A 50,695-nucleotide genomic window follows, 5' to 3' on the forward strand; every position below is an offset into this window, starting at 1 on the left:
GGGCATAAGCGACTCCATAAACGGGTTCTTATGCCTTAGTTGTAAGTGTCTACCATGTCCCCGAACAAGTGTTCACTATGTCCCCGGACCGTACAAGGGGCGAGGGTTAGGGTGAGGGGGAGAATTACTGATTACCTGCCCATACCACCATCACCTTATCGCCCTTGTGCTCGCGCACGAAGCCGTACCCCTCTTTCAGCGACAGCGTGGTTTGCTTGCCTTCACCAATTGCCGGATGGCGGGCGCGGAACTGGCCCAGCGTTTGCCAGTGGGCGACGGTTAGGGCCTGCTTGCCCGTGACGTCCTGCCAGTTCATATCCGAACGGGTGCCCTGCAGCGGGTCGGAGCCTGTTGGCCCAAACGGACGCTCGGATTCATCCCCGTAATAGATTTGTACGCTGCCCGGCGCCAGCAGAAGCAGCTCCGCCGCGCGCTGGCCCCCTTCGCGGAACAGACGCGTATCGTGTGATGAGAGATAGCTCAGCACGTTGAAGCTTTGCAGCTTCTCCGCCATCTGCTGCCAGGTGAGATCCATGTCGGCCAGGCAATCCACCGCTTTTGCCGCCTGCTCCTGATAATCAAAGTTGATCATCGCATCAAAACCGTGGCGGTAATAATCGCTTTGCATCACCCCGTGGCCCCAGGATTCCCCGGTCATCCAGAACGGTGCGTTGTCGAGCTTTTTGTCCGGGTTCGCCCCTTTCCAGGCGGCCAGCGCCTGGCTTGCCTGGTCTTTCAGCTGTTGCCAGGCCGCAAGCTCAACGTGTTTAGCCGTATCCACCCGGAAACCGTCGATGCCGTAGTCACGGACCCACTGGCTGAGCCAGTGGGTCAGATAATCGCGCGGGGGATATCCCTTGATGGCCTTCGCGTGGGTATCGGGCTTGTGTTGGTAAAAGTTTGGCAATCCGGAAGGCGTCGTGGATTCCGTTTTCAGATCCGGCAGAAATGCCAGCGACATGGTCAAATCATCGAAGCCAGGGTTGTCGTAATCGCCGATATCGGTGCGGATCCACTTTTTACCCCACCATTTTTCCCATGCGGCTTTGTCGCTAAAGTTGATGTAGTCGTTAAAGCTGTGCCAGCTTTGGCCCGCGCCCGGCTTCCAGTCCGTCCAGCGTTCTCCCAGCGTCTTTTTCAGTTCATCACCCTGCAGGTACAGGGCACCAAACTGATACTCCTGCATGTCTGCCAGCGTGGCATAACCAACGTGGTTCATGACGATATCGAACAGAACGCGGATCCCGCGCTTGTGCGCTTCGTCGACAAGCTGGCGCAGGTCATCCTCACTGCCCATATTGGCGTCGAGCTTTGTCCAGTCCTGGGTGTAGTAGCCGTGATAGGCGTAGTGAGGGAAATCTCCTTTGGTGCCACCGCCTACCCAGCCGTGGATCTGCTCAAGCGGGGAGCTTATCCAGAGCGCGTTGACGCCCAGTTGCTGCAGGTAGTCGAGCTTGCCGGCGAGTCCCTTGAGGTCACCGCCGTGGAAGGTGCCAATCTCCTGCATGCCGTCTTTATGGCGACCGTAGCTGTTGTCGTTGCCCGGGTCACCATTCACGTAACGGTCGGTTAGTACAAAATAGACGGTGGCGTTTTGCCAACTAAACGGCGCAGGCTTGTCGGTTTCGGCGCGCTCAAGCAGCAGCAGGCCGTTACTGTTGGCGGCTGGCTGCAGGGTTATTTTTCCATTCTGTACCGTCGCCGTCTGTTTACTGTAGTAGTCGCGCACCACGGAGCCTTCCGGGAAGGTATGGCTGACGTCCAGCGTCAGCGGTTTGCCGTCCCACTTCGGACACTGGCGGATGACGTTTGCAACCGGCTGTTCTGCGGCACTCTGAATCGTCAGCAGCAGGGTGGGCGTGCCGGAGCGGGTATCAATCCGCATCTGGTAGTCACCGTCGCGGAAAAGGCGCCACTGCGGCGGTGCGCCCTCACAGGGCGTGAGCGACAGCATCTCATTGAGTTTTATCGCGTCCGCAGGCTGCCAGCACGTCTTGTCAAAACTCAGCGTCAGAGGACGCGTACCCTTCGCAAGCTTTGCCTGGCTGGTGAAGACCCCGGTGCCTTCGGCGCTAAAGGCGCTAAACCCCGGCGATGACCAGTCGGCATGCGCCAGTGCGGGTAACATCAGAAAGGCTAATGCGGTACGTTTCATTCCTTTTTCCTGTCGCGGCATTTTTGACCAGTGTGCCATCAGGCGGGAGGCAAAAACTCATCCCCTGCCGCTTTCTGCCAGGAGGATGCGTGAGGATGAGTGATCTCGCGCAAAATTAGGCAGTTATCTGCGATAGCGCACACAGTTTCTGCGGAATGATTTTTTTATGAGCAAGTTTCAGGTGACATAGTTTCGGAATTGGACTATTTCTATACGTGCTCTTGAAGTCTATTTTTGATATGATTTGAGATTCCGCTCTCAAATTTGTGAAAAAAATAAGGTGTTGGGATGATTACATCCGACCAGGAGACCTAATGATATCGACTCCCATTCGACGATATGGGGCTGCGATACTCATGTTACTCACCACGGCATTTTCGGGTGAGGTGCTTGCGAAGACGCACACGGATACAACGAGTAAGAAAGCCCACGTAATAAAGACGACAAGTAGTAAGGTTAGCAGTAAACAAGAGTATTCTCGCAATAGTGCAAAGAGTAGTTCACTTCCTGATTTGCGAAAATACCCTTCCGGAACACCAAGGAAAAAAGCGTTTCTCCGGACGGTAATGCCTTACATCACGAGTCAAAATGCCGCGATTACTGCGGATCGTAACTGGCTGATTTCCAAACAGTACGATAGCCGCTGGTCGCCGTCAGAGCGCACGCGTCTGAAAGATATCACGAAGCGCTACAAGCTGAGCTGGAACGGTAACACGCGTCGTGTGCCGTGGAATGCTCTCCTTGAGCGTGTGGATATCATCCCGGGCAGCATGGTTGCGACTATGGCTGCTGCCGAAAGCGGCTGGGGGACGTCTAAGCTTGCGCGTAGCAACAACAACCTTTTCGGCATGAAATGTGTGAAAGGTCGTTGTAACAATGCCCCTGGCAAGGTGAAAGGCTATTCGCAGTTTGAATCTGTGAAAGATTCCGTCAGCGCCTACGTGGTAAATCTGAACACGCACCCGGCCTACTCATCGTTCCGTAAATCACGCGCTCAGCTGCGTAAAGCGGACCAGGAAGTGACGGCCAGTACGATGATCCACAAGCTGAAAGGTTATTCGACAAAGGGACAGAGCTATAACAACTATCTGTTCGCCATGTACCAGGATAACCAGCGCTTAATCGCCGCTCATATGTAATCTCAAAAAAACGCCTTCCACTGGAAGGCGTTTTCTTTTCTATATCAGCACCTCGCTGTGGCGATCCCGATACTCCTTCGGCGTGGTGTCATACTCTTTGCGGAACACCGAATAGAAATATTGCAGAGACGGGTAACCGCACATCTGCGAGATTTCGTTGATCGACAGCGACGTGGAAATGAGCAGGCTGCGTGCTTTCTCCAGCTTTTCAGCATGGATGACGGCATGAATGGTTTCGCCCACCTCTTCTTTAAAACGCTTCTCCAGATTCGAGCGCGAAATGCCCACCGAATCCAGCACCTGATCGACCTTAATCCCTTTGCAGGCGTGGTTGCGAATATAGTGCATGGCCTGAATGACGGCCGGGTCGCTTAAGGAGCGATAATCGGTTGAGCGACGTTCTACGACGCGGACAGGAGGCACGAGCAAGCGCTGAAGCGACAGAGATTCTTTATCCAGCAGACGATGCAGCAGCTTCGCCGCCTGATAACCCATCTGACGCGTGCCCTGTGCAACGGAGGAGAGCGCCACGCGGGATAGATAGCGGGTCAGTTCTTCATTATCAATGCCAATCACGCACAGCTTTTCGGGCACCGGAATGTGTAAGTGTTCGCAGACCTGCAGCACGTGCCGCGCGCGGGCGTCCGTCACGGCAATAATACCGGTTTGCGGCGGCAGCGTTTGCAGCCAGTCCGCCAGGCGGTTTTGCGCGTGCTGCCAGTTTTCCGGCGCGGTCTCCAGCCCCTGGTACACTACGCCGCGATACTTTTCCTTTGCGACCAGCTGGCAAAACGCGTGTTCGCGCTCAACGGCCCAGCGCTTGCCGCTGGTGGACGGTAACCCATAAAACGCGAAGCGATGGACACCTTTCTCTTTTAAATGAAGAAAGGCAGCCTCGACCAGGGCATGGTTATCGGTGGCAATATAGTGGACCGGCGGATAGTGGTCGGGCGAATGGTAGGAGCCGCCGACGCCCACAATCGGGACGTCGACGTCGGTCAGCAGCTGTTCGATGACGGGATCGTCATAGTCCGCGATGACGCCATCGCCCAGCCAGTCTTTGATGTTCTCCAGACGGGTGCGAAAATCTTCTTCAATAAAAATATCCCATTCGGATTGCGACGCCTGCAAATATTCACCAACGCCTTCCACCACCTGACGGTCGTAGGCTTTATTGGCATTGAATAACAACGTAATGCGGTGACGCTTTTCAAACATGGCTCACTTCCCAATTAAGTCACAATACGGTTATCAGGCCCGTCGCTTGGTGGCCGAGTCCATCCAGACTGCCAGTAAAAGAATGGCCCCCTTGACGATATACTGCCAAAACGTCGGGACGTCCATCATACTCATCCCGTTATCCAACGACGCCATGATAAATGCCCCCATGACCGCGCCCGCCACGCTACCGATACCCCCTGCGAGGCTGGTGCCGCCAATGACGCAGGCGGCGATAGCATCCAGCTCGGCGATGTTCCCGGCGGAGGGAGAGCCTGCTCCGAGACGCGAGCTGAGGATCAGCCCGGCGATAGCGACCATCAGGCCGTTAATGGCGAAGACCGCCAGCTTGGTACGCTCGACATTGATACCCGAGAGGCGGGCAGCTTCAAGATTGCCGCCAATGGCATAAATACGGCGGCCAAACGCGGTGCGCGTGGCCATAAACATGCCGCCCAGCAGTAAAAGCGCCAGCAGCAGGACGGGGGTCGGGACACCGCGATAGTCATTCAGAAGCCAGATGGCGCCCAGCACAATGACCGCCGTGAGCGCCTGACGCCCCACCACCGAGGTTGACGCCGGAGAAGCCAGCCCCAGCGCCTGACGACGCATGCGTCCACGCCACTGCCATGCGACAAAGGCCAGCAACCCAATCACACCGATCGTAAAGCCCACGCTATCTGAGAGGTAACTCTGGCCAATCTGCGACATGGCTGCACTGGTGGGGGAGACGGTGGTGCCGTTGGTGATGCCGATTAAGATCCCGCGGAAGGCCAGCATCCCCGCCAGGGTGACAATGAACGATGGCACCTTACGGTAGGCAACCCACCAGCCGTTCCAGGCTCCCAGAACCAGACCCAGCACCAGCGTGACCGCCACGGTCAGCGGCAGCGGCCAGCCGAGCCAGACGTCAAAAATCGCCGCCACGCCCCCGAGGAGCCCCATCATCGAACCGACCGACAGGTCGATTTCCGCGGAGATAATCACGAACACCATGCCCACGGCCAGAATGCCGGTGATGGCGGTCTGGCGGAGCAGGTTGGAGACGTTACGCGCGCTTAAGTACGAGCCATCGGTCATCCAGGTAAAGAACAGCATGATGACGATAATCGCCGCGATCATCACGAAAACCTGCAGGTTAAGCGCTTTTAGCCCTGCAAATGCACCGGGCGTCGGAACAGCGACTTTGATATCAGACGGATTGCTTTTCGACATGACGTTCGCTCCTTAAAGCGGCTTCCATCACCTGCTCCTGCGTCAGGTTCTGGTTAATCAGGTTGGCTTTCAGTTTTCCCTCGTGCATGACCAGCACGCGGTCGCTCAGGCCGAGCACTTCGGGTAACTCAGACGAAATGACAATGACGGCAATCCCTTGCTGTACAAGCTGATTAATCAGTTTGTAGATTTCATATTTGGCACCGATATCAATCCCGCGCGTGGGCTCATCAAGGATTAATATGCGTGGATTGAGAAGCAGGCAGCGCGCCAGAATCGCCTTCTGCTGGTTTCCCCCGCTAAGGCGGCCAATCGCTAGCTCCGGTGAGGAGGTTTTGACCTTCAGCCGGGCAAGCGACTGGAGGATGCACTGCTGCTCGGCGGCATCGTCCAGGCTGCTCAGCGCGCCGGAGAACCGATCGAGCGCCGCAAGCGTAATGTTTTTACCCACCGCCATGACCGGCACGATGCCGTCTTTTTTGCGATCTTCCGGCACCATGGCAATGCCGCGCGTAATCGCCTGCTGGCAGTTGTCGATTTTCACCGGCTGGCCGTCGATATAAATCGTGCCCTCCCAGCGTCCCGGCCACACGCCAAACAGACACTGTACGGCTTCGGTGCGCCCGGCACCGACGAGGCCCGCAATCCCAAGAATTTCGCCACGGCGAAGGGAGAACGAGACGTTATTGACGCGCTTGATGTGGCGGTTAACGGGGTGCCACGCGGTCAGGTTTTCCACGCGCAGCACTTCATCGCCCGTTGCGTGGGGTTCATTCGGGTAAAGTGCCGTTAGCTCGCGGCCCACCATCATGGTGATGATGTCATCTTCGCTCATCCCCGCGGCTTCACGCGTGCCGATGTGTTGCCCGTCGCGGATCACGCAGATGGTGTCCGAAATAGCTTTGACCTCGTTCAGCTTGTGCGAGATGTAGATACAGGCGATGCCGTGGTTTTGCAGATCGCGGATGATATTGAGCAGAACCGCGGTTTCCTGTTCGGTGAGCGAGGCCGTCGGCTCATCGAGGATCAGCAGCCTGACCTGTTTATTTAGCGCTTTCGCTATTTCGACCAGCTGCTGTTGCCCGAGGCCCAGATCCCCCACGCGGGTATCCGGTGAAATGTTGAGGCTCACCTGTGCCAGCAGCTTTTCGCAGCGGAGCGTCATGGTGTCGTAATCCAGCACGCCGTGGCGGGAAATTTCGGCCCCGAGGAAGATGTTCTCCAGCACGGTGAGATGCTTCACCAGCGCCAGCTCCTGGTGGATGATGGCGATGCCTTTGCGTTCGGTATCGCGGATGTGTGTCGCCTGAATAACTTCACCGGCAAAGACGATTTCGCCTTCGTAGCTGCCGTGCGGGTAGATCCCGCACAGCACTTTCATCAGCGTCGACTTGCCCGAACCGTTCTCACCGCACAGCGAAACCACTTCGCCGGGGTTCAACCGGAGGCTGACGTTGTCGACGGCTTTCACCGTGCCGAAGCGTTTGGTGATGCTTTTCATTTCAAGTAAATAAGGCATAACCGCTCCACATAACCCGAGGGAAGAACAGTACAACGTGATGCGCCCCCGCAGAGCAGGGGCCGCGCCGGATTACAGTTCGCTCTTCTTGTGGAAACCGTCTTTAACCACGGTGGCGTCAATGTTCTCTTTGTTGACTTCAATCGGTGTGAGCAGGCGAGCCGGAACGTCTTTCAGCCCGTTATTCAGGGTCGCGTCTGCTTTAGGTTGTTTGCCATTGCCCAGCTCTACGGCGATTTCCGCCGCCGTATTGGCCAACTGGGTAATCGGTTTGTAGACCGTCATGGTTTGAGTGCCTGCGATAATGCGTTTTACGCCAGCCAGATCGGCATCCTGTCCTGAAATGGCGACTTTACCGGCCAGCCCCTGGGCGCTCAGGGCCTGGATAGCGCCGCCTGCGGTGGCATCGTTGGAGGCCACAACCGCGTCAATTTTGTTGTTGTTGGCCGTCAGCGCGTTTTCCATAATCTTCAGCGCGTTTTCTGGCAGCCAGCCGTCGGCCCACTGATCGCCGACCACTTTAATTTTCCCGTTGTCGATGTACGGCTTAAGGACTTTCATTTGCCCTTCGCGGAACAGTTTGGCGTTGTTATCCACCGGAGAGCCACCCATCAGGAAATAATTGCCCTGGGGCACTTTGTCGATCAGGCTTTGCGCCTGTAATTCCCCGACTTTTTCATTGTCGAACGAAATATAATAATCAATGTCCGCATTATTAATCATACGGTCATAGGCCAGGACTTTTATGCCTTCCTGTTTGGCTTCTTTCACCACGTTACTTAATACCTGGCCGTTATAGGGGATAATGACCAGGACATCGACGCCACGGTTGATCATATTCTCGATCTGCGACATCTGTGTTTCTTCGTTGCCGTTAGCCGACTGAACAAACACGCTGGCGCCGAGGGATTCTGCTTTTTTAACAAAAATATCGCGATCTTTTTGCCAGCGCTCCAGACGCAGGTCGTCAATCGCCATGCCAATTTTGACCTCTTTGGCATGTCCTGCAAAGCTTGCAAAGAGGAGCGTAGTGCAGAGCGTTAGAGTCAGGTTCTTTATCTTCATAATTATTAGGCCTTTTTGTAGGGGTATGTGTTGCTGAGATAAAAGAAACATTCACTGCTGAGACGCAGCAAATTTTTAACGCGGAAAGGCGGGCTGGCAATTACAGATTTTTATCTTCCCATTATGATATTTGGTTTATTTCTGAATTTATGACCGCGATCGGATTTTAAAATACGTAACGTCTTAATTACATTTGATTCTGGAATACGCGCCGAAAAATAGTTCGTCTGCGCATTATTTTGCGAGCCAGCGCACAGTTGTGCATTCTCTCAATAGCAGTGTGAAATAACGTAATTGAGCAACCCAAAATGTCTATTCACTATTACTCCTGTATCAACGACTCGCCGCATACCCTGATTATGGAGCTCAATATGCAAGCTTATTTCGACCAACTCGATCGCGTTCGTTACGAAGGCCCGAAAACGACCAATCCTTTAGCATTTCGTCACTACAACCCGGATGAGCTGGTGCTGGGTAAGCGCATGGAAGATCATCTGCGCTTTGCCGCCTGTTACTGGCATACCTTCTGCTGGAACGGCGCCGATATGTTCGGCGTGGGTTCCTTTGACCGCCCGTGGCAGCAGCCGGGTGAGGCCATCGAGCTGGCGAAACGCAAAGCCGATGTCGCGTTTGAGTTCTTCCACAAGCTGAACGTGCCGTATTACTGCTTCCATGACGTGGACGTGTCGCCGGAAGGCGCGTCGCTGAAAGAGTATCTGAACAACTTTGCACAGATGGTGGATGTGCTGGCGGCGAAACAGCAGCAAAGCGGCGTGAAGCTGCTCTGGGGCACGGCAAACTGCTTCACCAACCCTCGCTACGGCGCGGGCGCGGCAACTAACCCGGATCCGGACGTGTTTAGCTGGGCGGCTACGCAGGTGGTGACGGCAATGAACGCCACGCATCAGCTGGGCGGTGAAAACTATGTTCTGTGGGGGGGCCGTGAAGGCTATGAAACCCTGCTCAACACCGACCTGCGCCAGGAGCGCGAACAAATTGGCCGCTTTATGCAGATGGTTGTCGACCATAAGCACAAAATCGGCTTCCGCGGCACGCTGCTGATCGAACCGAAACCGCAGGAACCGACCAAGCACCAGTACGACTACGACGTGGCGACGGTGTATGGCTTCCTGAAGCAGTTCGGCCTGGAAAAAGAGATTAAAGTGAACATTGAGGCCAACCACGCCACGCTGGCGGGCCACTCTTTCCATCACGAGATCGCGTCTGCGATTGCGCTGGGTATCTTCGGCTCTGTCGATGCGAACCGCGGCGATGCACAGCTGGGCTGGGACACCGACCAGTTCCCGAACAGCGTGGAAGAGAATGCGCTGGTGATGTACGAGATCGTCAAAGCGGGCGGTTTCACCACCGGCGGCCTGAACTTTGACGCCAAGGTGCGTCGTCAGAGCACCGACAAATACGATCTGTTCTACGGCCACATTGGCGCGATGGACACCATGGCGCTGGCGCTGAAAGTGGCGGCTCGAATGATTGAAGACGGCGAGCTGGATAAACGCGTAGCGAAGCGTTACAGCGGCTGGAACAGTGAGCTGGGCCAGCAAATTTTGAAAGGGCAGTTATCGCTTGCGGAAATCGCGAAGTACGCTGAACAACATCAGCTGGCACCGCAGCATCAGAGCGGGCACCAGGAACTGCTGGAAAACCTGGTCAATCACTACCTGTTCGATAAATAACAGCACGTAGGCCCGGTAAGCGTTAGCGCCACCGGGCATTTCTGTTAAAGGAGTCACCATAATGTATATCGGGATCGATCTTGGCACATCGGGTGTGAAAGCCATCTTGTTGAGCGAGCAGGGCGACGTGTTAGCCACGCAGACGGCAACGCTGCAGGTTTCACGTCCGCATCCGCTGTGGTCGGAACAGGATCCGGAGCACTGGTGGCAGGCGACGGATCGCGCAATCAAAGCCTTAGGTGAGCAGCACAGCCTGCGCGACGTGAAAGCGCTGGGGATTGCCGGACAAATGCACGGCGCGACGCTGCTCGATAGCCAGCATCGCGTGCTACGTCCTGCGATCCTCTGGAACGATGGCCGCTGCGCGGAAGAGTGTGCGCTTCTCGAGGCGCGCGTACCTGCCTCCCGCGAGATTACCGGCAACCTGATGATGCCCGGCTTTACTGCGCCTAAATTACTGTGGGTGCAGCGCCACGAGCCGGAGATTTTCCGTCAGGTGGCGAAAGTCCTGCTGCCGAAAGACTATCTGCGTTTTCGCATGACGGGCGATTTCGCCAGCGACATGTCCGATGCCGCGGGCACGATGTGGCTCGACGTGGCGAAGCGAGACTGGAGCGAGGCGATGCTGGATGCCTGCCATCTGACCCGGGAACATATGCCCGCGCTGTACGAAGGCTGTGAGGTGACGGGCGCGCTGCTGCCAGCCGTTGCTGAGCGCTGGAATATGCCTGCCGTACCGGTGGTGGCCGGGGGCGGCGATAACGCGGCGGGCGCTGTCGGCGTTGGCATGGTTGAGGCGGGCCAGGCGATGCTGTCACTGGGAACGTCTGGCGTCTATTTTGCCGTCAGCGACGGGTATCGCAGTAATCCAGAAAGCGCGGTGCACAGCTTCTGTCATGCCCTTCCCGGGAAATGGCATTTGATGTCGGTGATGCTCAGCGCGGCGTCCTGCCTGGACTGGGCGGCAAAACTCACCGGCATGGCCGACGTCCCGGCGCTCATTGCTGCGGCGCAGCAGGCGGATGACGCTGCGGGTAGCGTCTGGTTTTTACCGTATCTTTCCGGCGAGCGTACGCCGCACAACAACCCGGAAGCGAAAGGGGTGTTCTTTGGCTTAACCCATCAGCATGGCCCGGCAGAACTGGCGCGTGCGGTTCTGGAAGGCGTGGGCTATGCCCTGGCCGACGGGATGGACGTGGTGCACGACTGTGGCCTGAAACCGACGAGCGTCACCCTGATAGGCGGCGGTGCGCGAAGCCCTTACTGGCGACAGATGCTGTCGGATATCAGCGGGTTGCAGCTGGATTTCCGCACCGGCGGGGATGTCGGACCCGCGCTCGGCGCCGCGCGTCTGGCGCAGATAGCCATTCATCCGGAACAGCCGCTTTCGCAACTGTTGCCGCAGCTTACGCTTGAACAGGCGCATGTGCCTGACGCGGTGCGCCATGCGCGGTACGCGGAAAGGCGCGACGTGTTCCGCAAAATCTACCAGCAGCTGCTGCCGCTGATGTCGTAAATACGCTTGTCCGGGAGAGGCATGAGGATGTCCTTTTTTGGTCTGTGCGTGCCTTCATTTCCTTGCCAGTATGGTGTCACACCCACTGGCGAGGAGATCCATCATGTCACGCACTGTATTAATCAACATCGATACTCAGCAGTCATTTCACCACCGCAATTACTGGCAGGAAGGCGAGATCCCTGCCTTTCAGCAGGCGATGCTGGGGCTGATTGAAGGCTGCCAGGCGCGCAATATTCCGGTCGTTGATATTTTTCATGTGGATGAAGACGGACCTTTCACCCTGGAAAGCGGCTATGTCAAACCGATGGCCTTTTTGCGTCATCAGCCGGATGTGGTTTTCCAGAAACACGTCCATAATGCGTTTACGGATACCGGGCTTGACCGCTGGCTGCGCGAGCGCGATATCAACAGTGTGATTATCTGCGGCATTCGCACTGAACAATGCTGCGAAACCACCGCCCGGGTGGCATCCGATCTGGGTTATGCTGTGACCTTTGTTAGTGAGGCAACGCTGACGTTTCCCATGACGTACAAGGGCATTACCCTGAGCGCAGCGGAAATTCGCCATCGTACCGAGACGGTACTTTCCGGGCGTTTTGCCGAGATTAAAACGGTAGCGGAGACGCTGGAGTCCCTGTAATGAGCATCGACGTCTGGTTCGTGATGTTGCCCGGGGTGCTGTCATTAGACATGACCGGCCCGGCGGAGACCTTTGTGCTGGCTGGCGACGCGTTTCGCCTGCATTACATTGGCCCGCAGCCGGAAGTTCCGACGTCGATAGGCCTGACGATGAGCGGCATCCAGCCGCTGCCGGAAAGCCTGCCTCCCGGCAGCCTGCTGGTGCTGCCGGGGGTGAGCGACTCCCGCTTTCAGTTCTCAACGCCACAGGCGCAGCAGATCCAGCACTGGCTGATGCGCCTGCAGCCGCAGATCCAGCGCCAGGAGATCGCCGTGATGTGCGTCTGTTCAGGGGCTTTACTGGCGGCGAAATCGGGCCTGCTGAACAACCGACAGTGCACAACCCATCATGATGTTATTAGCCGTTTACGCACCGCTGCCCCCACGGCGACGATTAAAGAAAACCGCATCTTTGTGCAGGATGAGAATATCTGGACCAGCGCGGGGATCACGTCGGGCATCGATCTGGCGCTGCACATGATTAACCGCCTGTGCGGCCCCGAAAAGGCGCTGACCGTGGCGCGTGAGATGGTGGTCTGGTTCCGCCGTTCGGGTGACGATCCCCAGCTATCTCCGTGGCTACGCTACCGCAATCATCTTCATCCGGCGATTCATCGGGCGCAGGATGCGCTCACCGCCGAGCCGCAAAAAACGTGGAGCTTGCCTGACATTGCCGCCCTGGCGCACGTCAGCCCGCGTCACCTCACCCGGCTTTTCCAGTCACATTTAGGGATTAGCGTTCGCGATTATCTGGAACAGCTGCGTCTGGCGGTGGCGGAGCAGTGGCTATTGCAGGGGCGCGGCGTGGAGCAGGCTTCACTGGCGGCAGGGTTTTCCTCCCCGCGCCAGTATCATCGCGCCCGACAGCGAAGCATTAGCTGACGAAGCGGCGGGCGTCTATTTTTTGCAGCAGCATCGACAGCAGCAGGCTGATCGCCAGCGTGGCGGCAAAAATCCAGACGATATCCAGCACCGGCCAGCTTTTTAGCTCAATGCCTCTCGTGCGCAGAGCGTGGATCACCAGCGCGTGAAAACCGTAAATCCCGAGAGAGTGCCGCGAGATAAGACTCAGCGCGGGCAGGGGACGCGCGTTCAGGGTGTTTTTGGCGAGCGTGAGCAGCGAAACGGCACAGATAAAGACCATCGGCCCGCAATACAGATACCAGGTATCGGCAAAATTGCCGCGCCACTGCAGCTCGTGCAGCGTCCCGCGTGAAATCACCGCCACGCCAGCGATAAACAGCGCCCCGCAGAGCCAGTTCAGACCGCGTTTTTGCGTGTCCATCATCCCGATAGCGCGCCCCAGCATGCCGTAAAGCACGTAGTAAAAAGTATCGCCGTTGATATAGAGATTGACCGGCAGCCACTCAAATCCGTCGATTTTCTGCGAGAGCGTATTCGGGTTGGCGATAATGCCAGCCACCACCATCAGGGCCAGCAGCATTTTACCGCTGACGTTTTTTACCTGGATGAGCGGGGAGACCAGATAGATAACGATAATGGCGAAGAAGAACCACAGGTGATAGAACACCGGTTTTTGCAGCACGTATTTCAGCGAAAGCCCGGCGTTAATCGAGGTGAACAGGGTGATATAGAGTAGGGCAACGGCGCTGTAGAACCCCAGACAGGCCGCGATGCGAATGAAGTGTCTCGGCTGCGCGCTGCGCTCGCCAAAAAAGAGAAAGCCGGAAATCATAAAGAACAGCGGCACGCTGACGCGTGACGCAGAGTTGAGAATATTGGCGATATCCCAGTTAACGGGGCTGATGCTGTGGGCATTTGTGACGTACCAGGTCGTCGTGTGGATCATGACCACCATCAGACACGCTATTCCTCGCAGGTTATCAATCCAGTTAATTTTTGACTGCATCAGTTCCTCGTATTCCCTGTAAATTGAGTGTGACTGCCGTTGTCCAAAAGTCTTCGTTTGGAAAATTCTGAGTTTTATTCAGCAGGCTTGTAGGGAGGCCGCGAGATTCGCAGAATGCCGGACCGTAATCTATAAAAGCTTTGATACTAAAAATAACAGCCACTGACCAGGGCGGTAATAAAAATGATGATGAAGCGTGTGGCGTCACTCTTTCTGCTGGCGAGCCTGGCGGGATGCAGTGCGCCGCAAGAAGCACCTGTGCAAAAAGCGCAGCAGGGTAAAATGAGCCCGGAACGTTCACTGAATATGGAAGCACTCTGTAAAGATCGGGCCGCTCGCCGCTATAACTCCGACGTGCAGAAAATTGATGTCACCGGGTTTGAGCGTTTTCAGGGAAGCTATGAGCTGCGGGGCCATACGTCGCGCAAAGAGGGCTTTGTCTGCTCGTTTGATGCGGACGGTCAGTTTTTACACCTCTCTATGCGCTAGCCTGCTCGCATAATCAGCAGCCAGACGCCGTCAGCGCTCTGGCCGCAAGGCTTATTTCCCAATTTTCCCTAAACAACCCCGTTTCGTACTGTATATCTTGCAGCCAGCGGGTATACTGGTCCCTTCCATTTAAAACCACACGTATCCAGCACGAAATACTATGCAAAAGTTTGATACCAAGACCTTCCAGGGCCTGATCCTGACCTTACAGGATTACTGGGCTCGTCAGGGCTGTACCATTGTTCAACCTTTGGACATGGAAGTCGGCGCCGGCACTTCACACCCGATGACCAGCCTGCGCGCGTTAGGGCCTGAGCCAATGGCGACCGCGTATGTGCAGCCTTCTCGTCGTCCGACCGATGGTCGTTACGGTGAAAACCCGAACCGTCTGCAGCATTACTATCAGTTCCAGGTGGTGATTAAGCCATCACCCGACAACATTCAGGAACTGTACCTCGGGTCGTTGAAAGAGCTGGGTATGGATCCAACCATCCACGACATCCGTTTCGTGGAAGATAACTGGGAAAACCCAACGCTGGGTGCCTGGGGTCTGGGTTGGGAAGTGTGGCTGAACGGCATGGAAGTGACCCAGTTCACTTACTTCCAGCAGGTGGGTGGTCTGGAATGTAAGCCGATCACCGGTGAAATCACCTACGGTCTGGAACGTCTGGCGATGTACATTCAGGGCGTAGACAGCGTTTACGACCTGGTCTGGAGCGACGGCCCGCTGGGTAAAACCACCTACGGCGACGTGTTCCATCAGAACGAAGTGGAGCAATCCACCTATAACTTCGAATACGCGGACGTGGACTTCCTGTTCACCTGCTTCGAGCAGTACGAGAAAGAAGCGCAGCAGCTGCTGGCGCTGGAGACTCCGCTGCCGCTGCCTGCTTACGAGCGTATTCTGAAGGCCGCCCACAGCTTCAACCTGCTGGACGCCCGCAAAGCCATCTCCGTGACTGAACGTCAGCGCTACATTCTGCGTATTCGTACCCTGACCAAAGCCGTTGCAGAAGCTTACTACGCGTCCCGTGAAGCCCTTGGCTTCCCGATGTGCAACCGAAACAAATAAGAGGCGGCCATGTCTGAGAAAACTTTCCTGGTGGAAATCGGCACCGAAGAGCTGCCACCAAAAGCCCTGCGCAGCCTGGCTGAATCTTTCGCTGCGAACGTGACCGCCGAGCTGGATAACGCTGGCCTGGCACACGGTAAAATTGAGTGGTTTGCCGCACCGCGCCGTCTGGCGCTGAAAGTGGCTAATCTGGCGGCGTCTCAGCCGGATCGCGAAGTCGAAAAACGTGGCCCGGCGATTGCCCAGGCGTTTGACGCGGAAGGCAAGCCGAGCAAAGCGGCTGAAGGCTGGGCGCGCGGCTGCGGCATCACCGTCGATCAGGCCGAGCGTCTGACCACGGATAAAGGCGAGTGGCTGCTGTACCGTGCGCACGTGAAAGGCGAAAGCGCGGAAGCGCTGCTGCCGGACATGATTGCGACCTCGCTGGCGAAGCTGCCTATTCCTAAGCTGATGCGCTGGGGTGCGTCCGACGTGCACTTCGTGCGTCCGGTTCACACCGTGACCCTGCTGCTGGGCGATACCGTTATCCCGGCGACCATTCTGGGCGTGGCGTCCGATCGCGTGATCCGCGGCCACCGCTTCATGGGCGAGCCTGAGTTCACCATCGACAATGCTGACCAGTATCCGCAGATTCTGCTGGAGCGCGGTAAAGTTATTGCCGACTATGAGCAGCGTAAAGCCAAAATCAAAGCGGACGCCGAAGAAGCGGCGCGTCAGATTGGCGGTAACGCCGACCTGAGCGAAAGCCTGCTGGAAGAAGTGACCTCTCTGGTTGAATGGCCGGTTGTGCTGACCGCGAAGTTCGAAGAGAAATTCCTGGCCGTTCCTGCTGAAGCGCTGGTGTACACCATGAAGGGTGACCAGAAGTACTTCCCGGTTTACGCCAACGACGGCAAGCTGCTGCCAAACTTCATTTTCGTGGCGAACATCGAATCAAAAGATCCGATCCAGATTATCTCCGGTAACGAGAAAGTGGTGCGCCCACGCCTGGCGGATGCGGAGTTCTTCTTCAATACCGACCGTAAAAAGCGTCTGGAAGATAACCTGCCGCGCCTGCAGACCGTGCTGTTCCAGCAGCAGCTGGGGACGCTGCGCGACAAAACCGACCGCATCGCGGAGCTGTCCGGCTGGATTGCTCGTGAAATCGGTGCTGACGTCAACCACGCGACTCGTGCTGGCCTGCTGTCCAAGTGCGACCTGATGACCAACATGGTGTTCGAATTTACCGACACACAGGGCGTTATGGGCATGCACTACGCGCGTCACGATGGCGAAGCGGAAGACGTGGCCGTGGCCCTGAACGAGCAGTATCAGCCGCGCTTTGCGGGTGACGACCTGCCGTCCAACCCGGTTGCGTGCGCCGTGGCGATTGCCGATAAGATGGACACCCTGGCGGGTATCTTCGGTATCGGTCAGCATCCGAAAGGCGACAAAGACCCGTTTGCGCTGCGTCGTGCCGCGCTGGGCGTGCTGCGTATCATCGTTGAGAAGAACCTGAACCTCGATCTGCAGACCCTGACCGAAGAAGCGGTGCGTCTGTACGGCGACAAGCTGACCAACGCGAACGTTGTGGATGATGTGATCGACTTTATGCTCGGTCGTTTCCGCGCGTGGTATCAGGACGAAGGCTACACCGTTGACACCATTCAGGCGGTGCTGGCGCGTCGTCCAACCCGTCCGGCTGATTTCGATGCGCGTATGAAGGCGGTTTCCCACTTCCGTACCCTGGAAGCGGCATCTGCCCTGGCCGCGGCCAACAAGCGTGTATCCAACATTCTGGCGAAATCCGACGAGACGCTGAACGAGCGCGTGAACGCAGCAACCCTGAAAGAGCCGGAAGAGATCGCGCTGGCGATGCAGGTTGTGGTGCTGCGCGACAAGCTCGAGCCGTACTTCGCGGAAGGTCGCTACCAGGAAGCGCTGGTGGAGCTGGCCGAGCTGCGTGACGTTATCGACGCCTTCTTCGAGAAGGTGATGGTGAACGTAGAAGATAAAGAGCTGCGCGTTAACCGTCTCTCCATGCTCGAGAAACTGCGCGAGCTGTTCCTGCGCGTAGCGGATATTTCGCTGCTGCAGTAATGTGCCCGCTGTTACACATGCTAAAAACCCGCTTCGGCGGGTTTTTTTATGGGGCTTTTGTAGGCCGGATAAGCGCAGCGTCATCCGGCAGGTTTAGCCGATCGCGATTGTGCCTTCGTCTGTCTGCAGCCAGCGCGGTGCCTTCAGCGTATCGGCAAAGTAGCTGACCAGTTCGCACAGCAAATCTTCCATCACGATTTCAGATTGTCGCGGCAGTGTGCCGTTCATCAGCAACTGCGTAATCTCCTGACAGTAGCGCCCCAGCTGATCGCACTCGGGTTCGAAAGCCGGAACGCGTGACGGGAGTTCCTTCACGGTCAGGCTGGCTTTTAAAGCGTCCGGAACAGGTTCCAGAAGCGTGGGTTGCAGAAGATTCAGACAGGCATAAAGTCTGCCGTAAAGCGCCATTTTTGGGGCGGGTTCTTTGCAATCTACCAGTGCGTCTGTAAAACGTTCGCAGTTATCCGCCAGTTCGGTGAAGTCGGTGGCGTGGTTGAAGGGCAGGGTGATTAAAGAGTTAATCAATGACATAAAATAACCTCAGTGAGTGGTATATCTTCCGCCACGGGAGGTTCCAGGCTCGCTGGTGGCGGAACCGAACAAGGTTGGAACGACTGGCCTCACTGACACCAGCGCGCTTTGCAGCGCCCCTGTCCGGCCCGCCATTGAGATGCAACAGGCCGTACGACACAGAGCCTGTGTCGCCAGTGAAGTGATTCAGGGTTCCAATCCCGGCACCTGATTTTGCAGGTGCGAAGAGAACTTACTGCTCATCAAAACAGGCGGCAACAGTTTTGAGCTATGTCGCTGAGGATATTACCATTTCTGGAAAGAGGCTCGCAAAATTACCGCAATGAGAAGCATACTGCGGGTAGAGGTTTTACAGCGACGCCATGGCGGTGGCGATTGAGCCGCCCTGGCACGTTCACAGGCCATGTCGTTACAGAGTAGCAAGGAACAACCCCCACAGCCGTATGTTCCCCCTCACCCCAGCCCTCTCCCTCAAGGGAGAGGGGGCCGTCTGTGCAGACAATATTTGGTGGGGATCTCTCAGCCCAAAGGGAGAGGGAGTATAAATCGCCCAAAATTTAACCTTGAAATGGTCAACACATTACCGCTATCCTTATCGCGTTAACTTTCTCGCGCTGGAGCGCCCCCCAAAAATGAACAAACACGACTGATGAATTTCGATCCTTGCTAAACGCTACCGCGTCGGCAGGGGATGTTTTGATTTCATTCAGGAGTGCTTATGGCTCATTTTGCGCAGTCCCCTTCTTTTATTTTGCATCAGGTCACCTGTCAGTTTCCGACGGGCGATACCCTTTTTGGTCCGCTGAATCTTACGCTGGAGCCCGCCCTGTGTGCGCTGGTTGGCCGCAACGGCAGCGGGAAAACGCGTCTGCTGCGTCTGCTGGCGGGGCTGGACGAACCGGCTACCGGTCATATCGAACGCTTTGGCTCGCATGTCTATGTGGCGCAGCAGCACGTCATTTCTCCGGAGACGACGCTTGCTGAACTGCTCGGGTATGACGCGATTTTTACGGCGCGTAAGCGCATCGACAGCGGCGATTACCAGCCTGACGATCTGGAGCTGCTCGACGGCCACTGGGATGTTGCCGAGCGCCTGCGCGAGGCGTTTATCAATGCGAAGCTCCCACCCTTTGACCCGGATAAACCTGCCGGCGAACTCAGCGGCGGCGAGCGTATTCGCGCCCTGCTGTGCGGGGCGTTTACGGCTGAGGCGGATTTCATGCTGCTGGACGAGCCCACTAACCATCTGGATCGACAAGGCCGGGCGTGGTTCTACGACCAGCTCAGTCGTTTTCAGGGCGGCGTACTGGTGGCCTCCCATGACCGCGAACTTCTGGAGCAGGTGCCGCGTATCCTTGAACTGAGCGCCTCGGGTCTGCGCAGCTACGGCGGGAATTATGCGGATTATCAAACCCAGCGCGATGCCGAACAGCAGGCGGCCCGCGCGGCGCTGGAACATGCGGCAACCGAGCGCAAACGCACTCGGGTACGCATGCAAAAAGAGCATGATGACAGCCAGCGGCGTTCGGCAAAGACATTGCGCACCGTCGATACCCTGAATATCGCGTCGTTCGAGCGGGTCAAATATAAAGGCGCGGCAAAGGAGCGGATCGGCTCCTGGAAAAAACAGCACAGCGAGCAAAATGAAGCCCTCAACGCCGCGGTAAATAAGGCGCGTGAACGCGTTGAGGAAGATAACCCGGTAATGTTCACCCTGCCGGGGAGTCAGATCCCGGAGGGGAAGCAGGTGCTGGTGCTGGAGGATCTGGTGCTGCCGCATGTGCCTGTTCCTCCGCTCAACTGGCGGATGGACGGACCGATGCGCGTGGCGTTAAAGGGACCAAACGGCTGCGGAAAATCGACGCTGTTAAAAATCCTCCTCGGCGAGATTGCCCCCCGTTCGGGTACCTGTAAGGTTTCAGTCAGCTGTGCCTATCTCGACCAGCATCTGTCCCGGCTCGATCTTTCGCAGTCGGTCATGACGCATCTCAACCTGGGTCATACGCCTCTGGAAGAGGGGGTATTGCGAACCCGTCTGGCGCAGCTTCAACTGGGCGCCGACAAAGTTACGCTCCCGCTGGCGGAGCTCAGCGGCGGCGAGCGTCTTAAGGCCGCCCTGGCCTGCGTGCTGTGGCGCGCGGAGACCACGCAGCTTTTGCTGCTGGATGAACCGACCAACCATCTGGATCTGGCCTCGGTACAGGCCATTGAAGCGGCGCTGGCCGATTTCCCCGGGGCTCTGCTGGTGGTATCACACGATGAGGCTTTTTTAAGAGGCTTAACGTTAACGCATGAATGGGTATGGGAAGAGGCGGGCTGGCGTTGTGAGAGCCTTTAAAACACAAGCCCCCGCAAAGGCGGGGGCATTCAATCTTCACTACGCTATCTGTTTGCTGAGTGCAGGGTTGGCCTGAATCAGGCGCATCAGCCTTAACTCGGTTGGGGTGGGTTTCTCACGTTTTGACTCCCACTCCTGCACCATAGCCACGCTGACACCCATCGCTCTGGCGAATTCTTCGGTTTTCAGTCCTGTCCCTTTGCGCAATTGCTCATATTCTGTAAAGGGATTGGATTTTTGTTGCAGGCTAATCGTCTGCGGTACATCTTTAAAAATGATCTGTTCCAGGCTGCTCAGCAGCTCAAACTCAGGATCTTTATATTCCATTGAGGACTCCTCTTAAATCTCACATCGTGATCAAGAACATCAGAGAGCCAGTTAAGAATAGTCCCTAATACGAACCCAGGATCGTCACGGGTGTGATTAATCGTGCGGTAACGATCGCTTTATCCGATTCAGCAATATGGACAGTTATGCTAATTCCCTGATTAGTCATATGTCGGCTTCGTCAGGTATTTTTTTGTAAATGGTAAGAAATAAATCGGCAATAGCCGTTTTGCATGAAAAGAGTATCTTGCAAGGCTGACCTGGACTATCCTTGTCAGCGTCGGGCACGCGTGTGCCGGTGTGCGCTTTTTTGGGTGAAAGGAGTAATAAAATGGCGACAGGAAAGTCCTGCTCTCGCTGGTTTGCGCCTATTGCGGCGTTGTTGATGGTTGTTAGCCTGAGTGGGTGTTTTGATAAAGAAGGCGATCAGCGCAAAGCGTTTATCGATTTTCTACAGAATACAGTGATGCGCAGCGGCGAGCGGTTGCCGACGCTGACTGCGGATCAGAAAAAACAGTTTGGCCCCTTCGTGTCCGATTACGCCATTCTTTATGGTTATTCACAGCAGGTGAGCCAGGCGATGGATTCCGGAATTCGTCCAGTGGTGGATAGCGTGAACGCCATCCGCGTTCCGCAGGATTATATGACGCAGCGCGAACCGCTTCGCCAGTCCAACGGTGCGCTTGGCGTGCTGAGCCAGCAGTTGCAGAATGCAAAAATGCAGGCTGACGCGTCACGTTCTGCGCTGAAGCAGGGCGACGATCTCAAACCGGTCTTCGACAAAGTGTATGAGAAAGTGGTGACCAAACCGTCTGAAGCGCTGCAACCGTTGATTCCGGCCGCGCAAATCTTCACGCAGCAGCTGGTTCAGGTGGGTGACTTTATCGCCCAGCAGGAGGCTCAGGTGAGCTTTGTTGCCAACGGCATTCAGTTCCCGACCTCGCAGCAGGCAAGCCAGTACAATACGCTGATTGGGCCGCTGGCCTCCCAGCATCAGGCCTTTAGCCAGGCCTGGAGTGCCGCCGTCACGGCCACAGAATAAACCGAAAAAACCCCGCCTCTGGCGGGGTTTTTTTATGCTTATCGAAAATAACGCTTGTCATTCTTCTACCACATCGGTATAACTATCCCCGTCGGTTTGTTACACAGACCTAAAGCAGTTTAGTAAAGCAGTCCAGATTGTTATCCATAGATACCCTTCGTTGTGACCCTTCCTTCATCGCTTAAAAATCTGTAACGCAATCCATCAAGCCGGAAGGCTCAATATATTTGTTAATAAGGTAATTTCTATGTCTGCTAAAATGACTGGTCTGGTAAAATGGTTCAACGCTGATAAAGGTTTCGGCTTCATCACTCCTGACGATGGCTCAAAAGACGTGTTCGTACACTTCTCTGCTATCCAGAACGATGGCTACAAATCTCTGGATGAAGGTCAGAAAGTTTCCTTCACCATCGAAAGCGGCGCTAAAGGCCCAGCAGCTGGTAACGTTGTAAGCCTGTAAGCTTCCAACCCAGTAGCACAAAATTCAAAAACCCGCCTTCTGGCGGGTTTTTTCGTTTCTATCGTTGCACCTGCGGGTTCACGCAGTTTATCTCCACCTTTCCGCTAAGGGCGGCGATGAGATTATCGACCGCAGTGGCCGCCATGCTGTAGCGCGTCTCATGGGTGGCTGAGCCGATGTGCGGCAGGGCAACCACGTTAGGCAGCGAAAGCAGCGGGGAATCCACCGGCAGCGGCTCCTGCTCAAAGACGTCCAGACCTGCTGCATGGATCTCACCGTTCTGCAGGGCCTCAATCAGCGCCTTCTCATCCACTACCGGGCCGCGACCCGCGTTGATGAAAATGGCTGACTGCTTCATTTTCTTAAACGCCTCTTTGCCAATCAGATGACGCGTTTCGTCCGTCAGCGGCAGAACCAGGCAGACAAAATCAGCTTCCTGCAGCAGGGTATCCAGCTCGCAGTAGCGAGCGTTGAAGCGTTCCTCGGCTTCACCGTGATGGCGACGCGCGTTATACAGAATCGGCATGTTAAAACCAAAATGCGCGCGCTGCGCCAGTGCCAGCCCGATACGCCCCATGCCAACAATGCCCAGCGTTTTGCCGTGTACGTCCACGCCGAACCAGTCCGGACCAATGCTTTTTGTCCATTCGCCCGCTTTCACGCGCCCGGCGACTTCCACCACGCGACGCGCCGTGGTGAGTACCAGCGCCATCAGCGTGTCGGCCACGGTTTCCGTCAGGGCATGTGGCGTATGCATCAGCAGGATCTTGCGGGCATTAAGGGCGTCCACATCGAAGTTGTCGTAACCCACGGAAACGGTAGAGGTAGCACGAAGCTTCGGCATTTTCTCCAGCAGGGCGACATCCACTTTCTCGCTTGAACCCAGCAGGCCTTCGGCGCTGGCGAACGCTTCGGCGTGCTGCGCCACGGTTTCCGGGCTCAGATTTTTCACCTGCGTGACGGTGAAGTGTTCTTCAAGACGTTTCTGCAGATCTTCCGGCAGTGCTTTATACAAAATGACGGACGGCTTCATGCTAATCTCCGTTGATTTTTAAGGATTCAGGCGTGGCGAGCGCCGACAGGGTGTTGTTGATTATTAGCAGGCTTAACAATCAGAGTAAGCCACACGGAGGCGAAAAGCGCCACCCCCATAAAGATGTACGATGCGGACGGACTGCCGGTGGCACCGTTCAGGTAGCCGACGAACCAGGAGCCGCAGAACGAACCCAGCGCACCCATACTGTTAATCAGCGCCATCGCGCCACCCGCCACGTTACGCGGCAGCATTTCCGGGATGATGGCAAAGAACGGACCGTACGGGGCGTACATGGCGGCACCGGCAATGACCAGCAGGGCGTAAGAGGCCCAGAAGTGATTCGCGCCGACGGCCCAGGAGCCAATGAACGCAAAGGCAGCGATCAGCAGCAGCGGCCAGACAAACAGCTTACGGTTTTGCAGCTTATCCGATGCCCATGATGCAACGATCATGGCGATGGTCGCGGCCAGATACGGTACGGAAGAGAGCCAGCCCACTTCTACCATGCCGAGGTTTTCGCCGCCGCTGCGGATAATCGACGGCAGCCACAGCACAAAGCCGTACACGCCGATGCTCCAGGTAAAGTACTGCGCGCAGAGCAGGATCACGTTGCGCGAGCGGAAGGCTTCACCGTAGTTGCGAACCGCCTTCAGGCCTTGCTGTTCTTTATCCAGCTGTGCCTGCAGCGCCGCTTTTTCATCTTCGGAAAGCCATTTCGCCTGGGCAGGTTTATCCTTCACCAGCACCCACCAGCAGAATGCCCAGATCACTGCCGGGACCCCTTCGATGATAAACATTTCGCGCCAGCCGAAGGACTGGATCAGGTAGCCAGACACCACCGACATCCACAGTACCGTCACCGGGTTACCGAGGATCAGGAAGGTATTCGCGCGCGAGCGTTCAGATTTGGTAAACCAGTTGCTGATGTAGATCAGCATCGCCGGCATAACCGCCGCCTCAACGACGCCGAGGATAAAGCGAATGGCGGCCAGGGCAGGAATATTGTTCACCACGCCGGTCAGTGACGCGCAGGCGCCCCACAGGATCAGGCAGACGAAGATCAGCTTACGCACGCTGCGGCGTTCCGCATAAATCGCGCCGGGGATCTGGAAGAAGAAGTAGCCGAGGAAGAAAAGGGCACCCAGCAGGGAGGAGATACCTTTGGTGATGCCAAGGTCCTCTGTGATCCCCGCCGCGGACGCGAAGCTGAAGTTGGCACGGTCAAGGTACGCCAGGCTGTACGTGATAAACACGATTGGCATGATGTACCACCAGCGTTTTACTGCATTGGTCGAACTGTTCATAGGCTTGCCTCTGTTGTTGAGGTTGTTACCGCCGTTGTCTGTAGGGTACACGGTGGCTTAATTATTTGGTGCGGCTTGCTGCCCTCACCCTGACCCTCTCCCACGGGGAGAGGGAATTTAAACGCCGAGCTCTGCTCGCGTTGGTAATCCTTCGCTGTCGCCCTGCACCTGAATGGCCAGCGAGCCAATCTTGTTGCCCCGCGCGACGGCCTGCGGCAGCGTTTTGCCTTCCAGCAGGGCGCTAATCACGCCCACGGCAAAACCGTCGCCCGCGCCGACGGTGTCGACAACGTTCTCAACCTTCACCGCCGCGACCGCGCCCTGTTCGCCGTTGGCCGTCTTAAACCATGCGCCATCGGCACCGGTCTTCAGCACTACCGCTTTTACCCCTTTATTCAGGTAGAAATCGGCAATGCCTTCCGGCGTGCTTTCACCGGTCAGGATCATCCCTTCTTTCAGGCCCGGCAGAACCCAGTCCGCTCTGAATGCCAGACGGTTGAGCTTCTCGACCATTTCCGCTTCGCTTTTCCACAGCACCGGGCGCAGGTTCGGATCGAAAGAGATCGTTTTTCCCTGGGCTTTGAGAGTGGCTGCCGCATGTTCCAGCAGCTCATACGAGCTGGCAGACAGTGCCGCCGCCACGCCGCTCAGGTGCAGGTGGCGCGCGGAGGCGAAATAGTCGGCGTGGAAATCCGCTACAGAGAGGTGGCTTGCGGCCGATCCCTTACGGAAATACTCCACGATGGGATCGGTTCCATTTTCGACCTTAGATTTAAGCTGAAAGCCGGTAGGGAAGCGTCCATCAAGGGTGACGCCTGCGGCATCAATACCCTCTTTTTTCAGCGAGTCGAGGACGAAATGGCCAAAGCTGTCGTCCCCCACGCGGCTGACCCAGCCGACGTTCAGGCCGAGACGCGCCAGTCCGGTCGCGACGTTCAGCTCTGCGCCTGCCACGCGCTTGATAAAGTGCTCTACCGCGCTCAGTTCGCCCGTTTCAGTGGCGACAAACATCGCCATGGCTTCGCCGATCGTGATGACATCCAGCGTCTTGTGCATGATTTACTCCTCGCGCAGCAGGTTGACGTAATGGCGGGTAACGGCGGTTAAATCCGTCCCTTCCAGCGGGAATTCGATACCGCGCGGGGCATCGGCAGGCAGCTGGCCGAGCAGATCCAGCCAGCGCGCATCGGCGTGGTCCGGTGCCACGGCGCGGAAGTTATCTTTATGCGGCACGGCGGCTTTAACGTGGATATAGCTCACCGCAGGGGCCAGATGACGTGCGGCCTCTTCAGGCGAATCGCCAACCCACAGCCAGTTGCCCATGTCGAAGGTCAGCGTGACGGGGAGCGCCATTTCCCGGCAGGCGGCCTGGAAGCGCTGCATGGGCGCGAGCTGACCGCAGTCGGTCTGATCGTTCTCTACGACCAGCGCCATGCCGCTTGCGTTCAGCAGGCTACGCAGGGCGTCGAGAGGCTGCGCGTCGCGGAAATGGCCCAGGGAAACCTTCAGCCACAGGGCGTTCAGGGTGCTGGCCTCAGAGAGATAGCGGGTCAGGTCCGGGTTGAGGGTGCCGTCGGGCATAAACAGGGCGGCGGGGGCGGAGTAGCACGCCAGCAGGCCGAGCAGCTCAATGGATTCTCCCAGCGCAGGCAGCGCCAGAAGCTCTTCACTGCTGAACAGTTCCCGGCGGATCTCTACGCCATCTGCCCCTGCGCCTGCAATAACGGGAAGCATCGCCCGTTGACCGCCTGCCTGTCGCACCTGTTCCGCACCGTACGCGGCGGTGACCACCATAATTTTCCTGCCCATCTTCGGACTCCATCGCAACATATCAATACTATTACGCTAGATGGAACCGGTTCCAAAGAAAAGGTCAGGATGTCGAATTTATGATCGGTATCACAAGGGAAAATTAACGCGCGGTGGAGCCGCGAACGATCAGCTCGCCGGAGAAGACCTGCTCGCGAACGGCATCGCTGGTGCCTTCAATGCGTCGAACCACTTGTTCAACAGCAGCATAGCCAATCTGCCAGGTGGGCTGTTTGAGGGTCGTAATGCCGACGCCCGCCAGCTCTGCCCACTCCAGTTCATCAAACCCCAGCAGACCGATATCGCTGCCCCAGTGCAGGCCAATGCGCTTGAGCGAGCGGGCGACCTGAAGCGTCAGCGCCCCGTTGGCGGAGATAACGGCTTTGCGCATCCCGCGATGGCGCGTGTGGAACTGGCGCAGGGTATTGTCGAGCTGGTCGGCTTCGTGAAGCGGCGTTTCGGCATTTTCGGCGATCACGCCGGGATATCGCTCCAGCGTGGCGCGAAATGCGCCCAGGCGCTCGCGACGGGTGTTGACCATCCCTAACGGTTCACTCAGAAACAGAATGGCCTCGAAGCCCTGTTCGATCAGGTGCTCGGTGGCGGTGGTGGCGGCCTGGGTGTTATCCAGACCGACCACATCGCAGGCAAATTCCGGAATTTTACGGTCGATGAGGACCATGGGCAGGGAGGACTGCTGCAGGCGGTTTAAACCCTCTTCCCGCATGCCCACGGCGTTAACCACAATTCCTTCGACCTGATAGCTGCGCAGCAGATCGAGGTAGTGTAGCTCCTGGTCGACTTCGTTGTTGGTATTACAGACCAGCGGCGTGAAACCCTTCTCGCGACAGGCGGCTTCAATACCGCTGAGCACGTTAACGGAATAGGGGTTGGTGATATCGGCGATGATAAGCCCGATAAGGCGGGTGCGACCGCGTTTGAGCCCGCGCGCCATGAGGCTTGGACGGTAGTCGAGATCGGCAATGGCTTGTTCAATACGCGCCAGCAATGCGTCGGACAACAGGTGTTTCTCGCCGTTGAGGTAGCGCGAAATGCTGGTTTTACCGGTTTTGGCGGCTTTCGCCACGTCGCTGATGGTGGCCCGGGCTGGTTTGCTCATCGCTGATTTCCCTGAATTTAGTGAGAATACCTTAGCGGGAAAATCTGGCGAATCAAGTAATTTGCCCGGTGGCGCTGCGCTTACCGGAGATTGCGGTCTGGTGCCCTCAACCCAACCCTCTCCCACAGGGAGAGGGGGAAATGCGATTATTGAATTGGACTTAACGTAATCTCAACGCGGCGGTTCTGCGCTTTGCCTTCCGCCGTGCTGTTGCTGGCGATAGGGTTGGCTGGGCCCATGCCGCTGGTGCGGATGCGGTTCGCTTCAACACCCTGGGTAATCAGCGAGCTGGCCACGGCGTCGGCGCGCTGCTGGGACAGACGCATGTTCAGATCCTGGCTGCCGGTGCTGTCGGTGTAGCCCATCACGTTCACGGCGGTCTTGTTGTACTCTTTCAGCACCATCGCCACGCCGGTCAGGGTGTTCGCGCCCGCGGGTTTCAGCGTCGCGCTGCTGCTGTCGAAGGTCACGTTGTTCGGCATGTTCAGGATGATGTTATCGCCGCTGCGCGTTACGCTCACGCCGGTTCCCTTCATTTTGTCGCGCAGCTTCGCTTCCTGCACGTCCATGTAATAGCCCACGCCGCCGCCCAGTGCTGCTCCCGCCGCAGCGCCAATCAGCGCGCCTTTGCCGCGATCTTTCTTAGAGGAGGAGAGCGCCCCAACGCCTGCGCCGACCAGCGAACCGATACCCGCGCCAATGCCGGATTTACCCGCTTCGCGCTCACCGGTGTAAGGGTTGGTTGTGCAGCCAGAAACAGCCAGTGCACCGCTCACCAGAGCGGCAATAACGAGTACGCGTTTTTTCATCTTCTTTCCTTAATCCTTTTTATTCTTTGCCACGGCGAGCGTGGCAGTTGATTATGACGTCCGGATACGGAGAAAATTCCGGGTATAACTCTGAAATTTGTGACAAACCATAAACTGCCTCAGCAAGAAGGCCGTAAAACCTGCACGCAACCAGGAGCGCACGCTTGAGCACCTCAACGAAAACCATTCTGACCGCCGCCCACTGGGGGCCGATGCTGGTCGAAACCGATGGCGAAAATGTCCTGTCGTCCCGCGGGGCACTGCCAACACAACATCCCAACTCGTTACAGACCGTCGTTCGCGATCAGGTGCATAGCAAAACGCGCGTGCGCTGGCCGATGGTGCGTAAAGGTTTTCTGGCCTCGCCGGACAAGCCTCAGGGTATTCGCGGTCAGGATGAGTTTGTTCGTGTGAGCTGGGATGACGCGCTGGCGCTGATCCACGCCCAGCACAGGCGCATTCGCGACAGCTACGGTCCGTCGTCCATTTTCGCCGGATCCTACGGCTGGCGTTCTAACGGCGTGCTGCATAAGGCTTCGACGCTGCTGCAGCGCTATATGAGCCTGGCGGGAGGCTATACCGGTCATCTGGGGGATTACTCCACCGGCGCGGCGCAGGCGATCATGCCGTACGTCGTGGGCGGGAACGAAGTGTACCAGCAGCAGACCAGCTGGCCGCTGGTGCTGGCGCATACCGACGTGGTGGTGCTCTGGAGCGCTAACCCTCTAAATACGCTGAAGATTGCCTGGAATGCCAGCGACGAGCAGGGCATTGGGTATTTCGACGCGCTGCGCAAAAGCGGCAAGCGCATCATCTGCATTGACCCAATGCGCTCAGAAACCATGGATTTCTTCGGCGACAGCGCCGAGTGGATTGCCCCGCATATGGGCACCGACGTGGCGATGATGCTGGGTATCGCCCATACGCTGGTTGAAAACGGCTGGCACGACGTCGAATTCCTGACGCGCTGTACCACCGGCTTCGATAAATTCGCCGACTACCTGACGGGCCACTCCGATGGGGTAGCGAAAACGGCAGAGTGGGCGGCAGATATTTGCGGCGTTCCAGCGCAGAAAATCCGCGAACTGGCGGCGTTGTTCCATGAAAACACCACCATGTTAATGTCCGGCTGGGGAATGCAGCGTCAGCAGTTTGGCGAGCAAAAACACTGGATGCTGGTGACGCTTGCCGCAATGCTTGGGCAGATCGGCACGCCGGGCGGGGGTTTTGGTCTCTCCTATCACTTTGCGAACGGCGGTAACCCAACGCGTAAAGCGGCGGTGCTGGCGTCTCTGCAAGGTTCGGTGCAGGGCGGCACGGATGCCGTGGATAAAATCCCGGTGGCGCGGATCGTAGAAGCTCTGGAAAACCCCGGCGGTTTTTATCAGCACAACGGTCTGGACCGCCACTTCCCGGATATTAAATTTGTCTGGTGGGCGGGCGGGTCGAACTTCACGCACCATCAGGATACCAACCGCCTGATCCGCGCCTGGCAAAAGCCGGAGCTGGTGGTGATCTCCGAGTGCTTCTGGACCGGCTCGGCTAAGCATGCAGATATTGTGCTGCCGGCGACCACCTCGTTTGAGCGTAACGATCTCACCATGACCGGCGACTACAGCAACCAGCATATGGTCCCGATGAAGCGCGTTGTCGCCCCGCGCGATGAGGCGCGTGATGATTTTGACGTGTTTGCGGAACTGAGCGAGCTGTGGGAAGCGGGCGGTCGCGAGCGTTTTACCGAAGGGAAAAGCGATCTGCAATGGCTGGAGACCTTCTACCAGATTGCCGGACAGCGCGGCGCGGCGCAGGGCGTGACGCTTCCGCCCTTTGCTGAGTTCTGGGAGGCGAACCAGATCGTCGAGATGCCGGAGAGCGAACAGAACGCGAAGTTTGTCCGTTTTGCCGATTTCCGCCGCGACCCGGAGAACCACCCGCTGAAAACCGAGAGCGGAAAGATCGTGATCCACAGCGAGCGCATCGCCAGCTTTGGCTATGCCGACTGCCCGCCACACCCTATGTGGCTTGAGCCGGACGAGTGGCACGGCAACGCCCAGCCGGAACAGCTGCAGGTATTGTCAGCGCATCCCGCGCACCGTCTGCACAGTCAGCTTAACTATACGTCCCTGCGCGAGCAGTATGCGGTCGCCGGGCGAGAGCCGATCACCCTGAATCCCCTCGATGCGAAAGCCCGCGGGATCGCGGACGGCGACGTGGTGCGCGTCTGGAACTCGCGCGGGCAGGTACTGGCAGGGGCGGTGGTGAGCGACGGGATTAAACCGGGCGTGATCTGCATTCATCAGGGCGCATGGCCCGACCTTGAGCCCGCCCAAGGCGGTATCTGTAAAAACGGGGCGGTTAACGTGCTGACCAAAGATCTCCCCAGCTCGAAGCTGGGGAACGGTTGCGCAGGGAATACGGCCCTGGCCTGGGTCGAGAAATATCAGGGACCCGCGCTTACCTTAACGGCGTTTGATCCGCCTGCCAGCTCATGATCCACGTCGGGTGCTGAGTGTCATCCTGCCAGGCGCTGTCTTCAATGCGAAAGCCCTGAGCATGGTAGAAATTCACCGCCCGGACATTTTTCTGGTACACCTCCAGCGTTAAGTGCGGGAAGCGCTGTTGAACATGGTTCAGCAGCGCGCCCCCGATGCCTTTCCCGATGGATGACGGTGCGACAAACAGCGCGCCGACAAACTGAGACTGCATCACGCTGATAAATCCGCAGGGTTCGCCGTCCTGTTCCCAGACCCAGGTTTCCGCCGACGGCAGGTAAACGTCCCGCACCATGGCTTCATTCTCTTTCCAGTAACCCGGCTCGATAAACGGATGCGCTTCCGTGGTGCTTTCAAGCCACAGGCTCAGAAGCGCCGCGGTATTCTCACTTTGCCATTTGCGGATCATGATGGCCTCCCGGATGACAGAAGCAGCCGGTAACGTGGTCATTGACCAGGCCACAGGCCTGCATAAAGGCGTAGCAGATGGTGGAGCCGACAAACTTAAAGCCGCGTTTTTTCAGCGCCTTCGAGAGCGCATCCGAGGCCGGGGTAGAGGCCGGAATTTCCGCGAGCGTGGCGGCCTGGGTGACCTGCGGATCGTTGTCCACAAACGTCCAGACAAAATCTGAGAACGATTCGCCGTTTTGTTCCATCGCCAGGTAAGCGCGTGCGTTACCGATGATGGCCTGGATTTTACCGCGATGGCGGATGATGCCGGCATCCTGCACCAGGCGTTCCACGTCCTCGTCGGTCATGGCGGCGACGGCGACAGGATCGAACTGGTGGAAGGCGTTGCGGTAATTTTCGCGTTTCTTCAGTACCGTAATCCATGACAACCCCGCCTGCTGGCCCTCCAGGCAGATCATCTCAAAGAGTTTTTTGCCATCCGTTTCCGGCACGCCCCATTCCCGATCGTGATAGTCGATATAAAGCTGATCCTGGCTTACCCAACCGCAACGTTCCATCCGTCATCTCCCTTATTGATACTGATTTCGCAAATTTTCTTTCTGACTGGCTTGACGTGTTTACTATAAAGACAATAGTTAATACAGGGCTATAAGCTCTTCCTGAATAACGACAAATATCGCCGAATTCGGCTCTCTCTGGGGTCGCGTTGATGATGATAAAAAAAATCAGTGGTCGCCATGCTGCTTCTGGCCTGGTGGGAATTTCAGCCTGCCTGTTTTTTTGTAATACAGCGTCTGCCTGGCAACAGGAATATATCGTTTCAGACGCCCAAAATAATACGGCGGAACGCTATACATGGGACGCGGATCACCAACCGCGTTATGAGGATATTCTGGCTGAGCGTATTCAGTCTTCGCAAAACGCGCCAGGTCTTGCCCTGAATATACCGTCTGGCAGCACGACGGAGGGGGCGATGAGCGTGGGCTGGAATTTTCCGGTTTCAGCGCATATCACTACCGGCCCGGTAGTGGCGTGGCGGTACGACGGTACGGCTCCCATGATGATCAACGAGTTCGGTGATAGCGCGTCGACGCAGGCACTCACCGACCCGCTGTGGCATGCCAGCGTTAGCACGCTGGGGTGGCGCGTGAATACCCAGTACGGCGATCTTCGTCCCTGGGCGCAGATCAGCTATAACCAGCAGTTTGGTGAAAACCAGTGGAAATCGCAGTTTGGCATGCCGCAAACGCCAGCCCCTGCCCAAAACGGTAGCTGGATGGACGTCACCGTGGGAACGGATATTCCATTCAATACGCACGTAGCGGCCTATGCGTCGCTGGCTCAGGGGGAGCACACCACCACCGGTGAGGAGTTTTTATACACCCTCGGCGTCAGCGCGAATTTCTAGAGTTGTTACTTTTTTAAACGTTACGATAACATCTCAAATACAATAACCACGGGCTTTACAGCGATAGCGGGTACTAACACGTCGTCGCTTTATTCCCGGGCCAGGCCATTCATTCCCGATTCCAGGCATTTCATTCCGTTTCGCCTGCATTTCATGCCGTTTTCCCCCAGGCGTATTAAGGTTTTGTTTATCGTTGTCCTTAGCGAACTTCCTTAATTTCTCTTGCAGGACAACTGCCATGAACACATCAACTCATAACCGCACGCGCTGGCTCACGCTCTTTGGCACCATCGTCACCCAGTTTGCGCTGGGGTCGGTCTATACCTGGAGCCTGTTTAACAGCGCGCTTTCCGACAAACTCGGCGCACCGGTCAGCCAGGTTGCGTTCTCCTTTGGTCTGCTGAGCCTGGGGCTGGCGATTTCGTCTTCCATCGCGGGCAAGCTGCAGGAGCGTTTTGGCGTGAAGCGTGTGACCATGGCGTCCGGCATTCTGCTGGGTCTGGGCTTTTTCCTGACGGCGCATTCCAGCAACCTGATGATGCTGTGGCTGAGCGCCGGCGTGCTGGTGGGTCTGGCGGACGGTGCAGGTTACCTGCTGACCCTGTCGAACTGCGTGAAGTGGTTCCCGGAGCGTAAAGGCTTAATCTCCGCGTTCGCCATCGGCTCCTATGGCCTGGGCAGCCTCGGGTTCAAATTTATCGACTCCCACCTGCTGGCGTCCGTTGGCCTCGAAAAAACCTTTATGATCTGGGGCGCAATCGTGCTGGTGATGATTCTGTTCGGCGCCACGCTGATGACCGATGCGCCGCAGCAGGAGGTCAAATCCGTTAACGGCGTGGTGGAGAACGACTTCACCCTCGCGCAGTCCATGCGTAAACCGCAGTACTGGATGCTGGCGGTGATGTTCCTGACGGCCTGCATGAGCGGTCTGTATGTGATCGGCGTGGCGAAGGACATCGCGCAGGGGATGGTGAAGCTGGATGTGGCCACGGCGGCCAATGCGGTGACCGTGATCTCCATTGCTAACCTCTCCGGTCGCCTGGTGCTCGGTATTCTGTCTGACAAAATTGCCCGCATCCGCGTGATTACGATTGGGCAGGTGGTTTCGCTGGTCGGCATGGCGGCGCTGCTGTTCGCTCCGCTGAATGAAGCCACCTTCTTTGCGGCGATTGCCTGCGTGGCCTTTAACTTCGGCGGCACCATTACCGTCTTCCCGTCGCTGGTGAGCGAGTTCTTTGGCCTGAACAATCTGGCGAAAAATTATGGCGTGATCTATCTGGGCTTCGGGATTGGCAGTATCTGCGGCTCGCTGATTGCTTCCCTGTTCGGCGGGTTCTACGTGACCTTCTGCGTCATCTTCGCCTTGCTGATTATTTCCCTGGCGCTGTCGACCACTATTCGCCAGCCGCAGCGCGAAGTATTCAAAGAAGTACATGCATAACGTATGATATGCCAGACAAAAAGCGCCCACCGGGCGCTTTTTTTTGATTTAGCACAAATACATAATTAATTGTCACCCGAGAAACGTTAAATAAAGAAGGTGATTCATTTGATTGATTAATAGATTTCAGGAAACAATATATAAATTATATTGGTTTATTCCTAATAAAAGAGCGGTTTATACGGACTCTCTTATATCTTTATGAATTTACTTAGTTTTAATTTTTGCTAAAAATCAGCTTTACTTATTCTAATTTTAAAATCCAAATTCCCGTCTATATACTCCATTTCCTCACAGAATGCAGGTTATTCCTAAGGATGCGTTCTGTCATCTACCGTCATAAATGGAGTTTTTAATGAAAAAGGTTATTTTTGCACTGTCTGCTCTCGCTGTAGTTTCCACTTCTGCTTTCGCGGCTGAATCTGGTGACGGCACCGTTAAATTCACCGGTGAAATCGTTGACGCGCCATGCGTAATTTCTACTGACACTCAGAACCAGGAAGTTCGTTTGGGTCAGGTTAAGAAATCTGTCTTCAAAGCGGTTGGCGACAAGTCTGTTTCCACTCCTTTCCAGATCAAACTGGAAGACTGCGACATCACCACTAAAAACAAAGTTAACGTGAGCTTTGCAGGCGTTGCAGATGCAGACGACGCGAAACTGGTTTCTGTTAGCACTGAAGCGGGTGCAGCAACTGGCGTGGGCATTGGTATCTACGACAATGCTAACAAACTGGTTGATATGAACACTGGTAAATCCACCACCACGCTGGCTGCTGGCCAGACCGTGCTGTACTACACCGCTAACTACGTGGCGACCAACGCGACTGTAACTACCGGTTACGGTAACGCAGAAGTCGACTTCAACCTGTCCTACGAATAATCGACTTTTCGTCAGTAGAAGACAATCACAATGGCAACGGAAACCCCGTTGCCATTTTTTCCAGCGGAGTCTCAGGGAGAGAAGCATGAACCGCTCACGTTTGATATCTTGCGCAGCACTGGCGCTGGCGCTGATTTCACAAAACAGTTTTGCAGGCGGCGTGGCATTAAGCAGCACGCGCGTTATTTATGACGGCAGCAGAAAGGAAGCTTCTCTGACGGTCAATAACAAAAGCATCACGGATGAATTCCTTATTCAGTCATGGATTGATGATGCCAACGGTAATAAAAAGACGCCGTTTATCATCACCCCACCTTTATTTAAATTAAGCCCGACGAAAAATAACGTCTTACGTATTGTGAATACGTCCAATGCGTTACCGCAGGATCGTGAGTCCGTGTACTGGGTTAACGTGAAAGCCATTCCTGCCAAAAGTGAAAATGCCGAAGGTAAAAACGTGCTGCAAATTGCCGTGCGTACCCGCTTAAAACTGTTTTATCGCCCGGCGGGCCTGAAAGGCAACAGCATGGACGGCTGGAGCAAACTGAAGTTTACCAGCGCAGGGGCAAACCAGATCAAAGTGGAAAACCCATCTGCCTTTAACCTCACTTTTAATAAATTTTATGCCAACGGCCGTGATATTGAAAAAGCGGGAATGGTTCCAGCAAAAGGCTCGTTGAATATTGAACTGCCAGCCGGCACCGGCAAGGTAAACGAAGTCAAATACAACATTATTAATGACTTCGGTACGGCTGGCGACATGCTGACACAGCGCGTTAATTAATACGTTTTGAAGGTTTATTACTATGCCATGGACGCATCTTCCTCTGGTCAATAAGACCCCGCGTTTCCCACTGTCCGCGCTTGCGCTGATGGTTGCGGGCACGCTCCCCGCGTATGCGGGAACATTTAACCCGCGCTTTCTGGAAGATGTGCCGGGTATTGACCAGCACGTTGACCTTTCAATGTATGAATCCAGTAAAGCCGAACAGCTGCCGGGTAAATACCGCGTGTCGGTGATGGTCAACGATAAAAAAATGGAGTCTCGCACCCTGGAGTTTAAGGCCGCGACAGAGGCTCAGCGCGCTAAAATGGGTGAAACCCTGGTGCCGTGCTTAAGCCGCGTGCAGCTTGAGGACATGGGCGTGCGCATTGAAAGCTTCCCGGCGCTGAAAATGGCACCGCCTGAAGCGTGCGTGGCCTTTGACGATATTATTCCTCAGGCTGCCAGCCATTTCGATTTTGCTAACCAGACGCTGATCATGAGCTTCCCGCAGGCCGCGATGAAGCAGACGGCGCGCGGTACGGTACCGGAATCCCAGTGGGATGAAGGGGTAAATGCCCTGCTGCTGGACTATAACTTCTCCGGGAGCAACGCCAGCTATGACGCGCACGACGGTGACACCAGCTACAACAGCGACAGCTACTATCTGAACCTGCGCAGCGGTATGAACCTGGGCGCGTGGCGCTTACGTAACTACAGCACCTGGACGCGTAACGACGGCAAAAACCAATGGGATAACATCGGCACATCCTTAAGCCGCGCCATTGTGCCGCTGAAATCACAGCTGACGCTGGGGGATACCTCAACGTCCGGTGATATTTTTGACAGCATTCAGATGCGCGGTGCGCAATTAAGCTCCGACGAAGAGATGCTGCCAGACAGCCAGCGCGGGTTTGCGCCGGTCATCCGCGGTATTGCCAAAAGTAACGCCGAAGTGACCGTTGAGCAGAACAACTACGTTATCTACCGTACGTTTGTTCAGCCGGGTGCGTTTGAAATTAATGACCTGTACCCAACCTCAAACAGCGGTGACCTGACGGTCACCATTAAAGAGGCCGATGGCAGCGAGCAGAAGTTCGTACAGCCGTTCTCCGCGGTGGCGATCCTCCAGCGTGAAGGCCACCTTAAGTACAGCCTCTCCGCAGGGGAATACCGTGCCGGGAACTATAGCAGCGCCGAGCCAAAGTTCTGGCAATTGGATGCCATGTACGGTCTGCCGTACGGCTTTACCGTTTACGGCGGGTCGATCTTCTCGGACGACTATTACTCGCTGGCGGGCGGTTTAGGTAAAAACTTCGGCTACATCGGTGCCGTCTCCATCGACGTGACGCAGGCGAAAAGCAGCCTGGCCAACGATGAAAGCTCGGAAGGTCAGTCTTACCGCTTCCTCTACTCCAAGAGCTTTAACAGCGGTACCGATTTCCGCCTGCTGGGTTACAAGTATTCGACCAGCGGCTATTACACCTTCCAGGAAGCAACCGATGTACGCAGCGATGCGGACAGCTCGTATAGCCAGTACCACAAGCGTAGCCAGATTCAGGGTAACGTGACGCAGCAGCTGGGCACTTTTGGCTCGGTCTATTTTAACGTCACGCAGCAGGACTACTGGAACGATCAAGGTAAACAGCGCTCGCTGAACGCCGGTTATAACGGCCGTATTGGGCGGGTGAACTACAGCATTGCCTACACCTGGACGAAAAGCCCGGAGTGGGATGAAAGCGATCGCCTGCTGTCATTCTCCCTGTCGATTCCATTGGGACGCGTGTGGAGTAACTATCGCCTCACGACCGATCAGCATGGCCGCACCAACCAGCAAGTGGGCGTCAGCGGTTCCGCGCTGGAAGACCGCAACCTGAACTATAGCGTGCAGGAAGGCTACGGCAGCAACGGCGTGGGTAACAGCGGCAGCGTGAACCTGGATTACCAGGGCGGCGTGGGGAGCGGTAGCCTGGGTTACAACTACAACCGCGACGGTCAGCAGGTGAACTACGGTCTGCGCGGCGGCGTGATTGCCCACAGCGAAGGCATTACGCTTTCTCAGCCGCTGGGCGAATCCATGGCGATTATCTCCGCGCCGGGCGCGCGCGGTGCGCACGTTATTAACAACGGCGGTGTGGAAGTGGACTGGATGGGCAACGCGGTCGTGCCTTACCTCACTCCGTACCGCGAGACGGAAGTCTCACTGCGAAGCGACAGCCTCAACAACCGGGTTGACCTGGATACCGCCTCCGTCAACGTGGTGCCGACGCGCGGCGCGATTGTGCGTGCCCGCTTTGATACCCGCGTGGGCTATCGCGTGCTGATGAACCTGACGCAGGCCGACGGCAAAGCGGTACCGTTTGGTGCTACCGCCACGCTTCTGGACAGCAAAAAAGAGTCCAGCAGCATCGTCGGGGAAGACGGACAGCTCTATATCAGCGGGATGCCAGAGAAAGGCGCGCTGCAGGTGAATTGGGGTAAAGGCCAGGCACAGCAATGCCGCGTGGCGTTTACGCTCCCGGAACAACAGGATAATACCGGCGTAGTAATGGCGAATGCCGTCTGCCGGTAACAGGGAAGGATACGATGATGTTGAAAAAATTAATGATGTTTGCTGGCCTGCTGGGCGGGTCAGTGCTGTGTTCCGGCCAGGCGCTGGCAGCGGCGGACTGGGGGCCATGTACCCCGAATGGGGGTACGCACAGCTTTTCTGCCGTGCTGGATAAAACAATTACCGATACGTCTGAGAACGCTTCAGGCGTAGTTTTCCCTGATTTTTGGTCGTGGGATCTGGGGGGAAAGTACAAAGCTACCTGTGAATGCCCTGCCGGGGATGATCTAGTGGAGGGCTTGTTTATGGCTAGCTCGCCTCTGCCCTTTGGCCACAGCGAGGGCGCTCGTGATTACTATGTGATCAACGATAATATCCAGATTTCTGCTGATGTTTGGATTGAAGGTAATACGCAAAAATACTTTACCGTTCCTTTTTCCAACAAAACTAACCAAAACCCCTCCAGAGGGGGTTGTGATGTGAATGGGACTGATCCAAATTGGGCAACCGGAAGTAAGGGAAAGCTCTCCCTATACATACATCACCCCTTCGTTGGTGAGCTGGTTATCCCAGAGACAAAGATTGTGGATGTGTTTGGGACCCGAAAAGAGGGGGTTTATGGCGCAACCCCGTTGTCATCGGTATTTTTCAGCGGCCACATTATCGTCCCTCAGGGCTGCGAGCTTTCCAGCGGCAGTACGCTGGAAATACCGTTTGGTGAGTTTAAAGCCAGCGATTTCAAAGATCGTAAAGGGCAAATTCCTAAGAACGCCAGAACATTCACCCAGGAACTGCAGTTTAAATGCACCAATATCTCCGACGGTGTGAAGATCTTTATGCATATAGAGGGGCTGCCAAACGCCAATGATACGAACGCGATTGATATGGGTAACCCCGATATTGGTGCGGTGATTAAAGGTGACAATGGTAAAGTATTGGTTCCAAATGACATTAATGCGAATCAGGAACTGAAAGTGTCTAATTTGGTTGATGAAACGCACCGTACCGCCTCAACGACCATTTCGGCCTACCCGATAAGTACCACCGGTAAATTGCCGGCTGCGGGAGAGTTCGAAGGGATTGCCACCATGCGTATTGATGTGGAGTAAGCAGGATGAAAACCATTAATGCGTTTTTGCCAGCGTGTTTGCTGCTTACGGCCTCAGCGATGGCGGCCCCGGTAAATATCGGTTCAGCAGGTGATATTCACTTCACTATCACCATAAAGGCGGCTACCTGTGAGCTGGAAAGCGACAATATTGATGTGAATATGGATACCGTGGTGCTGACACGCCCGGTGAGAGTGGGTAAAGAGCTGAACCAGAAAAGCTTCAGCATTGGCTTAAAAGATTGTGCGTATGCCACGAAGGCTTACGTCACGATGGACGGTGCGGCAGACGCCACCAACCCATCGCTCTTTGCCCTGGATAGCGGTGGAGCGACCGGCGTGGCATTGAAAATCAAAAGTTCTGGCGGGGTGCAGCAGTTCCCCTCCAGTACGGACAGCACGCCCGTGGAGCACACCGTCTGGTTTGATGGTACGAACAAGCTGAACTATATCGCCAGCTATGTTCCTGTTAAATCTGATGCTACCGTAGGTACGGCGAATGCGACGGTGAATTTTAGCGTCATATACGAGTAAGCCCGAAGGGCCAGTTCGCTGGCCCTTTCTCCTTTTTACGGAGTCGCATCCGTGGCCTTTTTTCTTCTTGATCTGATTTTTTGTAAAAATCTTCATCGATCACACTCTCTGCTGCCACTTTTTTTTACCGCTGTGGTCTACTTATCGCGGTTGTAGACGTTTCTGATAACGGTTTCTCCCGCACCTACTTACTCTGTCTGCTTTCTCCATGAGATTCGACGGGTCTTTATACCCCTTCCCCCAGGGTTGTTTGCATGAAATATATTAGGTCTCTTACCCAGCAACGTTTGTGTCTGATGCTGGCTGTCTATATCGGTTTGTTTCTGAATGGCGCGGTGCTGTTCAGAAGAGTGGAAGGCTATTTTGAACACCTCACCGTAAGCAATGGGATTTTCGCCGCGATTGAAGTGTTTGGCTCTGTTCTGGCCACTTTCTTCCTGTTACGTCTGCTCTCTCTCTTTGGCCGCCGGACCTGGCAAATTTTGGCCTCGCTGGTGGTGATTATTTCCGCCGCCGCAAGCTATTACATGACATTTATGAACGTGGTTATTGGGTACGGTATCGTTGCCTCGGTAATGACCACGGATATCGATCTCTCGAAAGAGGTGGTAGGGAAAGGCTTTATCGTCTGGACGATTTTAACCTGCCTGATCCCGCTGTTCTTTATCTGGAGCAATACCTGCCGCTATACGCTGTTACGCCAGCTGCGAACGCGCGGGCAGCGGATCCGCAATATCGTCGTTGTCCTGCTGGCCGGTCTGCTGGTATGGGCGCCTATCCGCCTGATGGAAACGCAGCAAAAACGCGTCGAGAAAGCGACGGGCGTGGATATGCCAAGCTATGGCGGCGTGGTGGCAAACTCCTATTTGCCGTCTAACTGGCTGTCAGCGTTAGGTCTGTATGCCTGGGCACAGGCGGATGAATCCAGTGATGTGAAGTCTCTGATCAATCCACTGAAAAAATTCACCTACCAGCCGCCAGCCGACGGGATTGATGATACCTACGTCGTCTTTGTCATTGGTGAAACGACGCGCTGGGATCATATGGGCATTCTCGGCTATGACCGGGACACCACGCCAAAGCTGGCGCAGGAAAAGAACCTGGTGGCCTACCGTGGCTACTCCTGCGATACCGCAACCAAGCTCTCGCTGCGCTGTATGTTTGTGCGTGAAGGCGGTGCAAGCGATAACCCGCAACGTACGCTGAAAGAGCAGAACGTGTTTGCCGTGCTGAAGCAGCTTGGGTTTAGCTCTGACCTGTTCGCCATGCAAAGTGAGATGTGGTTCTACACCAACACGCTGGCGGATAACATCGCCTACCGCGAACAGATTGGTGCCGAGCCGCGTAACCGCGGTAAAAACGTCGACGACATGCTGCTGCTGGAAGAGATGTCGGAGTCCCTCAAGAACCATCCACAGGGCAAGCATCTGGTTATTCTGCATACCAAAGGATCGCATTACAGCTATTACCAGCGCTACACGCGTGATTTCGCGAAGTGGCAGCCTGAGTGCGTGGGCATTAATAAAGACTGCAGCAAGCAGGAGCTGATCAACGCCTACGATAACTCGGTGCTGTATGTGGATACCTTCCTGAGCCGGGTGATTGACCAGCTGCGAGATAAGAAAGCGATTGTGATTTATGCGGCAGACCACGGTGAATCCATCAACGAGAAAGAGCATCTGCACGGTACGCCGCGCAAGCTGGCACCGCCGGAGCAGTTCCGCGTGCCGATGATCATGTGGATGTCGGATAAGTACCTTGAAAATCCGGAGAAGGCGAAGATGTTTGCTCAGCTGAAGAAAGAGGCGGAGATGAAGGTGCCGCGTCGTCACGTTGAGCTGTACGACACCATTATGGGCTGTCTTGGCTATACCTCACCGAATGGTGGGATTAACGAAAACAACAACTGGTGTAAACTCCCTGATAACACCGCAAAAGCCGCGCAGTAGCTGCTCTGGCGAGAATATCGCCAGTTGATTGTCTTTTTGAAAATAAGGGATTGACGGGGGCGCACCTCAGCAGTAAGATGCGCTCCGCATTCGGCGAGTAGCGCAGCTTGGTAGCGCAACTGGTTTGGGACCAGTGGGTCGGAGGTTCGAATCCTCTCTCGCCGACCACATTCTGAAAAGGGCTAACCGCAAGGTTAGCCCTTTTTGCATTATGACCTTATCCCGTCAGAGTATCCAAAACGCCCCTTAGGCCTGCTTCTCCCTGCCTGTTAACGATTTTGTGACATAATCCATTGTATTTTTTTATATATAGATTGATCTTTTTTCGCGTTGCTTATGGATAACCTCAGCATTTTTCGCTGTGCGTTTTAACGTTCGCGGTATTTAGTGCTCAGATAATCACCGTTCTGCAAGAAAATTTACCCATTCTGAATAAAAGTTAATCACTGATTGTTGCGAAATATGAAGAGAGTTGTGCTGCAAGAGGGCGAGTAGCATAAATTTCCCTGCTGAAAACTGGCACACATAGTTTTTTTAATCTTTGTTTGCGGTTTCTCACACTCAGCGTAAATCCCCGTCACCTGTATTGACGTTTTCACATTCTATTGACAGATTGTAGGGCATGAGGGGCATTTCAGGGACGATCTGCGCTGCAACTCAAACGCTCTTCTGAAAGGATTCTCCATCCCTTTAAAGCCTTCGGGCATCACCGACCGGACCGGGTAAAAAATAAATAAAGGTCTGGCGGCGTAACACAACAAAGCAAAACATCACATTGGAGCAGAATAATGAGTATTTCCTTGAAGAAGTCAGGGATGCTGAAGCTTGGTCTGAGCCTGGTGGCTATGACCGTGGCAGCAAGCGTACAGGCAAAAACCCTGGTTTACTGTTCTGAAGGCTCGCCGGAAGGCTTTAACCCACAGCTCTTTACCTCTGGTACGACTTACGACGCAAGCTCTGTACCGATCTATAACCGTCTGGTTGAATTCAAAACCGGTACCACGGAAGTGATTCCGGGTCTGGCCGAGAAGTGGGACGTCAGCGAAGACGGCAAAACCTATACCTTCCACCTGCGCCAGGGCGTGAAGTGGCAGGACAGCAAAGAATTCAAACCAACGCGCGACTTTAACGCCGACGACGTTGTGTTCTCCTTCGACCGTCAGAAAAACGCTCAGAACCCGTACCACAAAGTGTCTGGCGGCAGCTATGAATACTTCGAAGGGATGGGTCTGCCTGACCTGATTGCTGAAGTGAAAAAAGTGGACGATAAAACGGTTCAGTTCGTGCTGACTCGCCCGGAAGCGCCATTCCTGGCTGACCTGGCCATGGACTTCGCCTCAATTCTGTCCAAAGAGTACGCGGACAACATGCTGAAAGCCGGTACGCCGGAAAAAGTTGACCTGAACCCAATCGGTACCGGTCCATTCCAGCTGCTGCAGTACCAGAAAGACTCCCGCATCCTGTACAAAGCCTTCGAAGGCTTCTGGGGCACCAAGCCGAAGATCGACCGTCTGGTCTTCTCCATCACGCCTGATGCGTCAGTGCGTTATGCAAAACTGCAGAAAAACGAATGCCAGGTGATGCCGTACCCGAACCCGGCTGATATCGCCCGCATGAAGCAGGACAAGAACATCAACCTGCTGGAGCAGGCTGGCCTGAACGTGGGCTATCTCTCCTTCAACACCGAGAAGAAACCGTTTGATGACGTGAAGGTGCGTCAGGCGTTGACCTATGCGGTGAACAAAGAAGCGATCATCAAGGCCGTTTACCAGGGCGCTGGCGTTGCTGCCAAAAACCTGATCCCACCAACCATGTGGGGCTATAACGACGACGTTAAAGACTACAGCTACGATCCTGAGAAAGCGAAAGCGCTGCTGAAAGAAGCGGGCCAGGACAAAGGCTTCACCGTTGAGCTGTGGGCGATGCCGGTACAGCGTCCGTACAACCCGAACGCACGCCGTATGGCGGAAATGGTTCAGGCTGACTGGGCTAAGGTTGGCGTTCAGGCCAAGATTGTGACCTACGAGTGGGGCGAGTACCTGAAGCGCGCCAAAGCGGGTGAGCACCAGGCGGTAATGATGGGCTGGACCGGCGACAACGGGGATCCGGACAACTTCTTCGCTACCCTGTTCAGCTGCGCGGCGGCGAAAGACGGTTCTAACTACTCTCGCTGGTGCTACAAGCCGTTTGAAGACCTGATCCAGCCGGCGCGTGCGACCGACGATCACAACAAACGTATTGAACTGTACAAGCAGGCTCAGGTTGTTATGCACGATCAGGCTCCAGCGCTGATTGTTGCTCACTCCACCGTGTACGAGCCAGTGCGTAAAGAAGTGAAGGGCTACGTGGTTGATCCACTGGGCAAACACCACTTCGAAAACGTATCTGTTGAATAATAAGTAGGGTGTTCTCCCTCTCCCTCCGGGAGAGGGCAGGGGTGAGTGGCGTGCATGCATCCCCTCACCCTAACCCTCTCCCAGAGGGAGAGGGAATTTACATTTGTGAGCAATACAGACGTCACGCCACTGGTCGTGCGTCATCAGAGAGAATCCGGGTTATGTTGCAGTTCATCCTCCGACGTCTGGGACTTGTTATCCCCACGTTTATCGGTATCACCCTTCTCACTTTTGCCTTCGTCCATATGATCCCCGGCGACCCGGTAATGATTATGGCGGGCGAGCGTGGTATTTCCCCTGAGCGCCATGCACAGCTGCTGGCGGAACTCGGTCTCGATAAGCCGATGTGGCAGCAGTACCTCCACTATATCTGGGGCGTGTTGCACGGTGATTTAGGGATTTCGCTGAAAAGTCGTCTTCCGGTGTGGGACGAGTTCGTGCCGCGTTTTAAAGCGACACTGGAGCTTGGCGTCTGCGCCATGATTTTCGCCACCGCGGTGGGTATTCCCGTCGGGGTACTGGCTGCCGTCAAGCGTGGCTCTATTTTTGACCATACCGCCGTTGGCCTGGCGCTGACCGGCTACTCCATGCCTATCTTCTGGTGGGGCATGATGCTGATCATGCTGGTCTCCGTGCAATGGAACCTAACCCCGGTCTCAGGGCGCGTCAGCGATATGGTCTTCCTGGATGATAGCAACCCGCTCACCGGCTTTATGCTGATTGATACGGCTATCTGGGGCGAAGAGGGTAACTTCATTGATGCCGTGGCGCACATGATCCTGCCTGCCATGGTGCTGGGCACCATTCCTCTGGCGGTGATCGTGCGTATGACCCGTTCATCGATGCTGGAAGTGCTGGGTGAAGATTATATCCGCACCGCACGCGCCAAGGGCCTGACGCGTATGCGCGTCATCATCGTTCACGCGCTGCGTAATGCCATGCTGCCGGTGGTGACCGTTATCGGTCTCCAGGTGGGGACGTTGCTGGCGGGGGCGATCCTGACCGAAACCATCTTCTCCTGGCCGGGCCTTGGACGCTGGCTGATTGATGCGCTGCAACGCCGTGACTATCCGGTTGTGCAGGGCGGTGTACTGCTGGTCGCGACGATGATTATCCTCGTCAACCTGCTGGTCGATTTGCTGTACGGCGTGGTGAACCCGCGTATTCGTCATAAGAAGTAAGGGACCATCATGTCACAAGTCACTCAAAATAAAGTGGTCGCTGCACCGGTTCCGATGACGCCGCTGCAGGAATTCTGGCACTACTTCAAGCGCAATAAAGGCGCGGTGGTAGGGCTGGTGTATGTCGTAATCATGATCCTGATTGCGGTGTTTGCGAACTTCCTCGCACCGTATAACCCGGCGGACCAGTTCCGCGATGCGCTGCTCGCGCCGCCTGCGTGGCAGGACGGCGGTAGCCTGACGCACCTGCTGGGTACCGATGACGTGGGCCGCGACGTGCTGTCGCGTCTGATGTACGGCGCGCGCCTGTCGCTGCTGGTCGGCTGTCTCGTTGTTGTGCTGTCGCTGATCATGGGCGTCGTCCTCGGCCTGGTTGCCGGTTACTTCGGCGGCATCGTTGATAACATCATCATGCGTGTCGTCGATATTATGCTGGCCCTGCCAAGTCTGCTGCTGGCGCTGGTGCTGGTGGCGATCTTCGGCCCGTCGATTGGTAACGCCGCGCTGGCGTTGACCTTCGTGGCGCTACCTCACTACGTGCGTTTAACCCGTGCAGCGGTGCTGGTGGAAGTGAACCGCGATTACGTCACCGCGTCTCGCGTGGCGGGTGCCGGTGCGATGCGCCAGATGTTCGTTAATATCTTCCCTAACTGCCTTGCGCCGCTGATTGTTCAGGCGTCGCTCGGTTTCTCTAACGCCATTCTTGATATGGCCGCTCTTGGCTTCCTGGGCATGGGTGCGCAGCCGCCAACACCGGAGTGGGGCACCATGCTCTCCGACGTGTTGCAGTTCGCACAAAGTGCCTGGTGGGTTGTCACCTTCCCGGGTCTGGCAATCCTGCTGACGGTGCTGGCATTTAACCTGATGGGTGATGGCCTGCGTGATGCGCTTGATCCCAAACTGAAGCAGTAAGAGGCACGAGATGGCGTTATTAAATGTAGATAAATTATCGGTGCACTTCGGCGACGAAGGCACCCCGTTTCGCGCCGTGGACCGCATCAGCTACAGCGTAAATCAGGGCGAAGTGGTTGGCATTGTTGGGGAGTCCGGTTCCGGTAAGTCAGTGAGCTCACTGGCGATCATGGGGCTGATTGATTACCCGGGCCGCGTGATGGCGGAAAACCTGCAGTTCAACGGTCAGGACCTGAAGCGCATTTCTGAGAAACAGCGCCGCCAGCTGGTGGGCGCCGAAGTTGCGATGATTTTCCAGGATCCCATGACCAGCCTGAACCCCTGCTACACCGTCGGTTTCCAGATTATGGAAGCGATTAAGGTGCACCAGGGCGGGAATAAGAAAACCCGTCGTCAGCGCGCAATCGATCTGCTGAACCAGGTGGGTATTCCTGACCCGGCATCGCGTCTGGACGTTTACCCGCACCAGCTCTCCGGTGGGATGAGCCAGCGCGTGATGATCGCGATGGCGATTGCCTGTCGACCAAAACTGCTGATTGCGGATGAACCGACGACGGCGCTGGATGTGACCATTCAGGCGCAAATCATCGAGCTGCTGCTGGAGCTGCAGCAGAAAGAGAATATGGCGCTGGTGCTGATTACGCACGATCTGGCGCTGGTGGCCGAAGCCGCGCACAAAATTATCGTGATGTATGCCGGTCAGGTGGTCGAAACCGGAAATTCACACGATATTTTCCGCGCGCCGCGTCACCCGTATACCCAGGCGCTTTTACGCGCGCTGCCGGAGTTTGCCCAGGACAAAGCGCGTCTGGCGTCGCTGCCGGGTGTGGTACCGGGTAAATATGACCGTCCGCAGGGCTGTCTGCTCAATCCGCGCTGCCCGTATGCGACGGACAAATGCCGGGCAGAAGAGCCAGAGCTGAACCAGCTTGCTGACGGTCGTCAGTCGAAATGCCACTACCCACTCGATGATGCCGGGAGGCCAACACTATGAGTACGCAACAGGCCACCAAGCAACAACCGCTGCTGCAGGCCATCGATCTGAAAAAATACTACCCGGTGAAGAAGGGACTATTTGCCCCTGAGCGCCTGGTGAAAGCGCTGGACGGCGTCTCTTTTAACCTCGAACGCGGTAAAACACTGGCGGTGGTAGGGGAGTCAGGCTGCGGTAAATCCACGCTGGGCCGTCTGCTGACGATGATTGAAGTGCCGACCGGCGGAGAGCTCTATTATCAGGGGCAGGATCTGCTCAAGCACGATCCGCAGGCGCAGAAGCTGCGTCGCCAGAAAATCCAGATTGTGTTCCAGAACCCGTATGGTTCTTTGAACCCGCGTAAAAAAGTCGGGCAGATTCTGGAAGAGCCGCTGCTGATCAACAGTAATCTGAGCAAGGAGCAGCGCCGCGAAAAAGCGCTGGCGATGATGGCGAAGGTCGGCCTCAAAACCGAGCATTACGACCGCTATCCGCACATGTTCTCCGGCGGCCAGCGTCAGCGTATCGCTATTGCGCGCGGGCTGATGCTCGATCCGGACGTGGTGATTGCCGATGAGCCGGTCTCCGCGCTCGACGTATCCGTGCGTGCGCAGGTGCTGAACCTGATGATGGATCTCCAGCAGGAGCTGGGGCTGTCTTACGTGTTCATCTCCCACGACCTGTCGGTGGTGGAGCACATTGCTGATGAAGTGATGGTGATGTACCTGGGGCGCTGCGTGGAGAAGGGGACCAAAGACCAGATCTTTAATAACCCTCGTCACCCGTATACCCAGGCGCTGCTGTCCGCGACGCCGCGTCTGAATCCGGACGATCGTCGTGAGCGTATTAAGCTGACGGGTGAACTGCCAAGTCCGCTGAATCCACCTCCGGGATGCGCATTCAACGCCCGCTGCAGTCGCCGCTTTGGCCCGTGCACCCAGCTCCAGCCGCAGCTGAAGGATTATGGCGGCCAGCTGGTTGCCTGCTTCGCGGTCGATCAGGATGAAAATGGCGAGAAGCCACAGGCATAACGAAAAAAACCGGCGCTAGGCCGGTTTTTTTATGTCTGCTCGATTATTTCCGCAGGCGAATCTGGTCGACGGCGTGCTTCTCGCTTTTGGTGAGGATCAGGCTCGCTCGCTCGCGCGTCGGCAGGATGTTTTCTTTGAGGTTCACGTAGTTGATCTCGTTCCACAGCCCCGTGGCCACGTTGACTGCTTCTTCTTCAGAAAGCTGAGCATAGTGGTGGAAATAGGAATCCGGGTCAGTGAACGCCCCTTCGCGGAACTTCAGGAAGCGGTTGATGTACCAGTTTTGCAGCAGGTCTTCCGGCGCATCGACATAAATAGAGAAATCGACGAAATCCGAGACGAATACGTGATGCGGGTCGTGAGGATAGTCCATCCCGCTTTGCAGCACGTTCAGACCTTCCAGAATCAGAATGTCCGGCTGGACCACCGTTTTATCCCCACCCGGGATGCGATCGTAGATCAGGTGTGAATAGACTGGCGCGGTGACGTTTGGGGCACCAGATTTAAGGTCGGAAACGAATTTCACCAGACGGTGCATATCATAAGAAAGCGGGAAGCCCTTCTTCTTCATCAGCCCGCGTTCTTTTAACACCTCGTTCGGGTGCAGGAAGCCGTCGGTGGTGATCAGCTCCACGCTGCGGTGTTCCGGCCAGCGGCTCAACAGCGCCTGCAGGACACGCGCGGTGGTACTTTTACCCACGGCCACGCTGCCTGCAATACTAATGATATAAGGAATGCGTTGACCGTTCGTCCCGAGAAACTGCTCCAGCACGGCCTGACGGCGCAGGTTCGAGCTGATATAGAAGTTAAGCAAGCGAGAGAGGGGGAGATAAATTTCTGCCACCTCTTCCAGGGACAGATCTTCGTTTATCCCTTTTAACCGTGCGATTTCACCTTCCGTCAGCGTCATAGGGACGGAATCACGCAGGGCAGCCCACTGGCTGCGGTTAAAGTGAAGATAAGGCGTCATTAACGTTTGCTCTTTTTTGCTCATAAGCATGCTTCAGTGAGCCAGCATCACACTGCCGGATCATGGCTCATCACACAGTTAATTTTGGACAATGGGCAGGAGGTTAACACCAGATGACAGGAATAATAAGAAAAAAGATGGAAAGCGCTGCGTAACGCGGAAGCCGTCACGCTACGGTGAATACGGTGCAAATCACGCTGATATGTTGAATATTTGACCTCAAATGACTACTTTTACAGCGTCCGATACGCTCTTAGCATAAAATGTGAGCGAAAGAACGTTTTATGCAAATTTTTAGTTGCATGACCGCGCAGGTATCCATAGAATGCGCGCTACTTGATGCCGACTTAGCTCAGTAGGTAGAGCAACTGACTTGTAATCAGTAGGTCACCAGTTCGATTCCGGTAGTCGGCACCATCAAGTCCGGTGGGGTTCCCGAGCGGCCAAAGGGAGCAGACTGTAAATCTGCCGTCACAGACTTCGAAGGTTCGAATCCTTCCCCCACCACCACTTTCTGGCAGCGTAAATGCCGCCGGAGCTGGTTGGAAAAATTAGCCAGCTCAAACTGAAAAAGAGAGAAATCTCTTTTTTTGTTACAGAAAGAACTGGGTAGCCGAGTTTCAGGATGCGGGCATCGTATAATGGCTATTACCTCAGCCTTCCAAGCTGATGATGCGGGTTCGATTCCCGCTGCCCGCTCCAATACGTGCTGATATGGCTCAGTTGGTAGAGCGCACCCTTGGTAAGGGTGAGGTCCCCAGTTCGACTCTGGGTATCAGCACCACTTCACTTCTCCTTCCCGTTTCTCTCTGTTTCAATTTTACTGTATTCAACAATTCAGGCATTTCGCCTGGTTGATGTGGTGATATCACCGATTTATCCGTGTCTTAGAGGGACAATCGATGTCTAAAGAAAAGTTTGAACGTACAAAACCGCACGTTAACGTCGGTACTATCGGCCACGTTGACCATGGTAAAACAACGCTGACCGCTGCAATCACTACCGTTCTGGCAAAAACCTACGGTGGTTCTGCTCGCGCATTCGACCAGATCGATAACGCGCCAGAAGAAAAAGCTCGTGGTATCACCATCAACACCTCTCACGTTGAGTACGACACCCCGACTCGCCACTACGCACACGTAGACTGCCCAGGCCACGCCGACTATGTTAAAAACATGATCACCGGTGCTGCGCAGATGGACGGCGC

43 protein-coding genes and 5 tRNA genes are annotated in these 50,695 nt (G+C 55.8%); 31 read left to right on the forward strand and 17 right to left on the reverse strand.

The features are described from left to right. Nucleotides 1–124: 124 nt before the first annotated feature. Nucleotides 125–2,155, reverse strand: coding sequence for an alpha-amylase (locus tag KIF87_RS21240; RefSeq protein ID WP_213330575.1), 2,031 nt, complete (start codon nucleotides 2,153–2,155; stop codon nucleotides 125–127). Between the two features lie 314 nt (nucleotides 2,156–2,469). Between KIF87_RS21240 and KIF87_RS21245 the strand changes: the two genes are divergently transcribed. Beyond that, nucleotides 2,470–3,294 (forward strand): protein bax, encoded by an 825-nt coding sequence (locus tag KIF87_RS21245; protein WP_032643761.1) that lies wholly within the window; start codon nucleotides 2,470–2,472, stop codon nucleotides 3,292–3,294. Between the two features lie 39 nt (nucleotides 3,295–3,333). Here the strand turns inward: KIF87_RS21245 and xylR are convergent, their stop codons facing one another. The 4 genes from xylR to xylF form a co-directional block, all read right to left on the reverse strand. After that, nucleotides 3,334–4,512 (reverse strand): D-xylose utilization transcriptional activator XylR, encoded by a 1,179-nt coding sequence (gene xylR, locus KIF87_RS21250; protein ID WP_213330577.1) that lies wholly within the window; start codon nucleotides 4,510–4,512, stop codon nucleotides 3,334–3,336. Between the two features lie 33 nt (nucleotides 4,513–4,545). After that, nucleotides 4,546–5,727: a xylose ABC transporter permease XylH gene (gene xylH / locus KIF87_RS21255; RefSeq protein WP_213330579.1), complete on the reverse strand. Its 1,182-nt coding sequence runs from the start codon at nucleotides 5,725–5,727 to the stop codon at nucleotides 4,546–4,548. Next, nucleotides 5,705–7,246, reverse strand: a complete 1,542-nt coding sequence (locus tag KIF87_RS21260; protein WP_213330581.1) for a xylose ABC transporter ATP-binding protein — start codon at nucleotides 7,244–7,246, stop codon at nucleotides 5,705–5,707. The genes xylH and KIF87_RS21260 overlap by 23 nt, the downstream gene beginning before the upstream one ends. A 72-nt stretch (nucleotides 7,247–7,318) precedes the next feature. Further along, nucleotides 7,319–8,311, reverse strand: a complete 993-nt coding sequence (gene xylF, locus KIF87_RS21265) for a D-xylose ABC transporter substrate-binding protein (RefSeq protein WP_213330583.1) — start codon at nucleotides 8,309–8,311, stop codon at nucleotides 7,319–7,321. 371 nt (nucleotides 8,312–8,682) lie between these two features. On the opposite strand from xylF, the gene xylA reads away from it, so the two are divergent. From xylA to KIF87_RS21285, 4 genes are all read left to right on the forward strand, one after another. Then, the gene (gene xylA, locus KIF87_RS21270) at nucleotides 8,683–10,005 is read left to right on the forward strand and encodes a xylose isomerase (RefSeq protein ID WP_121426086.1); all 1,323 of its coding nucleotides are present in this window, start codon (nucleotides 8,683–8,685) and stop codon (nucleotides 10,003–10,005) included. Nucleotides 10,006–10,066: 61 nt separating this feature from the next. Then, nucleotides 10,067–11,521 carry a xylulokinase gene (gene xylB, locus KIF87_RS21275; protein WP_213330585.1) on the forward strand — a complete coding sequence of 485 codons (1,455 nt, stop codon included), beginning with the start codon at nucleotides 10,067–10,069 and terminating at the stop codon, nucleotides 11,519–11,521. 103 nt (nucleotides 11,522–11,624) lie between these two features. Beyond that, a complete protein-coding gene (locus KIF87_RS21280) occupies nucleotides 11,625–12,164 on the forward strand; it encodes an isochorismatase family protein (protein WP_213330587.1) in 540 nt (179 codons plus the stop codon). Next, on the forward strand, nucleotides 12,164–13,084 hold the full coding sequence (locus KIF87_RS21285; RefSeq protein WP_121425979.1) for a GlxA family transcriptional regulator: 921 nt from the start codon (nucleotides 12,164–12,166) through the stop codon (nucleotides 13,082–13,084). The genes KIF87_RS21280 and KIF87_RS21285 overlap by 1 nt, the downstream gene beginning before the upstream one ends. On the opposite strand, the gene KIF87_RS21290 is transcribed toward KIF87_RS21285, so the two are convergent. Then, entirely contained in the window at nucleotides 13,077–14,072 is a 996-nt protein-coding gene (locus KIF87_RS21290) for an acyltransferase (protein WP_213330589.1), read from the reverse strand. The genes KIF87_RS21285 and KIF87_RS21290 overlap by 8 nt on opposite strands. A gap of 183 nt (nucleotides 14,073–14,255) precedes the next feature. On the opposite strand from KIF87_RS21290, the gene KIF87_RS21295 reads away from it, so the two are divergent. From KIF87_RS21295 to glyS, 3 genes are all read left to right on the forward strand, one after another. Beyond that, nucleotides 14,256–14,561: a YsaB family lipoprotein gene (locus tag KIF87_RS21295; RefSeq protein WP_213330591.1), complete on the forward strand. Its 306-nt coding sequence runs from the start codon at nucleotides 14,256–14,258 to the stop codon at nucleotides 14,559–14,561. Nucleotides 14,562–14,721: 160 nt separating this feature from the next. Then, entirely contained in the window at nucleotides 14,722–15,633 is a 912-nt protein-coding gene (gene glyQ, locus KIF87_RS21300; RefSeq protein WP_003860141.1) for a glycine--tRNA ligase subunit alpha, read from the forward strand. A 9-nt stretch (nucleotides 15,634–15,642) separates the two neighbouring features. Beyond that, complete coding sequence (glyS, locus tag KIF87_RS21305) at nucleotides 15,643–17,712, forward strand: glycine--tRNA ligase subunit beta (protein WP_159515280.1); 2,070 nt, start codon at nucleotides 15,643–15,645, stop codon at nucleotides 17,710–17,712. Between the two features lie 93 nt (nucleotides 17,713–17,805). Here the strand turns inward: glyS and KIF87_RS21310 are convergent, their stop codons facing one another. After that, nucleotides 17,806–18,243, reverse strand: coding sequence for a hypothetical protein (locus tag KIF87_RS21310; protein WP_213330593.1), 438 nt, complete (start codon nucleotides 18,241–18,243; stop codon nucleotides 17,806–17,808). A 718-nt stretch (nucleotides 18,244–18,961) separates the two neighbouring features. Here KIF87_RS21310 and KIF87_RS21315 point away from each other — a divergent pair. Beyond that, a complete protein-coding gene (locus tag KIF87_RS21315) occupies nucleotides 18,962–20,581 on the forward strand; it encodes an ABC-F family ATP-binding cassette domain-containing protein (RefSeq protein WP_213330595.1) in 1,620 nt (539 codons plus the stop codon). A 39-nt stretch (nucleotides 20,582–20,620) separates the two neighbouring features. Here KIF87_RS21315 and KIF87_RS21320 read toward each other — a convergent pair whose 3' ends face one another. Then, nucleotides 20,621–20,908, reverse strand: coding sequence for an HTH-type transcriptional regulator (locus KIF87_RS21320; protein ID WP_023309948.1), 288 nt, complete (start codon nucleotides 20,906–20,908; stop codon nucleotides 20,621–20,623). Between the two features lie 331 nt (nucleotides 20,909–21,239). Between KIF87_RS21320 and KIF87_RS21325 the strand changes: the two genes are divergently transcribed. Beyond that, on the forward strand, nucleotides 21,240–21,950 hold the full coding sequence (locus KIF87_RS21325; protein WP_023334083.1) for a DUF3053 domain-containing protein: 711 nt from the start codon (nucleotides 21,240–21,242) through the stop codon (nucleotides 21,948–21,950). Nucleotides 21,951–22,197: 247 nt separating this feature from the next. Next, the gene (cspE, locus tag KIF87_RS21330) at nucleotides 22,198–22,410 is read left to right on the forward strand and encodes a transcription antiterminator/RNA stability regulator CspE (protein ID WP_003860775.1); all 213 of its coding nucleotides are present in this window, start codon (nucleotides 22,198–22,200) and stop codon (nucleotides 22,408–22,410) included. A gap of 58 nt (nucleotides 22,411–22,468) precedes the next feature. On the opposite strand, the gene ghrB is transcribed toward cspE, so the two are convergent. From ghrB to KIF87_RS21360, 6 genes are all read right to left on the reverse strand, one after another. Beyond that, a complete protein-coding gene (ghrB, locus tag KIF87_RS21335; protein WP_159515283.1) occupies nucleotides 22,469–23,443 on the reverse strand; it encodes a glyoxylate/hydroxypyruvate reductase GhrB in 975 nt (324 codons plus the stop codon). Nucleotides 23,444–23,469: 26 nt separating this feature from the next. Then, on the reverse strand, nucleotides 23,470–24,750 hold the full coding sequence (locus KIF87_RS21340; RefSeq protein ID WP_023334085.1) for an MFS transporter: 1,281 nt from the start codon (nucleotides 24,748–24,750) through the stop codon (nucleotides 23,470–23,472). 117 nt (nucleotides 24,751–24,867) lie between these two features. Further along, nucleotides 24,868–25,806, reverse strand: a complete 939-nt coding sequence (locus KIF87_RS21345; protein WP_213330597.1) for a sugar kinase — start codon at nucleotides 25,804–25,806, stop codon at nucleotides 24,868–24,870. Between the two features lie 3 nt (nucleotides 25,807–25,809). Continuing rightward, complete coding sequence (locus KIF87_RS21350) at nucleotides 25,810–26,559, reverse strand: sugar phosphate isomerase/epimerase family protein (protein ID WP_038417725.1); 750 nt, start codon at nucleotides 26,557–26,559, stop codon at nucleotides 25,810–25,812. Nucleotides 26,560–26,662: 103 nt separating this feature from the next. After that, nucleotides 26,663–27,679, reverse strand: coding sequence for a LacI family DNA-binding transcriptional regulator (locus tag KIF87_RS21355; RefSeq protein WP_194401703.1), 1,017 nt, complete (start codon nucleotides 27,677–27,679; stop codon nucleotides 26,663–26,665). A gap of 146 nt (nucleotides 27,680–27,825) precedes the next feature. Further along, nucleotides 27,826–28,488 carry an OmpA family lipoprotein gene (locus KIF87_RS21360; protein WP_024909080.1) on the reverse strand — a complete coding sequence of 221 codons (663 nt, stop codon included), beginning with the start codon at nucleotides 28,486–28,488 and terminating at the stop codon, nucleotides 27,826–27,828. 212 nt (nucleotides 28,489–28,700) lie between these two features. On the opposite strand from KIF87_RS21360, the gene KIF87_RS21365 reads away from it, so the two are divergent. Then, nucleotides 28,701–30,980: a molybdopterin guanine dinucleotide-containing S/N-oxide reductase gene (locus KIF87_RS21365; protein WP_249665996.1), complete on the forward strand. Its 2,280-nt coding sequence runs from the start codon at nucleotides 28,701–28,703 to the stop codon at nucleotides 30,978–30,980. Here the strand turns inward: KIF87_RS21365 and KIF87_RS21370 are convergent. Both KIF87_RS21370 and tag read right to left on the reverse strand, forming a co-directional pair. Then, complete coding sequence (locus KIF87_RS21370; RefSeq protein WP_213330601.1) at nucleotides 30,943–31,389, reverse strand: N-acetyltransferase; 447 nt, start codon at nucleotides 31,387–31,389, stop codon at nucleotides 30,943–30,945. The genes KIF87_RS21365 and KIF87_RS21370 overlap by 38 nt on opposite strands. Then, nucleotides 31,367–31,948: a DNA-3-methyladenine glycosylase I gene (tag, locus tag KIF87_RS21375; protein WP_213330603.1), complete on the reverse strand. Its 582-nt coding sequence runs from the start codon at nucleotides 31,946–31,948 to the stop codon at nucleotides 31,367–31,369. The genes KIF87_RS21370 and tag overlap by 23 nt, the downstream gene beginning before the upstream one ends. 152 nt (nucleotides 31,949–32,100) lie before the next feature. Between tag and KIF87_RS21380 the strand changes: the two genes are divergently transcribed. From KIF87_RS21380 to dppF, 14 genes are all read left to right on the forward strand, one after another. Beyond that, nucleotides 32,101–32,799, forward strand: coding sequence for an autotransporter domain-containing protein (locus KIF87_RS21380; protein ID WP_213330605.1), 699 nt, complete (start codon nucleotides 32,101–32,103; stop codon nucleotides 32,797–32,799). A 238-nt stretch (nucleotides 32,800–33,037) separates the two neighbouring features. Next, the gene (locus KIF87_RS21385; protein WP_213330607.1) at nucleotides 33,038–34,240 is read left to right on the forward strand and encodes an L-lactate MFS transporter; all 1,203 of its coding nucleotides are present in this window, start codon (nucleotides 33,038–33,040) and stop codon (nucleotides 34,238–34,240) included. Between the two features lie 355 nt (nucleotides 34,241–34,595). Further along, complete coding sequence (gene lpfA / locus KIF87_RS21390) at nucleotides 34,596–35,120, forward strand: long polar fimbrial major subunit LpfA (RefSeq protein WP_213330609.1); 525 nt, start codon at nucleotides 34,596–34,598, stop codon at nucleotides 35,118–35,120. Between the two features lie 85 nt (nucleotides 35,121–35,205). Beyond that, nucleotides 35,206–35,904: a long polar fimbrial biogenesis chaperone LpfB gene (lpfB, locus tag KIF87_RS21395; RefSeq protein ID WP_213330611.1), complete on the forward strand. Its 699-nt coding sequence runs from the start codon at nucleotides 35,206–35,208 to the stop codon at nucleotides 35,902–35,904. Between the two features lie 22 nt (nucleotides 35,905–35,926). Then, entirely contained in the window at nucleotides 35,927–38,455 is a 2,529-nt protein-coding gene (lpfC, locus tag KIF87_RS21400; protein WP_213330613.1) for an outer membrane usher protein LpfC, read from the forward strand. A gap of 17 nt (nucleotides 38,456–38,472) precedes the next feature. Continuing rightward, nucleotides 38,473–39,543: a long polar fimbrial protein LpfD gene (gene lpfD, locus KIF87_RS21405; protein WP_213330628.1), complete on the forward strand. Its 1,071-nt coding sequence runs from the start codon at nucleotides 38,473–38,475 to the stop codon at nucleotides 39,541–39,543. A gap of 5 nt (nucleotides 39,544–39,548) precedes the next feature. Beyond that, complete coding sequence (lpfE, locus tag KIF87_RS21410) at nucleotides 39,549–40,076, forward strand: long polar fimbrial protein LpfE (RefSeq protein WP_213330615.1); 528 nt, start codon at nucleotides 39,549–39,551, stop codon at nucleotides 40,074–40,076. 254 nt (nucleotides 40,077–40,330) lie between these two features. Next, complete coding sequence (gene eptB, locus KIF87_RS21415) at nucleotides 40,331–42,025, forward strand: kdo(2)-lipid A phosphoethanolamine 7''-transferase (RefSeq protein WP_213330618.1); 1,695 nt, start codon at nucleotides 40,331–40,333, stop codon at nucleotides 42,023–42,025. Nucleotides 42,026–42,116: 91 nt separating this feature from the next. Next, nucleotides 42,117–42,193: transfer RNA gene (locus KIF87_RS21420), tRNA-Pro, on the forward strand. A 620-nt stretch (nucleotides 42,194–42,813) separates the two neighbouring features. Continuing rightward, a complete protein-coding gene (gene dppA / locus KIF87_RS21425; RefSeq protein WP_213330620.1) occupies nucleotides 42,814–44,421 on the forward strand; it encodes a dipeptide ABC transporter periplasmic-binding protein DppA in 1,608 nt (535 codons plus the stop codon). Between the two features lie 161 nt (nucleotides 44,422–44,582). After that, nucleotides 44,583–45,602 (forward strand): dipeptide ABC transporter permease DppB, encoded by a 1,020-nt coding sequence (gene dppB / locus KIF87_RS21430; RefSeq protein ID WP_213330622.1) that lies wholly within the window; start codon nucleotides 44,583–44,585, stop codon nucleotides 45,600–45,602. 9 nt (nucleotides 45,603–45,611) lie between these two features. Further along, a complete protein-coding gene (gene dppC / locus KIF87_RS21435) occupies nucleotides 45,612–46,514 on the forward strand; it encodes a dipeptide ABC transporter permease DppC (protein ID WP_213330624.1) in 903 nt (300 codons plus the stop codon). Nucleotides 46,515–46,524: 10 nt separating this feature from the next. Then, the gene (gene dppD, locus KIF87_RS21440; protein WP_008502772.1) at nucleotides 46,525–47,508 is read left to right on the forward strand and encodes a dipeptide ABC transporter ATP-binding protein; all 984 of its coding nucleotides are present in this window, start codon (nucleotides 46,525–46,527) and stop codon (nucleotides 47,506–47,508) included. Further along, entirely contained in the window at nucleotides 47,505–48,518 is a 1,014-nt protein-coding gene (gene dppF / locus KIF87_RS21445; RefSeq protein WP_048980121.1) for a dipeptide ABC transporter ATP-binding subunit DppF, read from the forward strand. Before dppD ends, dppF begins: the two co-directional genes overlap by 4 nt. Nucleotides 48,519–48,561: 43 nt before the next feature. On the opposite strand, the gene coaA is transcribed toward dppF, so the two are convergent. Beyond that, nucleotides 48,562–49,512, reverse strand: a complete 951-nt coding sequence (gene coaA / locus KIF87_RS21450; protein ID WP_213330626.1) for a type I pantothenate kinase — start codon at nucleotides 49,510–49,512, stop codon at nucleotides 48,562–48,564. 317 nt (nucleotides 49,513–49,829) lie between these two features. Between coaA and KIF87_RS21455 the strand changes: the two genes are divergently transcribed. The 5 genes from KIF87_RS21455 to KIF87_RS21475 all read left to right on the forward strand — a co-directional run. Continuing rightward, nucleotides 49,830–49,905: transfer RNA gene (locus tag KIF87_RS21455), tRNA-Thr, on the forward strand. 8 nt (nucleotides 49,906–49,913) lie between these two features. After that, a tRNA-Tyr gene (locus KIF87_RS21460) sits at nucleotides 49,914–49,998 on the forward strand. A gap of 117 nt (nucleotides 49,999–50,115) precedes the next feature. Beyond that, nucleotides 50,116–50,190: transfer RNA gene (locus KIF87_RS21465), tRNA-Gly, on the forward strand. A gap of 6 nt (nucleotides 50,191–50,196) precedes the next feature. Beyond that, nucleotides 50,197–50,272 (forward strand) — tRNA-Thr (locus KIF87_RS21470). 118 nt (nucleotides 50,273–50,390) lie between these two features. After that, on the forward strand, nucleotides 50,391–50,695 hold a 305-nt coding region (locus KIF87_RS21475), incomplete at its 3' end, for a GTP-binding protein (protein ID WP_004386159.1).

The organism is Enterobacter sp. 120016 (assembly GCF_018383635.1).
Lineage (GTDB): Bacteria > Pseudomonadota > Gammaproteobacteria > Enterobacterales > Enterobacteriaceae > Enterobacter > Enterobacter asburiae_D.

Bases quoted from the DNA above. Each gene is read 5' to 3' on its own strand.
- KIF87_RS21240 (WP_213330575.1), bottom strand. From the start codon at position 2,155: ATGAAACGTACCGCATTAGCCTTTCTGATGTTACCCGCACTGGCGCAT.
- KIF87_RS21245 (WP_032643761.1), top strand. From the start codon at position 2,470: ATGATATCGACTCCCATTCGACGATATGGGGCTGCGATACTCATGTTA.
- xylR (WP_213330577.1), bottom strand. From the start codon at position 4,512: ATGTTTGAAAAGCGTCACCGCATTACGTTGTTATTCAATGCCAATAAA.
- xylH (WP_213330579.1), bottom strand. From the start codon at position 5,727: ATGTCGAAAAGCAATCCGTCTGATATCAAAGTCGCTGTTCCGACGCCC.
- KIF87_RS21260 (WP_213330581.1), bottom strand. From the start codon at position 7,246: ATGCCTTATTTACTTGAAATGAAAAGCATCACCAAACGCTTCGGCACG.
- xylF (WP_213330583.1), bottom strand. From the start codon at position 8,311: ATGAAGATAAAGAACCTGACTCTAACGCTCTGCACTACGCTCCTCTTT.
- xylA (WP_121426086.1), top strand. From the start codon at position 8,683: ATGCAAGCTTATTTCGACCAACTCGATCGCGTTCGTTACGAAGGCCCG.
- xylB (WP_213330585.1), top strand. From the start codon at position 10,067: ATGTATATCGGGATCGATCTTGGCACATCGGGTGTGAAAGCCATCTTG.
- KIF87_RS21280 (WP_213330587.1), top strand. From the start codon at position 11,625: ATGTCACGCACTGTATTAATCAACATCGATACTCAGCAGTCATTTCAC.
- KIF87_RS21285 (WP_121425979.1), top strand. From the start codon at position 12,164: ATGAGCATCGACGTCTGGTTCGTGATGTTGCCCGGGGTGCTGTCATTA.
- KIF87_RS21290 (WP_213330589.1), bottom strand. From the start codon at position 14,072: ATGCAGTCAAAAATTAACTGGATTGATAACCTGCGAGGAATAGCGTGT.
- KIF87_RS21295 (WP_213330591.1), top strand. From the start codon at position 14,256: ATGATGATGAAGCGTGTGGCGTCACTCTTTCTGCTGGCGAGCCTGGCG.
- glyQ (WP_003860141.1), top strand. From the start codon at position 14,722: ATGCAAAAGTTTGATACCAAGACCTTCCAGGGCCTGATCCTGACCTTA.
- glyS (WP_159515280.1), top strand. From the start codon at position 15,643: ATGTCTGAGAAAACTTTCCTGGTGGAAATCGGCACCGAAGAGCTGCCA.
- KIF87_RS21310 (WP_213330593.1), bottom strand. From the start codon at position 18,243: ATGTCATTGATTAACTCTTTAATCACCCTGCCCTTCAACCACGCCACC.
- KIF87_RS21315 (WP_213330595.1), top strand. From the start codon at position 18,962: ATGGCTCATTTTGCGCAGTCCCCTTCTTTTATTTTGCATCAGGTCACC.
- KIF87_RS21320 (WP_023309948.1), bottom strand. From the start codon at position 20,908: ATGGAATATAAAGATCCTGAGTTTGAGCTGCTGAGCAGCCTGGAACAG.
- KIF87_RS21325 (WP_023334083.1), top strand. From the start codon at position 21,240: ATGGCGACAGGAAAGTCCTGCTCTCGCTGGTTTGCGCCTATTGCGGCG.
- cspE (WP_003860775.1), top strand. From the start codon at position 22,198: ATGTCTGCTAAAATGACTGGTCTGGTAAAATGGTTCAACGCTGATAAA.
- ghrB (WP_159515283.1), bottom strand. From the start codon at position 23,443: ATGAAGCCGTCCGTCATTTTGTATAAAGCACTGCCGGAAGATCTGCAG.
- KIF87_RS21340 (WP_023334085.1), bottom strand. From the start codon at position 24,750: ATGAACAGTTCGACCAATGCAGTAAAACGCTGGTGGTACATCATGCCA.
- KIF87_RS21345 (WP_213330597.1), bottom strand. From the start codon at position 25,806: ATGCACAAGACGCTGGATGTCATCACGATCGGCGAAGCCATGGCGATG.
- KIF87_RS21350 (WP_038417725.1), bottom strand. From the start codon at position 26,559: ATGGGCAGGAAAATTATGGTGGTCACCGCCGCGTACGGTGCGGAACAG.
- KIF87_RS21355 (WP_194401703.1), bottom strand. From the start codon at position 27,679: ATGAGCAAACCAGCCCGGGCCACCATCAGCGACGTGGCGAAAGCCGCC.
- KIF87_RS21360 (WP_024909080.1), bottom strand. From the start codon at position 28,488: ATGAAAAAACGCGTACTCGTTATTGCCGCTCTGGTGAGCGGTGCACTG.
- KIF87_RS21365 (WP_249665996.1), top strand. From the start codon at position 28,701: ATGCTGGTCGAAACCGATGGCGAAAATGTCCTGTCGTCCCGCGGGGCA.
- KIF87_RS21370 (WP_213330601.1), bottom strand. From the start codon at position 31,389: ATGATCCGCAAATGGCAAAGTGAGAATACCGCGGCGCTTCTGAGCCTG.
- tag (WP_213330603.1), bottom strand. From the start codon at position 31,948: ATGGAACGTTGCGGTTGGGTAAGCCAGGATCAGCTTTATATCGACTAT.
- KIF87_RS21380 (WP_213330605.1), top strand. From the start codon at position 32,101: ATGATGATAAAAAAAATCAGTGGTCGCCATGCTGCTTCTGGCCTGGTG.
- KIF87_RS21385 (WP_213330607.1), top strand. From the start codon at position 33,038: ATGAACACATCAACTCATAACCGCACGCGCTGGCTCACGCTCTTTGGC.
- lpfA (WP_213330609.1), top strand. From the start codon at position 34,596: ATGAAAAAGGTTATTTTTGCACTGTCTGCTCTCGCTGTAGTTTCCACT.
- lpfB (WP_213330611.1), top strand. From the start codon at position 35,206: ATGAACCGCTCACGTTTGATATCTTGCGCAGCACTGGCGCTGGCGCTG.
- lpfC (WP_213330613.1), top strand. From the start codon at position 35,927: ATGCCATGGACGCATCTTCCTCTGGTCAATAAGACCCCGCGTTTCCCA.
- lpfD (WP_213330628.1), top strand. From the start codon at position 38,473: ATGTTGAAAAAATTAATGATGTTTGCTGGCCTGCTGGGCGGGTCAGTG.
- lpfE (WP_213330615.1), top strand. From the start codon at position 39,549: ATGAAAACCATTAATGCGTTTTTGCCAGCGTGTTTGCTGCTTACGGCC.
- eptB (WP_213330618.1), top strand. From the start codon at position 40,331: ATGAAATATATTAGGTCTCTTACCCAGCAACGTTTGTGTCTGATGCTG.
- dppA (WP_213330620.1), top strand. From the start codon at position 42,814: ATGAGTATTTCCTTGAAGAAGTCAGGGATGCTGAAGCTTGGTCTGAGC.
- dppB (WP_213330622.1), top strand. From the start codon at position 44,583: ATGTTGCAGTTCATCCTCCGACGTCTGGGACTTGTTATCCCCACGTTT.
- dppC (WP_213330624.1), top strand. From the start codon at position 45,612: ATGTCACAAGTCACTCAAAATAAAGTGGTCGCTGCACCGGTTCCGATG.
- dppD (WP_008502772.1), top strand. From the start codon at position 46,525: ATGGCGTTATTAAATGTAGATAAATTATCGGTGCACTTCGGCGACGAA.
- dppF (WP_048980121.1), top strand. From the start codon at position 47,505: ATGAGTACGCAACAGGCCACCAAGCAACAACCGCTGCTGCAGGCCATC.
- coaA (WP_213330626.1), bottom strand. From the start codon at position 49,512: ATGAGCAAAAAAGAGCAAACGTTAATGACGCCTTATCTTCACTTTAAC.